Origin of the sequence: Streptomyces sp. NPDC016469, assembly GCF_040632905.1 — a bacterium.
Lineage (GTDB): Bacteria > Actinomycetota > Actinomycetes > Streptomycetales > Streptomycetaceae > Streptomyces.
Genome location: NZ_JBEYCQ010000010.1, coordinates 114,427 through 172,097 on the forward strand (window position 1 = coordinate 114,427; position 57,671 = coordinate 172,097).

The following is a 57,671-nucleotide window of genomic DNA, read 5'->3' on the forward strand; positions in this document are numbered from 1 at the left end:
AGACCCCCGTGCGCCGTCCCGGCGAGAACACCGGCCCCCAGCTCGGCGAGGCGGTGCAGGAGCGCCTGCTGCTGCGCGGCGCCGACAAGGAGACCGTCCAGTGGGACTCCTGGCGCCGCGACGACGGCACCTGGGAGGTCCTCCTCGTCTACCGGGTCGCGGGTGAGCCGCACTCGGCGAGCTGGACGTACGACCCGCCGCGCCGGCTGGTCCAGGCCGTCGACGACGAGGCGCGTTCACTGATCGGCGAGACGGACGAGGTCGCGGCGCCCGAGCCCAGCTTCCCGTTCGTGCCCCGGATCGCGCGGCTGCCGCGCGACCGGCCGCTGGACCGCGCGCTGGACCGGCAGATCGAGCGTCCGGCCCCGCCGCCGCCTCCCGAGCCCGAGGAGCGGATCGCCGGGGTGACCGCGAGCGAGCGGGACTCCCTCACCAGCCTGCTGGAGGCGGTGCCCAGCTTCCGCGGTGACATGGTCGTACCGGAGCGGCCCGCGCCGCCCGAGCCCCCAGCGATCGAGCCGGCGGAGCGGGAGCCGGAGGCCGAGGAGCCGCCGGCCGCGTCGGCCGGAGCGGGCTCCGCGTACGCGGACGTCCTGATGCCGCGCGCGGTCGCCGGTCACCGCGACCGGCTGACCGGGACGACGGACCGGCAGGCCGAGGCGGACGGGGTCCGGCCGGGGCGCCGGGCCGCGGTGCCCAGCTGGGACGAGATCGTCTTCGGCACCCGCCGCAAGAAGCAGGACTAGACGGCATGACCGGGGCCGGTACGCGATCGCGTACCGGCCCCGCGTCGTCCGCGCGCGACGGCGTGCCGTTACCGGGGGTCGGGTCCGGTGGCGACCGGGCGCGACTCGTCGGCGGACCAGTGCGACCAGGAGCCCGCGTAGAGAGCGGCCCGGTGCCCGGCGAGCTCCAGGGCCAGCACCTGCTGGGCCCCGGAGACGCCCGAGCCGCAGTAGACGCCGACCTCCGCGGTCTCCCCGCCGACTCCCAGCGCGGCGAACCGGGCGGCCAGGCGCTCGGGGCTCAGGAAGCGCCCGTCCGCGTCCACGTTCTCGCCGGTCGGCGCGGAGACCGCGCCGGGGATGTGGCCGCCGACCCGGTCGATGGGTTCCACATCGCCCCGGTAGCGCTCGGCCGCTCGCGCGTCGAGCAGGACGCCCGAGCGGGCCAGGGCCGCGGCGCCGTCCGCGTCGAGCAGCGGCAGGGCACCGGGCTCGGGCACGAAGTCGCCCTCGGCCGGGTCCGGGGTCTCCTTCGACAGCTCCCCCGTCCAGGCCGCGAGGCCGCCGTCCAGCACCCGTACGCCGGAGTGCCCCGCCCAGCGCAGCAGCCACCAGGCCCGGGCGGCCGCCCAGCCCTGACCGCCGTCGTAGACGACCACCGGGCCGTCCCGGCGGACCCCGGCGCGGCGCATCGCGGCGCCGAACTCCTCCGGGTCGGGCAGCGGGTGGCGGCCGCCGCCGCCCGCCGGACCGGCGAGCTCCGTGTCGAGGTCCACGAAGACCGCGCCGGGGATGTGCCCCGCCTCGTAGTCGGGCCGGCCGTGCGGGCCGCCGAGCTGCCAACGTACGTCCAGGAGCACCGGCGGGCGCGGCCCCGCCAGTTCGCTCGCGCATTCGGATGCGGAGATGATGGGCTTCATACGTGCCATCCTCGCGCAGACACCCGGCCGCCCGTAACAACAGCCAAGCGGTCATACCGGGACAAACCGTTCCGCCTGGGGCGAGATCCCGGAATGGACGGCGCGGCCGGAGCGCATCCCGCGCCCGGTGGTGCAAGCATCTGCACGGGGCGTACACGACTCGCACCGCACCACGGCGCGCGCCGGCCCCGTATTCCCGTACGGCCACCACGATGGTCCGAGGAGAGTGACGATGACCGAGGCTGCCGCTCGGCGTACACCCGGAACACCTTGCTGGGTGAGCCTGATCGTGCACGGCCTGCGCACGACCCAGAACTTCTACGCCGAGCTGTTCGGCTGGGAGTTCGGCCCCGGCCCGGAGCAGCTCGGCCCGTACGTGCGGGCACTGCTCGACGGGAAGGAGGTCGCGGGCATCGGCCAACTTCCGCCGGACCGGCACCTCCCGATCGCCTGGACGACCTACCTGGCCACCGACGACGCCGATCAGACGGCGGAGGCCATCCGTGCCTGCGGCGGCACGGTCGGCGTCGGGCCGCTCGACGCCGGCGACGCGGGCCGCATGGCCATCGCCTCCGACCCGGGCGGGGCCGTCTTCGGAATCTGGCAGGCCGCCGCGCACGTCGGCACCACGCTGGCCGGGGCGCCCGGCACCCCGGTCTGGAACGAGCTGGTGACCCGGGAGACGTCGACGGTCGCCAAGTTCTACCAGGCGGTCTTCGGCTTCGAGACCAAGGCCGTCGTCTCGGCGGACTTCGACTACCAGACCCTGCACCTCCAGGGGCGCCCGGTGGCCTCGCTGCACGGCGTCGGCCACGCCCTGCTGCGCGACCGGGGACCGCACTGGATGACGTACTTCGAGGTGGCCGACACGGACGAGGCCGCGCAGCAGGTGGCGGAGCTCGGCGGGCAGGTGCTGAGCCCGCCGAGGGAGGGCCCGAGCGGCAGGGTCGCGACGGTCGCGGACCCGGAGGGCGCGGTCTTCACGCTCCAGCGCTCGACGGGGCGCTGACGCCGCCGCGTACCAGGCGCCAGGGCACGAGCTGGACGACGCCGAACGCCACTTCGGCCCCCAGGAACATCCAGAGCCAGTACGGGGCGCCGTGCGCGAGCGCGTACGCCTGCCACAGGGCGAACAGCGTGCGCGCGACGCCGTCGTACAGACCGTGCGCCGGCAGCGGCCGCAGGAGTCGCAGCAGCGCCCAGACGACCACCACCGAGCCCATGAGGTTGGCGTAGAGGGTTTGTATCGGATCGAGGGCGGGCAGACCGCCCGCCCCGATCGCCTCCCCGAACCGGGACAGCGCGCTGTGCAGCAGCCTGTACGTCCACGGGGTGGCGAACCCCGCGGTGACGACGAGGTCGTACCACGCGCTCGCGCGGACGAAACGCGGATAGGCGGGGTGGGAGGGTGCGACGGTACGGAACAAGGCAGGGCTCCTGACGGCTTCCTTCATGGACGCCCCCGACCGTAAACACTGGAGTACTGTCCAAGGTCAAGTCCATGAACCCAGGGGGTGGGAGACCGTGCGTATCGGGGAGCTGGCCGCGCAGACCGGGCTGAGCAGGGACACGATCCGCTTCTACGAGAAAACCGGGCTGATCTCCGGGCAGCGGCTGCCCAACGGCTACCGCGACTTCCCGCCGGAGACGGTGCCCTGGCTCGCCTACGTCCGCACCGCCCAGGCGCTCGGCTTCTCACTGGCCGAGATCGCGCGTACGGGCGAGGAGTTGCGCGGCACACCGGACAGCGCGCGGGCACTGTCCGCACTGTTCGAGGAGAAGATCGCGGTGATCGACGCGCGCATGGCCCAGCTCGCCGCACTACGGACCGATCTCACCACCCGCGCCGGCTCGGGCTGCCCGCTGCGGGCGGCGGGCTGAACGAGGGCGGTCCGCCCATCACCGGCTCCTGACGGGCTCGTTGACCGGAACTGCTTGTCCGGCCTCGGAGCGTCCGTTCATCATAGAGGCGGGGCAGAACGCGAGAAACGGGGTGGGCAAGTGGACAGCGGGCGTCGCGCTCTCCTGATGGGGGTGCCGGAGCAGACCGATGCACGCCTCCCCTTGCGGTCCATCGGTCGTCCCGTCCGCGAGGATCTGCGCCGCATGCGGGAGGCGTTGGATGCCTGCGGCTATCACTGCACGGTGCTCGGCTCGGAGGACCCGGACGAGAGCAGACGCGACGCCATCCAGGACGCGCTCCGGGACGCCCTTCGCTCCGTCCCGGAGGACGGCATGCTGCTCGTCTACTTCTCGGGCCACGGCATGTCCCTCGCCGGGAAGGACCACTTGGTCCCGTCCAACGCCCGGGCGCTGCCCGACGGTGGCGTGGACGCGGACTCGCTGATCGACCTCGACCGGGACTTCTTCAAGCAGCTGGAATCGATTTGCCGCCCCGCCGCCCTGGTCTTCGCCTGCTTCGACGCCTGCCGCGACGGCGCCGGGGCGGATGCGATCCGGCCCTTCCGCTACCGCTCACTGGACCCCACACAGCTGGTGGTGGCCAACAGCTGTTCGCCGGGCGAGACCAGCGGATACGACGACGACGGCAGCCACTTCACCGCGGCCCTCGCCCACGCCCTGCACCCCGATTCACCGCACCGGACCCTCAAGGAGCTGAGAGCGTCGGTCACGGCACAGCTCAGGGGCCACGAGCAGCATCCGTGGTGGACGCCCGTGGGCGAACTGCCGCATTTCGTGGTGGCCGAGGCCAACGGGATCTCCGAGTGGGTGGATGCGGTGTCCGGTGCTCGACTGTGGAACCTGCCGTGCAGTGACCCACCGGAGCTGCAGGACACATTGCGCGAACGCGTGACGGCGGCGGTGCGCGGTCTCTCGGGGAACTACCGCAAGGCCCAGGAGCGGCTGCCGCACCCGTGGCGGGACGACGCCTATCCTCTGCGAGTGCTGGAGAGCGTCGTCGATCTGCCCTCGGGTACCCGCCCCCTGAGCGCGCTGGAGAAGGCGCTGCTGTGCGGCCTGCCCTTCGTTCTCGCCACGGCCTTGGCCGAGGAGTTCTCTTCCCTCTACGGCTCATTCCGGAGGTTCGCGGACTTCGACGCCTCACAGCTGCAACGAGTCCTGGGAGAGCAGGACTTCCCCTCGGTGGAGGAGAACCGTGTCCGCCGGCTGCACGCCAGGGGACTCATCGATGAAGCGTGGGCACTGACCACATGGCGGTTGCTGCACCGCGGCAGCGGTCTGCGCATCGCGGGAGTGGAAGGCGCGGACCATCTCGCGCACTGCGCCGCCCGTCTGGCGGGCTGCGTGCTGCAGGATGTGGCGACCGTCTACCAGAAGCAACTGCAGGCCGTCATCGACCAGCTCGCGCGGCATCACCTGTCGTACGCGAGCTGCACCGCTCTTGATGCCTACCCCGGCTCCTCCAGCCACTTCAAGGTCGGCCCCCGCGAAACGTCACAGCTCAACGACCACGACCTGGCCGCCCGGTGGTCGCTGGGCGCGGCTCTCGCTGTCGACGTCCGCGACCTGTCGGAGGTGGTGGGCGAACACATCGGCACCACCATGTACCCGCTCCGTCCCGACGAGGTACTTCACTGCCTCGACGACGCGAGCCGCCACATCGACGACGGACGGGCCGTGGTGGAAGTGCTGTGTCCCCACGGGGCGGTTCACAAGGCTCTGGAAACGCACGCCACCCGTTGCCGGGAGGCGCTCAGCCGACTGCCCGGTCTCCGCCTGCCTCCCGACCTCGACTGGCTGCGCCGTGTGGCTACGATCAATGTGACGGTGCATCCCGCCCCAGGCGCGTACAACCTGCCGCTACTGACCTTCCAGTTCGACCAGCGGGCGGTCTCCCACCTCCTCATGGGCGAGCAGTTGTACGGCGATCCGGCCCTGGCTCTGCGCGAGTTGTACCAGAATGCTCTGGACGCCTGCCGGTACCGCGCGTACCGCCATCAGTGGGCCGAGTCCCTGGGCGGCGGTGACTCCGAGTGGGCCGGTCGTATCCGCATCACTCAGTACCAGCAGGACGGTCGCACCGTCATCGAGTGTCTCGACAACGGCGTGGGCATGACCGCGGAGCAGCTGAAGGACCTGTTCGCGCAGGCCGGACGCAGGCTGTCCGACTCCTCCGCGTTCCAGCGCGAAATGGCGGAATGGCAGCAGGCCGACATCGATGTGTGCTTCAACAGCCGGTTCGGCATCGGGGTCCTGAGCTACTTCATGCTGGCCGACGAGATCACTGTGGTGACCAGGCCCACCGACATTCACGGACAGCCGTCCGAGCCCCCCCTCCAGGCCGACATCGTGGGCACAGCGACGCTGTTCCGGATCGGGCCGGCACGGCACGACAACGGTGATGTGGTCAAGGTCCAGAACGGCGGCACGCTCGTCCGCCTCTATCTGTCGGCCGATCAGACGGACCGCGTCGCAGGGGGCGTCTCGGCCAGCCGCACGCTCGGCGACCTGCTCTGGTACACCGAGTTCGACACCCAGGTGCAGGACGAGTCCACCGGCCACCATGTCATCTGGGAGAGACAGAAGCTCCGTATCCCCGACCGCGACATGCGCGGTGTCCTCCCTGTGGGCGGCGCGGCCGGCGAGCTGTGGTGGGTGGATGGCGAGGGCCGGCTGCTCGCGGACGGGATCGCCACGACGCAACAGACCTTCGGCTGCGTCATCAACATCCGTGATCAACGTGATCTCACGCTGAGTGTGAGCCGCAACGAAGTGCAGACATGGAAACGGCAGAAGGTCGCGGACATGCTCGCGGCCCATCTGCCGGAGCTGCATCCCTGTCCCTGGGTCACGCTCACCTGGCTCCTCTGTTTCGGCCAGGAGGCGCCCAGGCTCGGGGACGAGCTGCTGCGGGTGTTCGCGGACCGGCCGCTCCGCATGGAGAGCCGCCGACGACGGGACGAGCCGGCCGCCGAAGCGGGTGGGGGCCAGGGCGCACTGATCCGCATCTCCGACATCGGCTGGTGTCCGGCCGACGCGATGCTGGTCAACACCGATGATGTGCCTCCGGCGCTGAAAAGCTTCAGGCTCGACGCCGATCTCCGCGAATGGCGCAGTGCGCTGCTGGGGCGGGTGACCAGCGCCCATCCCAAGGGTGTCCGGAGCAAATCCGCCCTCGAACTGCTGGTGTCGGGCGACCGAGGCGGATCGTATGCCGACCTCAAGGCGGCGCTGAGCCCCGACGTGGGCTCGACGGCTCGGCTTCTTCCCCCGGAGACGAGCGCCGCGGACTGGTTCCTCTACTCGGCGCCCAGGCCCTACTCCGACCCTCGGCCGGGGGCGGATGTCTGGCTTCCCGTGGAGTCCACTGACCGGGCACTCCTGGGGTGGCGGCGTACGCTGCTGGGACGCGCCGACGACCTGTCCGTCCCCCCGTCGCTGCCCGCGAACGCCGCTGTGGCGCGGGTGATCGCCACGCAGACCCTCCGAGGTGAACTCGGCTTCCACAAGACCACCGACGTCAGTCGACCCTGGCGTGTGCTCGTCAACGTGGCGGCCCGCTTCAAGCTGCCTCTGGGAGCGCTCTGGGCAGAGTTCGAAGATCTTCCCGAGAGCTTCTGCGGCCCCCTCCCGGCGCTTCCGGACCACCTCGTGGAGCATGTCCCCCGCGTCGGCGACGCCACCTGGACCCATCGCGGGGCCTCACTCAAGGAAGGGTTGCTGGCACCCAGGGCAGTGCGGGACTGGGCCGACCGCTATCGGGTCCTCGGCCTCCCCGCCCATGTCCAGAGGCTGCTGGGCTATCTCGACGTGCGGGACGGCTTGGCCCCCGAGCACCGGCTCTTGGCAGAAAAACTCATGGGTCTTTCCAGCCTGTTGGAGGACGGCGAAGTGAGTGGTGTCGATGTCGCCCGGGTGGCGGGCCATGCTCAGGTGAGCATGGCGGATGTCCTTGGAGTGATATCAAGCCTCCGGGAGCCCTTGCGGCTGACGTGCGTCCCCGTCATCGAGGACGCTGGGATCCGCCCTCCGGCGTGGCTGACCAGCCTGCGTATCGTGCGGACGGAGCCCAGATCTTCCGACCCGGGCCGATACCTCAGTGCGGACACGCTCCGCGGAGTCAGGCATCTGCCCGAAAAGCAGCTCCAGGAGGGTCTGGAGATCCTGGACCGCCTCGGTGTGCGTTGTCCCGTCGCGCCCACTGCCCTTCAACATGTGTCGCACAGCGACGCGGACCGGGACGCGTTCCCCCTCATCACGGGGAACTTCGAAACGGATGGCGCGGAGGGTTTCTCCTTCGTGGACCACTGGGAGATCGATGCCGCCAGGCTCCTGTGGTTCGCCGCGCATCGCGGACTGACGATCGGCCAGGCCCACGAACGCGCTGTCGCCATCTCCTCACGACTGGGTGCCGAGCTGACCGTCCAGCCATCGCCCGCTGTGCGCGACCGGTCGGTGACCCCGGCTCTCTGGACTGCCCTCAACGACGCAGCGGACCTGGATCAGAGCTTCGAGGCGGCGGACTGGGGCAAGGTGACCCCGCTCTCCGTCGCACGACTCGCCTATCTCGACGGCGTGCCCTTGGGCTCGGCCCTTCGCTCACTGGAACCGTTCCGCGAATTCGGCGTTTCGCTCCCCCGCCTTGACGGCGTCGGCGACGAGGTGCTCGACCATCGAGCCACCGAAGACGACCTGTGGATTCTCGCTGCGGACGGGGACGGCAGTCTGCCCGCCGCGCCGACGGACGCCGATCCGCTCATGGTCCTCCGCGCGGCCCTGGTCCTCGGTCGCACGCCCCGGTCGGTCTACCGCATGCTCGCCGCGTACCGGCCGTTCGGCATGGTCCTGGATTTCCCCGAGCCGGACGAGAACATGGACGTGCCGCTCTGGGAGGACCCCATCATCCTCAGCTTCGCCGGTGACGGGCAGACGCCCGCGGTGCAGGGCGCGGTCGGCGAGCGGCGCATCACCTGGTGCGCCGAGGCCATCGGCCGTCCCGGGGACACGGAATGGGTACGGGAACGTCTCCTGATGTACGCCCCCATGTTCGGCCTGAACCTCCAGAACGCACCCGCACGAAGCGAGGACGAACGATGACGGCACCACGGCACCGGAAGCGGCTGAGCTGGGAGAACGCACCCATGGGGTTGCAGCAGGCGCCCGTGACCACCAACGTTGGGAGTTCGGTGGTCCTCACCTGCCCCCGGTGCATGGGAACCTTCGCCAAGGCTTACCGAACCGCTACTCCCGGCCTGGTGAAAGGCACCGGGTCACCTGGTGGCCCGTCCGGGCCGCTGAGAATCCTGTGCGAGTGCGGCGTCAACCACGCAGGACGTCCCGACGTCGAGAAGCAACTCGGCTGCGGGGCTCACTGGCAGGTCGCCAGGCCGTGACCCAGCGTCCGGAAAGCAGGTGGCAGGACCTCGCGGAGGAGCTGCCCTTCCATCAGTTGGACATCGTGCGCAGGCAGGCCGAAGGCTGGCGCAACGGCCTCACCGGACTGACCGGGCTCCTCACGGCGGTACTCGTCCTCAAAGGGCGCGAGACGTTCACGGACCTGCCCCCCTGGGCGGTGGTCTCGGCGAGCAGCCTCATCGGCGCCGGATTCCTGCTTCTTCTGGCCGGCACCCTGTGCGCCGTACGGGCCAGTCATGGGCGTCGTGCCAAAGACATCCTGACCAACGGCGCCGATCTGGAGGAGTGGACGCATCGGGAGACCAAGGGTGCGCAGCGGGCCCTGTCGTGGGCCATCGGCTGCTTCGTCGCCGGGGTGATGCTCGTCGCCTCATCCGTCGGAACGGCATGGACGACATACCAGAGTTCCGCGTCGTCCTCCGGCCCGAATGTGCAGGTGACCACAGCGGACGGCACGATGTGCGGGCAACTTACGGCGTCCGGAGGGAGTTCACTACTCCTCGCAACCGGTAACGCCCAGAAGGAGCGGATACAGTCCGTTCCCCTGACTGCGGTTCTCTCGGTGGCGCCTGTGGCTGCGTGTTGAGGACCCGCCGACGTCAGCCGGCCGCTCTCAGGCGGAGCTGACCGGCAGGACGTCCGGGGAGAGGGCGCCCGCCTGAGCGGAGGCCGCGGTCGCGCGGCGGCGGTGGTGTCGGCGGCACAGGACCTCGTAACCGACCTCGCCCGCCGCGCGGTTCACATCGCCGACGACGACCTGCGCGCCCTCCACCACCATCTCGCCGTCCACGGTCCGGGCGTTGTGCGTGGCGCGGGCGCCACACCAGCAGAGGGCTTCGACCTGGAGCTGTTCGATGCGGTCGGCCAGCTCGACCAGGCGCTGGGAGCCGGGGAAGAGCCGGGTGCGGAAGTCCGTCGTGATGCCGAAGGCGAAGACGTCCATCTCCAGGTCGTCCACGACCCGGGCCAGCTGGTCGATCTGGGCCGGGGCCAGGAACTGCGCCTCGTCCACGATCACGTAGTCGACCCTGCCGCCCTTGGACAACTGGGCGACGAGATACGCGTACAGGTCCATCCCCTCGTCGGCCTCGACGGCCTCCGTGACCAGGCCGAGCCGGGACGAGAGCTTTCCCTCCCCCGCCCGGTCGTCCCTAGTGAAGATCACGCCCTGCAAGCCCCTCGCCGAGCGGTTGTGGCCGATCTGGAGGGCCAGGGTGCTCTTTCCGCAGTCCATCGTTCCGGAGAAGAACACAAGCTCGGGCATGGCGGGTCGAGCACCTTTCGGGACGGGAACGGAGAGCGGGGCGGAACGGGCTACGAGCGTACTTCGAGGAGCGGGACGAACTGCTCGACGGGGGTCATGGAGCCGTGCATGCCGGCCATGGCCGACTCGTGCGGCTCGTTGCGCGAGGCGGTGATCACCACGTCGTCGTGGGCCGCGGCGACCACGTCGCCGATCCTGCCGTACACCCGCTCGTCGACGCTGGGCCCGAACCAGCCCGCGGCGACGGCCTCGTCCCGGCTCGCCACCCAGAACTGCTCGCCCAGCACCTCGCGCCAGACGGCCAGCACATCGGACGCGGCGCCCGGGACGGCGTACACGTGCCGCGCCCGGCCCTCACCCCCGAGCAGCGCGACTCCGGCGCTCAGCTCCCAGTCCTCGTCGAAGTCGATCCGGGACTGCTCGTCGAAGGGGATGTCGATCATGCCGTGGTCGGCGGTGATGTAGAGCGCCGAGCGCGGCGGAAGCTGCTCGGCCAGGCGGCGGGCCAGCCCGTCGACGTACATCAGCTGTCCGCGCCAGGCGTCGGAGTCCATGCCGAAGCGGTGGCCCTTGCCGTCGACCTCGCTGTAGTACGTGTAGACGAGCGAGCGGTCGCCGGCGGCCAGCCGCTCGGCGGCGGTGTCCATGCGCTCCTCGCCGCTGAGCCGGCCGAGGAAGGAGCCGCCGCTGAGCGCGACCTTGGTCAGCGGGGTCTGCTCGAAGGCCGGGGCGGAGACCTGGGCGGTCCGCACACCGGCCGCGTCGGCGAGCTGGAAGAGGGTGGGGTGGGGCTGCCACGCCTTCGGCGGGGTCCACGGGTTCCAGCGGAGCTGGTTCATCAGCTCGCCGGTCTCGGGGTTGCGGACCGTGTAACCGGGAAGCCCGTGCTCGCCTGGGGGCAGCCCGGTGCCGACGGAGGCCAGCGAGGTGGCCGTGGTGGCCGGGAAACCGGCCGTGATCGGGCGGCCGGTGCCGCCGCGCGAGGTGGGCAGCAGCGAGTGCAGGAACGGGGCCTCGTCGGGGTGGGCCTCTATCTGCTCCCAGCCCAGCCCGTCGATCAGGAAGACGCAGTTCCGGTCGGCGGGGGCGAGTTCGCCGATGGCCGCATCGAAACCGGCCACTTCCTGGCCCGCGAGGAGGGTCGGCAGCAGGTCGGCGAGCGAGCCGCTGCCGTACTCCGGAACGGGCGCGGAGTCGACGGACAGCGGGACGAAGTCGTCCTGCCAGGCCGGCTGGACCATCAGCGGCCGGCCGCGGGGGTGGCGGCCGTGGCCTCGGAGAGCGCCTGGGCGAAGGCGAGGGTCTGGCGCACGGTGTCCGGTCCGTCGCCGGCCTCGCTGACCCGCAGGCTCAGGTCGTCGGCGGTGGTGCTGCCGGTGTAGCCGTGGTCGGCCTCGCAGTTGGGGTCGCCGCAGGCGGCCGGCTCCAGGTCGATCCGGGAGACCGCGCCCCAGCCGATGGTCAGGACGACCTCGCGGGGCAGCGTGCCCGGGACGTACTTCTCCGGGTTGGCCACGACGCGGCTGACCACGACCGAGGAGATCCGGTCCAGCTTGACCGACTCGGTCGAGGTGGTGGCGTACGGCGACGGGGAGCTGGTGTCCGCGTTCTGCTCGTCGGTGTGGCTGACGATGAAGCGGGTGTCCGTGAGCACCAGCACCGTGACGTGCCGGCGCACCTCGTTGGAGTCGAAGGTCGTCTCCTGGTGCACCAGGTACGAAGCGACCGGCTCACCGCCCACGGCGGCCTCCACCGCCTCGGCCACGAGGGCCGGGTAGTAGCCGCTGCGCTCGATCGCCGCGCGCAGCCCCTGGGTGGTCGTACCGGTCTTAGCCATGGGAACCATCCTACGGGGGCCGGATGGCTGCCGGGGACGGCACCGGGGCCCCCGCCCCGGCCGTTCCAGGAGGACGCGAGCGGGGCCGGGTCAGTAGTTGGACAGGCGGCGCGGGCCGAGGTCGTTCCGGGCCGGGGGCGGCGAGAGGCGGACGCTCGCCCCGAGCACCGAGAGGCCCTGCGGGGCGACCACGACCGGTTCCAGGGCGATGGAGACCACTTCGGGGTGGTCGTCGACCAGCCGGGAGACCCGCAGCAGCAGCTCTTCCAGCGCGGCGGTGTCCACCGGCGCCGCACCGCGCCAGCCGAACAGGACGGGGGCGGCGCGGATGGACCTGATCAGCTCGGCGGCGTCGCGGTCGGTGGCCGGGACCAGGCGGTGCGCGGTGTCGCCGAGCAGTTCGGAGGGCGCCCCGGCGAGACCGAAGGAGAGCACGGCGCCCGCGGCCGGGTCGATGGTGGCCCGCACGACGGTGTCGACGCCGCGCGGCGCCATGGCCTGGACGACGGGCCGCAGCTCCGCCGGCTTGCCGAGCAGCTCGGTGAGGTCGCCGTACGCGCGGCGCAGGGCCGCCTCGCTGTCGAGGTCCAGGCGTACGCCGCCGAGGTCGGCCCGGTGGCGCAGATGGGGCGCTGTCGTCTTCAGCGCCACCGGGTAACCGAGCCGGCCGGCGGCGGCCACCGCCTCCTCCGGGCCGGGGGCGGGCAGCGTGGGGCGTACGGCGATGCCGTAGCAGGCGAGCAGTTCGCGGGCCTCGTCGTGGCCGAGCGGCCGGCCGCGCGGGTCGGGGTGCTCGCCGAGGAGCGCGTCGATGCGGGCGGCGGCGCCGGGGGCGTCGATGGTGTCGTCCAGGAAGTCGGGCACCTTGCCGGGTACGGCTGCCTGCCGCCGCCACTGCGCATAGCGGACGGCCTCGGCGAGGGCCCGCACGGCACGCTCGGCGGCGGGGTAGGCCGGGATGCGGCCGACGCGGCGCGCCCCTGCGGCGTCGTCGGTGCCGGGCGCCGGTGCGGATGGCTCCGTGGGGGCGCCCTGCGCCGCCGCGAACGGCTGCGTGGCCGGGCGCTGCTGGGCCACGGTGCTGGTGGCGGCGGACAGCGCCTCCGCCAGGCCGCCGATCTCGACGTGGACCACGGCGACCGGCTTGGCCGGTCCCGCGGCGGCCGCCGCGTGCAGGGCGGTGGCCAGGACCTCGCCGTCGCCCGACTCCGCCTCGCCGTTCTCGCCGACCCAGGGGATCGCCGTCACGATCACGGCGTCGCACGCTCCATCGGCCAGCGCCGCCGACAGCGCGTCCCGGAAGTCCTGCGGGGTGGCGGAGGTGGTGAGGTCGATGGGCGGGCGCGGGCGCAGCCCCTCGGCCAGGCACGCGTCGTACGTGAGCAGCCCGAGGGACTCCGAGTTGCCGAGGATGGCGACGCGTCCGCCGGCCGGGAGCGGCTGGTCGGCGAGGAGCAGCCCGGCGTCGACCATCTCCGTGACCGTGTCGACGCGGATGACGCCCGCCTGCCGCATCAGCGCGGAGACCGTGGAGTCGGGGATGCGGCTGACCGGGACGGCGTGGCCGGGCGGGGTGGAGCCGCTGTGCCGGGCGCCCTTGACCACGACCACCGGCTTCACGGCGGCGGTGCGGCGGGCGAGCCGGGTGAACTTGCGGGGGTTGCCCAGTGATTCCAGGTAGAGCAGGGCGACATCGGTGTCCGGGTCCTCGTACCAGTACTGGAGGAAGTCGTTGCCGGAGATGTCGGCGCGGTTGCCGGCCGAGATGAAGGTGGAGAGGCCCGCCCCGCGCCGGTAGAGCCCGGAGAGCAGGGCGATGCCGATGGCGCCGGACTGGGTGAACAGGCCGATGTGCCCGGAGGCGGGCCGGTCCGGGGCGAGCGAGGCGTTGAGCCGGACCGCCTCGGAGTTGTTGATGATCCCGAAGGCGTTGGGCCCGATGATCCGCATGCCGTACGAACGGGCCTGGCGCACCAGTTCCCGCTGGCGCTCGCGGCCCTCGGCGCCCCACTCGGCGTAACCGGCGGAGAGGACCACCAGTCCCTGGACGCCGTGTTCGCCGCAGTCCGCGACGGCCTCCGGGACCCGGTCGGCGGGCACGGCGACCACCGCGAGGTCGACCGGCTCGCCGATCTCGCCCAGGGAGCGGTGCGCGGGGACCCCGTCGATGGTGTCCTGTCCGGCGGAGAATGCGCTGTTCACCGCGTGGACGCGGCCGGTGAAGCCCGCGCCGAGCAGGTTGCGCAGGACGGTGCGGCCGACACCGCCGGGGGTGCGGCCGACGCCGATGACGGCGACGGAGCCGGGGGCGAGCAGCCGCTGCACGGACTTGGCCTCGGCGCGCTGTTCGCGGGCGCGCTGGACGGCGAGGGATTCGGCGGTGGGTTCGAGGTCCAGGGTGAGGTGGACGGAACCGTCCTCGAAGCTGCGCTGCTGGGTGTAACCGGCGTCCCGGAACACCTTGATCATCTTGGTGTTGGCGGGCAGCACTTCAGCCGCGAAGCGCCGGATGCCGCGTTCGCGGGCGACAGCCGCGATGTGTTCGAGCAGGGTGGAGGCCACTCCCCGGCCCTGGTGGGCGTCCTGGACGAGGAAGGCGACCTCGGCCTCGTCGGCGGGGGCCGAGGCGGGGCGGCCGGTCGCGTCGATCCGGTCGTAGCGGACGGTGGCGATGAACTCGCCGCCCACGGTGACGGCCAGGCCCACCCTGTCGACGTAGTCGTGATGGGTGAAGCGGTGGACGTCCTTGGCCGAGAGCCGGGGGTAGGGCGCGAAGAAGCGGTAGTACTTCGACTCGTCCGAAACCTGCTCGTAGAAGCTGACCAGCCGCTCGGCGTCGTCCGTGGTGATCGGCCTGATCCGCGCGGTGCCGCCGTCGCGGAGCACCACGTCCGCCTCCCAGTGATCGGGGTAGGCGTGATGCGGACTCTGCTCCGGAGAGGGCTGCATGGGGAAAGCCTACGGCTGTCGCACGGGTCGCGGGGGTGCCGGGGCCGGGGCAGTCTGAGGTCTCCGGACGACCGTGGGCGCGGCGCCCGGGAGGGCCCGCGGGTCTGCCCGGAGCATCGCGCACCACATGAGACACTGGTCTAGACAACCGCTGATTCTTGAAGGGCAGAACCATGGCTGAGCGCCGCGTAAACGTCGGTTGGGCCGAGGGCCTGCACGCCCGCCCCGCTTCCATCTTCGTCCGTGCCGCTACGGCCTCCGGCGTCCCCGTCACCATCGCCAAGGCGGACGGCAACCCGGTGAACGCGGCCTCCATGCTCGCGGTGCTCGGTCTCGGCGCCCAGGGCGGCGAGGAGATCGTGCTCGCGTCCGACGCGGACAACGCCGAGGCCGCCCTGGACCGCCTGGCGAAGCTGGTCGCCGAGGGCCTCGAGGAGCTCCCGGAGACCGTCTGAACCCGAGCGGCCGACACCGCCGGAATTCTTACGTGAAAGCCGCGGCCCCCTGCATGGGGCGCCGCGGCTTTTGCGTGCGCGTGGCCGAAGCCATGACGGCCGGAAAGAAAAGGCGGCGCTACACGTTTCCGGCTTTTGCACGCCTCTTTCTTTATTCGTACGCGCCCTTTGTTAATTCCGGCCGCTCGCGGTGTTTACGGCACGTTGCGAAGTCCTCACATGGCCGGCCCTGGGCACGGTGGTGGCGCGGGCGGTGCGGCGGAGCCGGTGCACGGCGCCATGGCGTTCGGCCAGCTGCGCGGCCAGGGCCCTCGCCCGCTCCGCGTCCCGGCGTGCCACGGCGTCCACAAGGGCCCCGTGCTCGGCCCAGGCTTCGGCCGGGCGGGCCGGCTGGTCGACCGCGTACATCCAGGCGATCTTGTGGCGGAGCTGGGTGAGGAGGGCGATGAGACCGGGGCTGCCGGATGCCTGGGCCAGGGTCTCGTGGAACCAGCCGGCCAGGGAGCGCAGGTCCTCGCCCTCGTCGCGGCGGGCCCGCTCCTGACCGAGCCTGACCAGGCCGCGCAACACCTTGAGGTGGGCCTCCGTCCGGCGCTGGGCCGCGCGGGCGGCGCTCAGCGGTTCCAGCAGCATGCGGACTTCCAGGAGGTCGGCGGCCTCCTGCTCCGACGGCTCGGCGACGCAGGCTCCGGCGTGTCTGCGGGTGACGACGAAGCCCTCCGACTCCAGGGTGCGCAGCGCTTCCCGTACGGGGACGCGGGACACCCCGTAACGCCGTGCGAGCACCTCCTCGGTGAGCCGGCTGCCGCGTTCGAAGACACCGGAGACGATGTCGTCACGGATTGCCGTGCATACCGAATGCGCCGGAACACGCATGTCCGAACCTCCGCCTCAATCCCCGCGAACAGCGGCCGATCGACACCTCTGGCGCGACTCTATTGCAATGCGCTCGCATTTCCGATGCCGGGCGGGAATTCATGAATATCTTTTGGCCGCGGTCGAGCGGCGGAAGGTGTGCGGGGAGGCGCGGGCACGGCGATGGCCCCGGCGGGATGCCGGGGCCATCGGTGTGGGGCTTCAGCCCGGTCAGACGCTGACGCCGTGAGCGCGCAGATAGGCGACCGGGTCCATGTCGGAGCCGTAGGAAGGGGTGGTCCGGGCCTCGAAGTGGAGGTGCGGGCCCGTGGAGTTGCCGGTCGAGCCGGAGAGCCCGATCTGCTGACCGGCCGCGACGCTCTGGCCGACGGAGACCCCGATCGAGGAGAGGTGGCCGTACTGGGTGTACGTGCCGTCCGTCATCCGGAGCACGATGTTGTTGCCGTACGCCCCGCCCCAGCCGGCCTCCACGACGGTGCCGGCGCCGACGGCGACGACCGAGCTGCCGGAGGCGGCGTGGAAGTCGATGCCGGAGTGGCTGCCGGACGACCAGAGCGAGCCGCTGGACTTGTAGCCGGTGGTCACGTACGAGCCGGCGACGGGCAGCCGGTAGGACGAGCCCAGCGCGGTGCGGGCGGTGGAGCGGCCGGCGCGGGCGGACGCCTCGCGGGTGGCCTTGGCCTTCGCCTTGGCCGCTTCCTTGGCCTTGGCGGCCTTCTCGGCGGCCTTCTTCTTCGCGGCCTCGGCCTTCTTCTTGGCCGCCGCCTTCGCCTTGGCCGCAGCCTTCTTCTCGGCGGCCTCGGCCTGGTGGTGCTGCACCGCGGCCTGGGCGTCGATCCGGTCGGCCAGGGTGGTCTCGATGGCGAGCAGCTGGGAGAGGCCGGTCTCGGTGGCGGCGGGGGCCGTCCCGGCGTCGGCGGCGAGGGCCGGTGAGGCCAGGGAGCCGATGACACCGCCGGCGGCGAGCGTGGCGACGCCGACGGCCTTGGCGCCGGCGCGCGTCAGGCGGCTCGGGGCACGGTGCTTCCCGGTGGCACGGGTGAACGCCATGGGGTGGCTGGTCCTTTCCTTCCTTCTCGCCTACCGGGTTAGCTGACGGGTTCGGAGCAGGAAGGTCTCCTACGGACGCCTCACCCCTGACGGAGCGCGGACATCCGATTCACCCCAGGGACTGCGTGGGTCCCCGGCTCCCCAGGCTCGCGCCTGACGGGGACTCGGCGATGGCTGCCCGGTACGTCACGGATGCGCGTACGAGTGGCGGACAGCGGACCCGACGCTAAGCGGACGGACTTCCCGCCACCAAACGGACAAGGGGTTTTGTAGCGCATCCCACAGGGGGCGCCGCCCCCTTGGCGAACAAAAGGCGCAGAAGGATTGAAAGTGACCACGCGTGTAGAGGGCTCCGGCGCGACCGCGCGCCGGAGCCCCCTACGCCCGCTCAGCGGGCTGAGCGACAGATCAGCCGGTGACGACCGAGACCTCTCCGATGCCGAGCGCCCTGACCGGCTCCTCGATGCGCGAGGCGTCACCGACCAGGACCGTGACCAGCCGGTCCACCGGGAAGGCGCTGACCACGGCCGCGGTCGCCTCCACCGTGCCGGTCTCGGCGAGCCGGGCGTACAGCGTCGCCTGGTAGTCGTCCGGGAGGTGCTGTTCCACCTGATCGGCGAGGGTGCTCGCGACGGAGGCCGCCGTCTCGAACTTCAGGGGCGCGACGCCCACCAGATTCTGCACGGCCGTCTCGCGCTCGGCGTCCGTCAGTCCCTCGGCGGCCAGCGTCCGCAGCACCTTCCAGAGATCGTCCAGCGCCGGTCCGGTGGACTCGGTGTCCACGGAACCGCTGATGGCCAGCATCGCGGCACCCGCCGCCCCCGAGGCGGAGTCGGCGGCGCCGGAGCGGAGCACCTGGGCGAAGGCACGCACGCCGTAGGTGTACCCCTTCTCCTCGCGCAGCACCCGGTCGAGCCGGGAGGTCAGCGTGCCGCCCAGGCAGTAGGTGCCGAGGACCTGGGCGGGCCAGACACTGTCGTGGCGGTCGGCGCCGATGCGGCCGATCAGCAGCTGCGTCTGCACCGCGCCGGGGCGGTCCACGATGATCACGCGGCCCGTGTCGTCGGCCGTGATCGGCGGGACCGGGCGGGGTTCGGAGGCGTTCCCGGACCAGTCGCCGAGGGTTTCGGCGAGCAGTGCGTCCAGGTCGATGCCGGTGAGGTCGCCGACGACCACGGCGGTCGCGGTGGACGGGCGGATGTGCGCGTCGTAGAAGGCCCGCACGGCGGCGGCGTCGATCCGCTCGATGGTCTCCTCGGTGCCCAGGCGCGGGCGCGACATGCGGGTCGTGGCCGGGAACAGCTCCTTGGAGAGCTGCTTGGCCGCGCGGCGGGCCGGGTTGGCATGCTCGTGCGGGATCTCGTCCAGCCGGTTGCGCACCAGGCGCTCGATCTCGCTGTCGGCGAAGGCCGGCGCCCGCAGCGCCTCGGCGACCAGGCCGAGCGCCTTGGCCAGACGGGAGGCCGGGACCTCCAGGGAGACCCGGACACCGGGATGGTCGGCGTGGGCGTCGAGGGTGGCGCCGCACCGCTCCAGCTCGGCGGCGAACTCCTCGGCGCTCCGCTTGTCGGTGCCCTCGGACAGGGCGCGCGACATGATCGTGGCCACGCCGTCCAGACCCTCGGGCTCGGCATCCAGGGGGGCGGCGAGGAAGATCTCGACGGCGACGACCTGCTGGCCGGGGCGGTGACAGCGCAGGACGGTGAGGCCGTTGGGCAGGGAACCCCGCTCGGGCGCGGGGAAGGCCCAGGGCCGGGCCACCCCGGGGGCGGGCTGGGGGTGGAACTGCATCGAAACTTCAGTCGCGGCAGCGTCGGTCACTGGTCCGCCCCTTCGTGCGCGTCGGTGTCGGTGGCGGCGTCGGCCTCTTCGGCGGCCTCGGCGGGCTCGACCGGTTCGTAGACCAGGACCGCCCGGTTGTCGGGCCGCAGCTGCGCCTGCGCGGCGGCCTTGACCTCCTCGGCGGTGACATCGAGGACCCGGTTCACGGCGGACAGCGCGAGCTGCGGGTCGCCGAACAGCACGGCATACCGGCACAGTTCGTCGGCGCGGCCCGCGACCGTACCGAGGCGGTCCAGCCATTCGCGCTCCAACTGGGCCTGGGCGCGCTCCATCTCCTCGGCCGTGGGGCCGTGCTCGGCGAACCGGGCCAGCTCCTCGTCGACCGCGGCCTCGATCTCCGCCACCTCCACGCCGCCGGACGTCTTGACGTCGAGCCAGCCCAGGGAGGGCGCGCCGGCGAGCCGGAGCAGTCCGAAACCGGCGGCCACGGCCGTACGGTCGCGTCGGACCAGGCGGTTGTGCAGCCGGGACGACTCCCCGCCGCCGAGCACGGTCAGGGCGAGGTCCGCGGCGTCGCACTCGCGGGTGCCGTCGTGGGGCAGCCGGTACGCGGCCATCAGGGCGCGCGCCGGCACCTCCTCGCGTACCTCCTCCCGCAGCTGACCGCCCATGACCGTGGGCAGCGAGCCGTCGCGCGGCGGCTGCTTGCCGTCATGGGAGGGGATGGAGCCGAAGTACTTCTCGATCCAGGCGAGGGTCTGCTCGGGGTCGATGTCGCCGACGACCGACAGCACCGCGTTGTTCGGCGCGTAGTACGTACGGAAAAAGGCGCGGGCGTCCTCCAGGGTCGCCGCGTCCAGGTCGGCCATGGAGCCGATCGGGGTGTGGTGGTACGGGTGGCCCTCGGGGTAGGCCAGCGCGGTCAGCCGCTCGAACGCGGTGCCGTACGGGACGTTGTCGTAGCGCTGGCGGCGCTCGTTCTTGACGACGTCACGCTGGTTCTCCATGGACTCCTCGTCGAGCGCGGCGAGCAGAGAGCCCATCCGGTCGGCCTCGAGCCACAGGGCCAGCTCCAGCTGGTGCGTGGGCATCGTCTCGAAGTAGTTGGTCCGCTCGAAACTGGTCGTCCCGTTGAGCGAGCCGCCGGCGCCCTGCACCAGCTCGAAGTGTCCGTTCCCCTTGACCTGGCCGGAGCCCTGGAACATCAGGTGCTCGAAGAGGTGCGCCAGGCCCGTACGGCCCTTGACCTCGTGGCGGGAGCCGACGTCGTACCAGAGGCACACCGCCGCGACCGGGGTCAGATGGTCCTCGGAGAGCACCACGCGCAGGCCGTTGGCCAGACGGTGCTCGGTCGCTGTCAAGCCGCCGGAGCCGGCCTGGGCTGTGGCCGTGTGACCCATGGGCATGTACGTCCCTTCGATCGCGCTACTGGATGTCCATATGAAGAAGCCGCTGCGGGAGGCTGCTTCGAAGGTTGCTTCAAGACACCCGCCACTGTATGCAAGCGAACCGGCACCTGCCGAAGTTCCCGTGCGGCGAAGCTGCGAGCGAAATTCCCCGGAAGGTGGTCCTCCGCCGTCTCGGGACGGACTGCGCGGGCCCTTTGGGACGGGTCGAGGTCGGGGTTGTCAGTGCGGCGGTCCACAATGGACCGCGTCAGAACCTGAGGGAACCTGAGGTTGCCCGCTCGAAATCCGTGAAGGAGTCGCAGCAGCGATGGCCCGCCGCAGCACGAAGACCCCGCCGCCGGTCGACTTCGAGGAGAAGATCCTCGACATCGACGTCGTCGACGAAATGCAGGGCTCCTTCCTCGAGTACGCGTACTCGGTGATCTACTCACGGGCCCTGCCGGACGCCCGTGACGGCATGAAGCCGGTGCACCGCCGCATCGTGTACCAGATGAACGAGATGGGTCTGCGCCCGGACCGCGGCTTCGTGAAGTGCGCCCGGGTCGTCGGCGAGGTCATGGGCAAGCTGCACCCGCACGGCGACGCGTCGATCTACGACGCGCTGGTGCGCATGGCCCAGCCGTTCTCCATGCGCCTCCCCCTCGTCGACGGACACGGGAACTTCGGCTCCCTGGGCAACGACGACCCGCCGGCCGCCATGCGCTACACCGAGTGCCGGATGGCCGACGCGACCTCGCTGATGACGGAGTCGATCGACGAGGAGACGGTCGCCTTCCAGTCGAACTACGACGGTCAGGAGCAGGAGCCGGTCGTCCTCCCGGCGGCCTACCCCAATCTCCTGGTCAACGGCACGACCGGGATCGCGGTCGGCATGGCGACCAACATGCCGCCGCACAACCTGGGCGAGGTCATCGCCGCGGCCCGGCATCTGATCAAGCATCCGGGCGCGGACCTGGAGACGCTGATGCGGTTCGTCCCCGGTCCCGACCTGCCGACGGGCGGGCGGATCGTGGGCCTCGGCGGCATCAAGGACGCCTACGCCAACGGCCGCGGCTCGTTCAAGATCCGTGCCACGGTCGCCGTGGAGAACGTCACGCCGCGCCGCAAGGGCCTCGTCGTCACCGAACTGCCCTTCACCGTGGGCCCCGAGAAGGTCATCTCCAAGATCAAGGACCTGGTCTCGGCGAAGAAGCTCCAGGGCATCGCGGACGTCAAGGACCTCACGGACCGCTCGCACGGCCTGCGTCTGGTCATCGAGGTCAAGAACGGCTTCGTTCCGGAAGCGGTGCTGGAGCAGCTCTACAAGCTGACGCCGATGGAGGAGTCCTTCGGCATCAACAACGTGGCGCTGGTCGACGGCCAGCCGCTCACGCTGGGCCTCAAGGAGCTGCTGGAGGTCTATCTCGACCACCGCTTCGACGTGGTGCGCCGGCGCAGCGAGTTCCGCCGGACCAAGCGCCGCAACCGGCTGCACCTGGTCGAGGGTCTGCTCGTCGCGCTGGTCGACATCGACGAGGTCATCCGCCTCATCCGGTCCAGCGACAATTCGGCGCAGGCGAAGGAGCGGCTCATGGAGCGCTTCTCGCTGAGCGAGATCCAGACGCAGTACATCCTGGACACCCCGCTGCGCCGGCTGACCCGGTTCGACCGGATCGAGCTGGAGAGCGAGCGGGACCGGCTGGACGCCGAGATCGCCGAGCTGACGTCGATCCTGGAATCGGACACCGAACTGCGCAAGCTGGTCTCCACGGAACTGGCCGCGGTCGCGAAGAAGTTCGGCACGGCCCGGCGTACGGTACTGCTGGAGTCGGCCGGTTCGCAGGTCGCGTCGGTGCCGCTGGAGGTGGCGGACGACCCGTGCCGGGTACTGCTGTCCTCGACGGGGCTGCTGGCGCGTACGGCCAACGACGAGCCGATCCTCGTCCCGGAGGGTGCCAGGCGGTCGAAGCACGATGCGATCGTCTCGGCGGTGGCGGCGACGGCTCGCGGTGACGTCGGGGTGGTGACCTCCAGCGGGCGGCTGCTGCGGCTCACGGTGATCGATCTCCCCCAGCTGCCGGACACGCACGCGGCGCCGAATCTGTCGGGCGGGGCGGCGGTCGGCGAGTTCCTCACCCTGGAGGCGGACGAGGACGTCGTCTGCCTCACCACGCTCGACGAGTCGTCACCGGGTCTCGCCATCGGCACGCTGCAGGGCGTCGTCAAGCGCGTGGTGCCGGACTACCCGGCCAACAAGGACGAGCTGGAGGTCATCGCCCTGAAGGACGGTGACCGGATCGTCGGCGCGACGGAGCTGCGGACGGGTGAGGAGGACCTGGTCTTCATCACGTCGGACGCACAGCTCCTGCGCTACCCGGCCGCGCAGGTGCGCCCGCAGGGACGGCCGGCCGGCGGTATGGCGGGCGTCAAGCTGGGAGCGGGGGCGCGGGTGCTCTCGTTCGCGGCGGTGGACCCGGCGGCGGACGCAGCGGTGTTCACGGTCGCCGGCTCGCACGGCACGCTGGACGACTCGGTCCTGACCTGCAAGCTCACCCCGTTCGACCAGTATCCGCGCAAGGGCCGGGCGACCGGTGGGGTGCGCTGCCAGCGGTTCCTGAAGGGCGAGGACGTGCTGGTGTTCGCCTGGGCGGGCGCACTGCCGGCCAGGGCGGCTCAGAAGAACGGTGCCCCGGCCTCGCTGCCCGGGCCCGACCCGCGGCGCGACGGTTCGGGGACGCCGCTGGAGAGCCCGGTCGCGGTGATCGCCGGCCCGGCGTAGGGCGTCCGGCCCGGCGACGGAAGGCTCTACGCGTCGTTGCCGCCCGGCTGTTGTACGTAACGCAGGACGCCCCACATGGCTCGCTCGTGTGCGGCGTCCTGCCGCGTTTCCCCGGCCGGGTCCTCCGGGACCCCGCAGTTCTCCAGTTCCTCACGCAGGGCAGGTACGTCGATGCCGGAGCCGATCAGGACGAGCTGGGTCCGCTTCGGCTCGCCGCGCGTCCAGGGCCTGGGGGTGAACCGCAGGAATCTGCCGACGGCGTGCACCCCGTAGGCGTTGCCGGGGTCGCCCGCGCCGAAGTCGACGTATCCCTTGATGCGGTACAGCCCCTCGGGCCGGGAGTCGAGGAATCGCATCAGCCGGCGTGGGTCCATCGGCACGCCGGAGTCGAAGTCGACGCTCTCGTACGCGGTGTGCAGATGGCCCCCGTGCCCGTCGCCGTCCTCCGCCGCGCGCTCCTCCAGGTACAGGTCCTCGAAGGTGAGCTGGCGGGCCTTCTCCTCGCCCTCGGGCCGCCGCGCCGGGTCGAAGAGCAGCTCGGGGTCGATGCGCCCGTACGTGGCCGGGATGACCGCGGCGGTGCTTCCGGTCTCCGCGACGGCCTTCCGGACGCGGGCACACTCCTCGTCCCCGGCCCGGTCCGTCTTGTTGAGCACGACGAGATCGGCCACCGCGAGATGGCGCCCGATCTCCGGATGGCGCTCCCGGGTCGTCTCGAACTCGGCGGCGTCGACCACCTCGACCAGTCCCCCGTACACGATGTGAGGGTTGTCGCTGGCGAGGATCATGCGGATGAGCTCCTGCGGCTCGGCGAGGCCGCTCGCCTCGATGACGATGACGTCGAGCCGGGCGGAGGGCCGGGTCAGGGTCTCCAGATAGGTGTCCAGTTCGCTCACGTCGACCGCGCAGCACAGGCAGCCGCCGCCCAGTGACACGGTGGATCCGACCTGTCCGGAGACCGTCATGGCGTCGATCTCGATGGCCCCGAAGTCGTTGACGATCACGCCGATCCGGTTGCCCGCCCGGTGGAGCAGGAGGTGGTTGAGCAGCGTCGTCTTGCCGGATCCCAGGAATCCCGCGAGGACGACGACCGGGATGCGGGGGCGGTGGGGCGACGACGAGCTCAACGGGTGCCTTCCTGCGAGGTCAGACGGCCGGGACCGGCTGCGGCGGGGGCGGGCCGACGTAGCGGGCCGCCGGGCGGATGATCTTGGAGTCCTCCGCCTGTTCCAGGATATTGGCGCTCCACCCCACGACCCGCGCCGTGCAGAAGGTGGGCGTGAACATCTCGCGCGGCAGCCCGCACAGTTCCATGACCACCCCGGCGTAGAACTCCACGTTGGTGTGCAGTTCGCGTCCCGGTTTGAGCTCGGCGAGGATCGCCTCCACCTGGCGCTCCACCTCGACGGCGAATTCCACGAGCGGGCCGCCGAAGCCCTGGGCGATGGACCGGAGCATGCGCGAGCGGGGGTCCTCGGTGCGGTAGACCGGGTGGCCGAAGCCCATGATCCGGTCGCCGGCGAGGACCCGTTCGCGGATCCAGCCGTCGATGCGGTCGGGGGTGCCGATCGCGTCGAGCGTGTCCAGGGCGCGGCTGGGGGCGCCGCCGTGCAGGGGGCCGGAGAGCGCTCCGACGGCGGCCACCAGGCAGGCGGCGACGTCCGCTCCGGTCGAGGCGACGACTCGTCCGGTGAACGTGGAGGCGTTGAAGCCGTGGTCCACGGTGGAGATCAGATACTGCTCGACCGCCCTGGCCCGGTCCTCGTCCGGGACGGACCCGGTGAGCATGTACAGGTAGTTGGCCGCGTGGGGCAGGTCGGCGCGCGGCTCGACGGGGGCGAGGCCCTGGCCGAGGCGGTGCAGGGCGGTCAGCACGGTGGGGACGGCGGCGCAGACGGCCAGGGCGTCGGCCCGGCGCCGGTCCGCGTCGATGTCGTACACGGGCCGGAACCCCGCCGACGCGCCGAGCAGGGAGAGCGCTGTGCGCAGCCCGGACAGCGGGCCCGAGACCGCGCTCGCACGCGCTATGGCGGGCAGCGCCTCGCGTACGGCGTCGGGCAGGACGCGCAGGGCGGCCGTGCGGGCGGCGAAATCGGCACGGGCCTCCGGGCCGGGCAGCTCGCCCTCGGTCATGAGGTACCAGACGTCCTCGAAGCTGCGGGTCTGTGCGAGCTCGACCGCCGAGTACTGGCGGTAGTGGTAGAAGCCCTCGCGCCCCCGGACGTCTCCGAGCGCCGTATCGGTCACGACGACACCCGCGAGACCTCGGGGGACGTCGAGCGGTGTTCCGCCGGTCATGGTCGTCATTGCTTCCTCCGTGGACAGTCGGTCGGCTTCTTGATATTGATTTGACTGTCCATGCATGACTGGATTCCTGTCAATATTGATTCGATCAATGTAAGTGCATGGATGCCGATGACGGCATATGGATACGGTGGCGGCATGACGGAGCGATCAGAGGCGGACGGGCAGCGGCTCACCACGCGGGAGACGGCCGAACGGCTCGGGGTGAAGCCCGAGACGGTGTACGCGTACGTCAGCCGGGGGCAGCTGAGCAGTAGCCGGGCGCCGGGTGGTCGCGGCAGTACGTTCGACGCGGCCGAGGTCGACGCGCTGGCCCGGCGCACGGGACGCAGGGAGACGGCACCGGCCCCGGGCGAGCCGGCCGTCCGCACCGGCATCACCCTCATCGACGCCGACCGCTACTACTTCCGGGGCGTGGACGCGACGGAGTTGGCCACGCGCCATTCGTACGAGGAGGTCGCCGAGTGGCTGTGGACCGGTGAGCTGCGGCCGGGTACCCGCTTCACGGCTCCCGCACAGGTGGTGCCGGCGGCCCGGCGGGCGGTCGGCGCACTGCCGGAGCACTGCGGCTCCACGGACCGGCTCCGGGTGGCCGTGGTGGCCGCTGCTGCCGCCGACCCGCTGCGTTTCGACCTGTCGCGCGAGACGGTGCTCGGTAGCGCGCGCAGCCTGATTCCGACGCTGGTCGCGGCGCTGCCGAGGGCGGGCGGTCGCGAGCGCGGCACAGCTGATCCGGCCGAACCCGCCGCACCCTCCGCTCTGGCTGCCCAACTGTGGCCGAAACTCACCGCTCGGCTGCCGGACGAGCCGTCACTCACCGCTCTGGACACCGCGCTTGCGCTGCTCATCGACCACGATCTCGCTGCCTCGACGCTGGCAGCGAGGGTCGCCGCATCGGCCCGGGCCCATCCGTACGCGGTGGTGTCGGCGGGGCTCGGCGTGCTGGAAGGCCCCTTGCACGGGGCGGCGAGCGGGCTGGCCCACCGCATGCTGGCCGAGGTCCTGGAGCGCGGTGGCGCCGCGCCGGTGGTGGCGGACCATCTGCGGGCGGGGCGCCGGGTGCCGGGGCTCGGGCACCGGCTGTATACGGGCGAGGACCCTCGCGCCCGTACGCTGTTCGGCCTGCTCGAACGCATCCCGCAGGCCGGACCGGCCCTGGCCGCCGCGCGCGACGTGGTGGCCACCACCGCCCGGGACGTCCCTCTGCATGCCAACGTCGATCTGGCGCTGGCCGTGCTCTCGGTCGCCTCGGGCATGCCCTCGGAGGCGGGGGAGACGGTGTTCGCGATCTCCCGTACGGCGGGCTGGATCGCGCATGCACTGGAGGAGTACGGGGAACGCCCGCTGCGGATGCGCCCCAGCGGGCACTACACCGGCCCCCGGCCGCCCCAGCCCCTCCCGTCCCCGTAGCGGCGCAATTGGCCGCTACGGTGGCGCAAAATCCCGACGGTCAGCGGGAAGACGTGCGCGGGGGCTGGGCCGTGGAACCCCGGACAACCAGTTCCGGCTCGAAGAGGAGCTCGTCCGACGGCACCGCGCGCCCGCCGATCTGCACGGAGAGCAGTTCCACGGCGGCTCGTCCCATCGCCTCGATGGGCTGGCGCACGGTGGTGAGCGGGGGCTCGGTGCAGTTCATGAAGGCCGAGTCGTCGTATCCCACGACGGACACGTCGTCGGGCACCGACAGGCCCCGCCGCCGCGCCGCGCGCACCGCCCCGAGGGCCAGGGGGTCGCTGGCGCAGATGAAGCCGGTGACGCCCTCGTCGAGCAGCCGCGCGGCGGCGGCCTGCCCACCCTCCAGCGAGAACATCGCCCGGGTCACCCACTGGTCCGGGATGGTCGCGCCGGACTCCTCCGCGAGCGCCCGGGCGGCGGCCAGTTTGCGTTGCGAAGGCATGTGGTCCGAGGGACCGAGCACCAGGCCGATGCGTTCGTGGCCCAGGGAGACGAGATGGCGCCACGCCTGCTCGACGGCCACGGAGTCGTCGCAGGAGACGCAGGGGAAGCCGAGGTGGGCGATGGCCGCGTTGATCAGCACGACGGGGATCTTGCGGTCGGCCAGCACCTTGTAGTGATCGTGCGGGGCGTCGGCCTGGGCGTAGAGACCACCGGCGAAGACCACGCCCGATACCTGCTGCTGCAGAAGCAGTTCGACGTAGTCCGCCTCGGAGACGCCCCCCTTGGTCTGGGTGCAGAGGACCGGAGTGAGGCCCTGCTGGGCGAGCGCACCACCGACGACCTCGGCGAAGGCGGGGAAGATCGGGTTCTGCAGTTCTGGCAGGACGAGGCCGACCAGGCGGGCCCGTTCACCGCGCAGCTGGGTCGGGCGCTCGTAACCGAGGACGTCCAGCGCGGAGAGCACGGCCTGCCGCGTGGCGTCGGAAACGCCCGGCTTGCCGTTGAGCACCCGGCTGACCGTGGCCTCGCTGACTCCAACCTTCTGTGCCACCTGAGCAAGTCGTCGCGTCATACGCGCAAGATTAGCGCAAGAAACGCAAGCAGATTGCGTGGGGGCGGAATCAGAGACGAATTTCAGCAAGTCCCCGGAGGCCGACTTTCCGCTCCTTCGCCGGACCTTCGGTCGCCCGCTCCCCCCGCCGGCGCCACCGTACCCGCCACCGCCCGGTCGAGGCACCCTTTGGGGCATGCGCCGAGCCGCCCATACCCTCGACGACATGAACGAATTCGAGGGCGGCGACGGCCGGTCCCTGTCCATGACCAACGGCGGTACGGCGGTCTTCGTGGACGTACTGACCTTCGCCGTCTCGGAGCTGGCCCGGGAGCCCTGGGATTTCCGATTCGCCGCACTCCTGTCGCTCCAGAACCAGAACGTGCTGGGACGCGGCGTGGTCGGCTTCGACTTGGAGGAGCTGGACTGGGGCGGCTCGCCGCAGGAGACCGCAGCGGCCAAGGACTTCCTGCTGCGCGTCCTCGATCTGGCCCTGTCCCACCATCGGTGGGACGAGCTGACGTACGAACCAGCGCGAGTGGAAGGTTACTTGCGCACCTATCGGGCGATGATCGAAGACTTCGACCCCGCCACCGCGAAGGCCGGCGAGGGCGTCCTGCCCGGGCCGCAGGAGGCCGCGATGGCCTCCTGCGTACGTCACCGCGTCCTGAACGGGCTGCCGTTCTGGGAGGAATGCGTGTTCTGCACGGATGGAGTCTGACTGAAGGAGCCGGTGCTCAGACCGCCCCGGCCCCGGTCATCGCGCGCACCTCGATCTCCGCGTGCTTGGCCGCATCCGGTGGCTCGTTCGAGGTGACGGTCCCGATCCAGCCGGCGAGGAAGCCCAGCGGGATGGAGACCAGGCCAGGGTTCTCCAGGGGGAAGACCTGGAAGTCGACGCCGGGGAAGAGCGAGCTGGGGCTGCCGGAAACGACCGGGGAGAACACCACGAGCAGCACGGCGGGGATCAGCCCGCCATAGACGGACCAGACCGCCCCGCGCGTGGTGAAGTTCCGCCAGAACAGCGAGTAGAGCAGGACCGGGAGATTGGCCGACGCGGCGACGGCGAAGGCGAGCCCCACCAGGAAGGCCACATTGAGGTCCTGGGCGAGCAGCCCCAGCCCGATGGCGGCGACCCCGATGCCTGCCGCCGCCACCCGGGCCACGGCCACTTCGCTGCGCTGCTTGGCACCGGCCCGCTTGAGCGAGGCGTAGAGATCGTGGGCGACGGATGCCGACGAGGCGAGGGTGATCCCGGCGACGACGGCCAGGATGGTGGCGAAGGCGACGGCGGCCACCACGGCGAACAGGATCGTCCCCCCGGTGGAGCCCTCGCCCCCGCCCAGCGTCATGGCCAGCAACGGCACAGCGGTGTTCCCCGCGGCATTCGACTCCCGTACCTCGGCCGAACCGACCAGCGCGGCGGCCCCGAAGCCCAGCACGATGGTCATCAGGTAGAAGCTGCCGATGAGGCCGATGGACCAGACGACGGACCGGCGGGCGGCGCGGGCGGTGGGGACGGTGTAGAAGCGGGACAGGATGTGCGGCAGCCCTGCGGTGCCCAGCACCAGGGCGAGGCCGAGGCTGATGAAGTCGATGCGCGCCGTCCAGCTCCCGCCGTACCGGAGACCGGGCGAGAGGAAGTCCTTGCCGTACCCGCTGCGGTCGGCGGCGGAGCTCAGCAACGCGTTGACGTTCCCGTGGAAGTGGACCAGCACGAGCACCGTGAGCACCACGGTGCCCGCCATCAGCAGAACGGCCTTGACGATCTGGATCCAAGTGGTGGCCCGCATCCCGCCGAGCGATACGTACACGACCATGAGCGCCCCGACGCCGACGACGGTCCAGGAACGGGCGGCTCCGCTCGTCCCGCCGAGAAGCAGCGCCACCAGACTGCCGGCACCGACCATCTGCGCCACCAGGTAGAGCACCGACACGGTGACCGAGGACGTCCCCGCGGCGATACGGACCGGACGCTCCGCCATGCGGGCCGCGACCACGTCGGCGAGGGTGAACCGGCCGCAGTTGCGCACGAGTTCGGCGACGAGCAGCAGGACGACGAGCCAGGCGACCAGGAAGCCCACCGAGTACAGCATGCCGTCGTAGCCGAAGAGGGCGATCAGGCCGGAGATGCCCAGGAAGGATGCGGCGGACATGTAGTCGCCCGCGATGGCGAAACCGTTCTCCATGGGCGAGAACAGTCGGCCGCCCGCGTAGAACTCCTCCGCCGAGCCGTGCCTGTTGTGGCTCACCCAGGTGGTAATGCCCAGGGTGACCGCGATGAAGGCGCTGAACAGCAGCAGCGCCAGGGTCTGGTGGTCGCCGCTCAACGCCCGGCCCCCCGTGTCATCTCCTGCGTCTCCCACCGCAGATCCAGCGCGGCCCGGTCCCTGCGCAACCGCGCGTGCCGTGCGTACGCCCCGGTGAGCAGGAACGTCGTCAGGAACTGGCCGAGCCCCACGACCATCGCCACATTGACCGCCCCGGCCACCGGCCGCGCCATCAGCCCGGGCGCGGTCACCGCCGTGACCACATAGGCGAGGTACCAGACGAAGAAGGCCGTGGTGGCGGGCACGACGAAGCGCCGGTAGCGACGGCGCACCTCCTGGAACGCCTCGCTGCGCTGCACCTCCAGATAGATGTCGGCCGCGCTGTGGCCACCGCGCGGCGCGGACGGCCCGGGCACCACCACGGGAGTGGAGCCGGCCGCGCCGTCCGGCTCCCCCCACCCGGAGGTCAGCGCGTCGTCCCACGGGTCGTCGAGCCGCATCGCTGCGGACTCGCGCCCTGCTTCCTTCTCCACCGAACAACTCCCCTTGTCCACGGACCACTTCGGCCGCATAGCCAAGAATGGGCAGATCGGGAAGATCCAGGGCACTTCATTCGCGAGACTTCACCTCTTCAGGTGAAGGATCTCCCGGGCGGGCGCACCAGCCCTCGCATGTACGCATAGCGCACCGCCTGGGCCCGGTCGCGAAGGCCCGCCTTGGCGAAGAGGTTGTTGATGTGACTCTTCACCGTGGCCTGCGAGATGTGGAGGGCGCGCGCGATGTCCGTGTTGGACATCCCCTCGGCGATCAGAACCAGCACCTCGGCCTCCCGGGGAGTCATCCCGTCCGGCGGCCCCGGCCCACCGCCGCCACCGGACCCGAGAGGTCCCTCGGTCACCTGCTCCAGGAGCCGGCGCTGCACCGTCGGCGAGAGCCCCGCCTCTCCTGAGAGAACGGCCTGGACGGCTCTCACGATCTCCTCGCCCCCGGCGTCCTTGGTGAGGTATCCCCGCGCTCCCGCCCTGAGCGCGGGGAACAGGGAGTCGTCGTCGGCGAAGGTCGTGAGCACCACGACCTGCGTGCCGGGGAACTCCTCACGGATCCGCCGGGTCGCCTCGACCCCGTCGCATCGGGGCATCCGCAGGTCCATCAGCACTACGTCCGGCGCGTGCTCGGCCACCTGCGCGACCGCTTCCTCCCCGTCCTTCGCCGATCCGACGACCTCGATGCCGGGCAGCAGACCGAGCAGCATGACGATGCCTTCCCGTACCACCGCCTGGTCGTCGGCCACCACCACCCGCGCCGTCACGCGGGCACCCGCAGACTCACCACGAACCCCTCCTTGCCCGGGCCTGCCTCCAGCGTGCCGCCCAGCAACTCGGCGCGCTCCCGCATCCCGAGCAGACCGTATCCGGAACCGCTGACGGCCAGGTCCCCTTCCGGACTCCGCCCTCCCGAGTCCTTGACTTCCAGCACGACGAAGTCGTGCTGGTACTCCAACCGAAGCAGCACTCTGGCGCCGGGGGCGTGCTTGCGCACGTTGGTCAGGGCCTCCTGTGCCACCCGCCGGACCGCCTGCGACGCCTGAGCGGTCAGTGTGCGCCGCTCCCCCTCGACCCTGACCTCGGCCGGCTCAGCCGTCACCAGCTGCCGCAGGAAGTCCTCCACCGGTGACACCTCGCCCCGTAGCGCGGAGAGCGCCTGGCGGGTCTCCGAGAGGCCCTCGCGGGCCATCGACCGGGCCGCGACCACCCGTTGCAGGACCTGATCCCGGAACTCCCCGGCAGGCTCTCTCTCGATCAGCAGGCGTGCGGCCTCCAGGTGCACCAGCTGCGCGGACAGGCTGTGGGCCAGCACGTCGTGGATCTCCCTGGCGATCCTCGATCGTTCGTCCAGCGCGGCCCTCTCCGCCTCCGCGACCCGGGCCGCCCGTTCCTGGGCGAGCAGCCGTTGCGCACTGCCACGGGCCTCGGCGTCCAGGCGGAGGACGTACCCGGCGAGGCACAGCCCGACCGTGGTCACCGCGGTGGTCGACCAGTCGTCGGTGTCCACCACCACGTAGGCACCGAGGGCCACCGCTGTAGCCGGAGCTCCCGCCGCGAGGGGCAGCCGTTCCAGAGCGGTGACGGCGCAGCCGCACCAGAGCACCGTAGCGGGCACCACCGCCCCCGCCTGCCCCGCCCCGAATCCGGCCAGCATGAGCATTCCGAGCAGGCCGAGCGACGGCCACAGGCGGTTGTCGAGGGTGGTGCGGAAGAAGGCGACGGCGAGCAGCGCGCAGACGAGCACCCCGATCAGCCCGACGACGACCTCCCAGGGCCGGAACAGCCCGCTGGTGACGGTCCCCCACAGCATGAGCGTGAGCAAGCCGGCCCGCACGGACCACGCGATCACGCTCCGCGGGCGGCTGCGGGTGTCCCGAGCGAGGGCCTCCCTCGACGGCCAGCTCGTCCAGGCATCGGGGGTCACACGCGGTCCTTCCACTCCTGCCGCACCGCGGAGCCGACGACGGGCCCTGCGGCCGTCCGGGGTATCGTCGCGGCCCGGCATGCCAGGAGCCCCTCCCGTAGCAGCAGAGTCGCCGCGAGAGCCGCCATCAGGGCGGGGCTGCCCTGATGGACGTCCAGCAGCACCGCGACGCCGTACAGAGCCGCTCGCAGGGCCAGTCCGCCGGCCCAGACCAGAGCCGTGGCCTTGGTCCCCCTGCTCCACAGGGAGCCGTCCTCAGCACGCCAGACGCGAGATGTCCACGCCCACCCGGCCCCCGTGACCAGCCCGACGACGAGCTCGGCGCCCAGGACGGCAGCCGAGGCTGTCCGATGGTGCGGGTCGACGAGTCCGGGCTCCCGCAGGGCCATGACGAGCAGAACGCCGGGCACAACCCACCAGCGCCGGTCGCCGGAGATCCGTTGCGCCGAGCACTGACGGACCACGACGAGGGCGATGACAGCGATGATCACCAGGGCGTTGACGAACCCGGACATGGGCGCCTCCGAGATGCGGGAAGTTCTGCGTCTCCGAAGCTACGGAAGTGCCCAGCCCGGCAGATCGGCTCCAGGGTGGATCATGGGTGGAGATGTCGTCTCCACCCACGGGTGGAGACGACATCCGGGGCCGGGCCGCACCGGACGCCGACCTTGGAGCGGACGCTCAGACGTCGATGCGTGAGCGGTCCAGCGTCGCCGCCGAACTGGTGATGAACTCCTTGCGCGGCGCCACCTCGTTGCCCATCAGCAGGTCGAAGACCTTCTCGCTGGACTCCAGGTCACCGATGTTGATCCGCCGCAGCGTGCGGTGACGGGGGTCCATCGTCGTCTCCGCCAGCTGGTCGGCGTCCATCTCGCCCAGCCCCTTGTAGCGCTGGATCGAGTCCTTGTAGCGGATGTTCTTGCGCTGGAGCTCCAGCAGCCGCTGGCGCAGCTCGTTGTCCGAATAGGTGTAGATGTACTTGTCCTGGCCCTTCTTGGGCTGGACCAGTTCGATCCGGTGGAGCGGCGGCACGGCGGCGAAGACCCGGCCCGCCTCCACCATCGGCCGCATGTACCGCTGGAAAAGCGTCAGCAGCAGGATCCGGATGTGGGCGCCGTCGACATCGGCGTCGACCAACAGGACGATCTTGCCGTAGCGGGCGGCGTCGATGTCGAAGGTACGCCCGGAGCCGGCTCCTATGACCTGGATGATCGCACCGCACTCGGCGTTCTTCAGCATGTCGGAAACCGACGCCTTCTGAACGTTGAGGATCTTGCCGCGGATCGGCAGCAGCGCCTGGAACTCGCTGTTCCGGGCGAGCTTCGCCGTACCGAGCGCGGAGTCGCCCTCCACGATGAACAGCTCGCTGCGCTCCACGTCGTCACTGCGGCAGTCGGCGAGCTTCGCCGGCAGGGAGGACGACTCCAGCGCCGTCTTGCGGCGCTGGGCCTCCTTGTGCTGGCGGGCCGCGATGCGGGTACGAGCGGCTGCCACCGCCTTGTCGAGGACGGCCCTGGCCTGTGCCTTCGCGTCCCGCTTGGTGGAGGTCAGGAACGCCTTGAGCTCCTTGGCCACGACGTTGGCGACGATCCGGTTGGCCGCCGAGGTGCCGAGCACCTCCTTCGTCTGGCCCTCGAACTGCGGCTCCGCCAGGCGTACGGTCACGACCGCGGTGATGCCCTCCAGGGCATCGTCCTTGACGATGTCGTCCTCCGCCACGCGCAGCAGCTTTGCGGAGCGCAGCACCTCGTTGACCGTCTTGGTCACGGCGCGCTCGAACCCGGTCAGATGGGTGCCGCCCTTGGGGGTGGCGATGATGTTGACGAAGGACTTCACGTTGGTCTCGTACCCGGTGCCCCAGCGCAGCGCGATGTCCACGCCCAGTTCGCGCGTGACCTCGGTGGCCGTCATGTGCCCGCGATCGTCCAGGACCGGGACGGTCTCCTTGAACGTTCCCTGCCCGGTCAGGCGCAGAACGTCGCAGACGGCCTTGTCCTGGGCCAGGTATTCGCAGAACTCGCTGATGCCTCCGTCGAAGCGGAAGGTCTCCTCCGTCTTGCCCGCTCCGTCCAGGCCGCGCTCGTCGCGCACGACGATGGTCAGGCCGGGGACGAGGAAGGCCGTCTGGCGGGCCCGCTGGTGGAGCGTCTCCAGGCTGAGCTTCGCGTCCTTGAGGAAGATCTGCCGGTCGGCCCAGTACCGCACTCGCGTGCCGGTGCGCGTCTTCGGGACACGCTTGCCCTTGCGCAGCCCGTTGGCCGGGTCGAACGGGCTGTCCGGGCCCTGCTCGGTGAAGATCCCCGGGACACCGCGCCGGAAGCTGATCGAGTGGGTCGCGCTGTTGCGGTCGACCTCGACGTCGAGCCTGGCGGAGAGGGCGTTGACCACGGAGGCGCCGACGCCGTGCAGCCCGCCGGACGCGGCGTAGGAGCCGCCGCCGAACTTGCCTCCGGCGTGCAGCTTGGTCATGACGACCTCGACGCCGGAAAGACCCGTCTTGGGCTCGACGTCGACCGGGATGCCCCGGCCGTTGTCCCGGACCTCGACGGAGTTGTCGTCGTGAAGTACGACCTCGATGTGGTCGCAGTAGCCCCCGAGGGCTTCATCGACGGAGTTGTCGATGATCTCCCAGAGGCAGTGCATCAGACCGCGGCTGTCGGTGGACCCGATGTACATACCCGGGCGCTTGCGAACCGCTTCGAGCCCCTCGAGTACGAGCAGGTGCCGCGCGGTGTAGTTGGAACCGTCTCGGTCTGCTCCGGTCAGCAGCGCAGTGGACGGCACGGACGTATCGGCGGTCACGCGGTTCGCTCCTCGCTGAATTTCATTTGGGGCCCTGTGGGTCACGGGCTCGGCTTCGGTGCCGCTGTGAGGGTACCGATGCCTGGTAGAGCGGGTGAAACGCCACCCTGGAAGAACCTCACCCTAGACCAGACTCGCATACACGTTCGATCTCCCCGCAGGGGTGACATGCACATCACGTTCCCTTCCAGGCATGAACCATTTAGGCTCCGGGCACGTCCTCATGAACAACCGGCAAGCCAGCCGGCCCGGACTGACCAAGCCAAGCAACGCGAAACCGTAGCGCCACGCAATACGGCACATTCGCCGCGAACCGGCAACAGACAGCCATCTCGAGAAGAAGTTTCGAAGAAAAGCCACGAGCGGGAACGTTTTCGGCCTGGTTGGATGTTGACCCTGGTACGACAGCTCGTCGAGCTAGAGAAGAGGCGACGTGACTACTGTTCTGACCCCCGCGAGCCCGCTGACCGCAGCAGACCGCTGTGACCGTTGCGGCGCCCAGGCATATCTGCGCGTCGTGCTCATCAGTGGCGGTGAACTGCTCTTCTGCGCCCACCACGGTCGCAAGTTCGAGCCGGAACTCAAGAAGATCGCCGCGGAAATACAGGATGAGACGGACCGACTGACGGCCGTGCAGGCCCAAGCCGCCGAAGAGGAACACTGACACCTCTGCATCCACGACGAGCCAGGGGCCGGTCCCGGACCGGCCGACGGGCGGCCTCCCGGTGAGGGAAGCCGCCCGTTCTCGTACCTGCGGAGCCCGTGCCGGTCAGCCGGCGTTCGCCATCCAGCCGATGGCGGCAGAGACCCGCGTATAGACGCCGGGGCTTCCGGCACGCCCGCAGCCGTTCCCCCACGACACCAGCCCCACGAGCCGCCCCTGCGCCACCAGAGGCCCTCCGCTGTCCCCCTGGCAGGCGTCGTACCCGCCCTCGGGTTCGCCCGCACAGAGCATCGACGAGGCGTCGTACGTACCGGTGGTGCCACCGGGGTACGCCTGTTCGCACGAGCTGTCGGGCAGGATGTCCACCTGGGCGGACCTGAGCGACGAGGCGTAGTCGCCGTAACCGGTGGTATCGCCCCATCCGTAGACGACCGCGGGTGTGCCGGCCCGGTAGGCCGAGTCACCGGCCTCGGCAAGGGGGATCGCGTCCTCCTCCGGCAGCGCCTCGGCAAGGGTGAGCACCGCGACGTCCCCACTGTTGGTGGTGGCGTCGAACCCGGGGTTCACCCACGTCCCACTCACCGGGATCTCCTTGCCGCCTGTGCCGTTCAGCTCGTCCCGGCCGGAGATGATCTTCAGATCGCTCAACTGATCCGCGTCGGTACCGAGCGCCTCCCGGCTCAGGCAGTGGGCGGCGGTGAGCACCTTCTTCGGCTCCACCACGACACCGCCGCAGAACTGACCGGCCCGAGTACCCCCGAACCGGTCACGGCTGGACAGCGCCACCACCCAGGGGCTGTCCGCCACGTGAGCCGGCTGACCTCCGATGATGATGCTGTCGGCGACCGCCGGGGCGGGGGAAGCGAGCGGTATGACGGCCGTGGTGGCGGCAAGGGCGAGCGCCCCGGTGAAGGTGCGGACGACAATGCGAGACATGCGTACTCCTGACTCTGTGATGGACCATGCCTACCCAGAGTCATTCCGGCGACGCAGATGCGCACCTCCGCCTCGCACCTCACGTGGTGCTCGGGAGGCAACGCAGCGTGGGCCCGGAACCCCCACGGGTTCCGGGCCCACGCTGCGTGATGCGCTGCGGCCTAGTCGAGGTAGTCGCGCAGAACCTGCGAACGCGACGGGTGGCGCAGCTTCGACATGGTCTTGGACTCGATCTGACGGATGCGCTCGCGCGTCACGCCGTAGACCTTGCCGATCTCGTCCAGCGTCTTCGGCTGTCCGTCGGTGAGGCCGAAACGCATGGAGACCACACCCGCCTCGCGCTCGGACAGCGTGTCCAGCACCGAGTGGAGCTGTTCCTGGAGGAGCGTGAAGCTCACCGCGTCGGCCGGGACGACCGCCTCGGAGTCCTCGATCAGGTCACCGAACTCGCTGTCCCCGTCCTCACCCAGCGGAGTGTGGAGGGAGATCGGCTCACGACCGTACTTCTGGACCTCGATGACCTTCTCGGGGGTCATGTCGAGTTCCTTGGCCAGTTCCTCCGGAGTGGGCTCACGGCCCAGGTCCTGGAGCATCTGGCGCTGGACGCGAGCGAGCTTGTTGATGACCTCGACCATGTGCACCGGGATACGGATGGTGCGTGCCTGGTCGGCCATGGCGCGAGTGATCGCCTGCCGAATCCACCAGGTGGCGTACGTGGAGAACTTGTAGCCCTTGGTGTAGTCGAACTTCTCCACCGCGCGGATCAGACCGAGGTTGCCCTCCTGGATCAGGTCCAGGAAGAGCATGCCGCGGCCGGTGTAGCGCTTCGCCAGCGAGACCACGAGACGGAGGTTGGCCTCCAGCAGGTGGTTCTTGGCGCGACGGCCGTCCTCAGCGATGATCTCCAGCTCGCGCTTGAGCTTGGGGGCGAGCTTGTCGGAGTTCGCCAGCTTGTCCTCGGCGAACAGACCCGCCTCGATGCGCTTGGCGAGCTCGACCTCCTGCTCGGCGTTGAGGAGCGGGACCTTACCGATCTGCTTGAGGTAGTCCTTGACCGGGTCGGCGGTGGCGCCGGCGACGGCGACCTGCTGCGCGGGCGCGTCGTCCTCGTCGTCGTCGGAGAGGACGAAGCCCTTGTTCTCGCCCTCGCCCTCTTCTTCCTCGCCCTTGCCGGCCTTGACCTCTTCGACGACGTCGTCGCCGTCGAGGATTTCCTCGTCCTGCTTGCCGGCCTTCTTGGAGGCCGTCTTCTTGGCCGCCGTCTTCTTCACGGCGGTCTTCTTGGCAGCCGTCTTCTTGGCTGCGGCCTTCTTCGCGGGCGCGGCCGCGGGAGCCTCCTCGGCCGCCGGGTCCGCGGGCTCGGACGGGGCGGCGGGCGCCGCCACGGTCCGCGTCACCGTCGTCTTGGCCGCGACGGTCTTGGTGGCGGTGCGCTTGGCCGGGCTCTTCGCTGCAACGCTCTTGCGGGCGCGCTTCGACGGCTCCGCGGCACTGACCATCAGCGTCACACCCTCTTCCTCGAGGATCTGGTTGAGGCTGCGCAGAACGTTCTTCCACTGGGTTGGCGGAATCTGGTCAGCCTCGAAGGCCCGACGCACGTCATCGCCGGCGATCTGCCCATCAGCCTTTCCCCGCTCAATGAGCGCCATCACAGATTCGGACTCGGCGATCTCCGGCGGGAGCGTACGGGATGTGCTGGCCGACACGAACAACCTCTCGGAACGATGGAAACGGCTTCCGGCCCGGCCCGAAGAGGGCTGGAACCGACGACCGACGGGCGGGGAATGCACCGACGGCGCGGGCTTGGCCTCAAAAGTGCACAGCGCCCTGAGCGGCTGCTGTATTCCTTCTGCGACGGTCACCTCTTAAGTCATCGCGCTGTTTCGAGGAGTGTTACGGCCGTTCCGCGTGGCCCGAGTCACACCCCATTTGCGATGAACGCGACCAAGGCGACATCTCTCCGCCCTGTGTCGCCGGACCGCCGAGGTCCGACGACACGTGACGCGTACACCCTGCCCGCGCCGCGGTCAGTGCTCGCGCGGCGCCGGCACCACGCGTTCCGCCTCGTGGTGGCCGACCAGCAACTGACGCATGGCCGACTCGGCGCCTGCCGTGTCACCGGAGGCGAGGGCGTCCACAATGCGCGCGTGCAGGGCGAGGGACGCCTCGCTGGGCCGGTCGCATGCGGTGGCCGGGCCGCCGGACACCTGCAATGCCGCCGAGACGATCCCGGAAAGGTGCTCCAGCATGCGATTGCCCGCGGCCTGGATGAGCAGGGAGTGGAACTCCGCGTCGGCGCGGGCGCACGTGATCATGTCGCCCTGACCGAGCGCGTGCCCCATGATCTCGACCATGTCGACAAGGCGCTGCTGAATGTCCTCGCGCCCGTGTCCTGCGGCAAGGCGGGCGGCAAGTGGCTCGATCGTCCACCTGAGGTCCCCCAGCTCGCGGCGCTGGTCATCACGCTGCGGGCCGAAGGCGCGCCATTCGATGATGTCGGGATCGAGCAGATTCCAGTCACTGACCGGCCGCACCCGGGTACCGACGTTGGGGCGGGCACTGACCAGCCCTTTCGCCTCCAGTACGCGCAGCGATTCCCGCACAACGGTCCTGGAAACCTCGAAACGCTGGCCGATCTCCTCGGGCACCAGGGGGCGGTCCGCACCGAGGTCGCCGGAGACGATCATCTGCCCCAGTTGCTGAACAAGTTGGCCATGGAGCCCGCGGCCACGGCTGGCCGACCCCCGTCGGCCCACCCGGCCGAGTTCGGCTTCGGCGCCGTCCCAGGAGCGCGTGGCGGCGCGCTCGCCGGCCGGCGCCTCCGCGTACGAGTAACGGTCGAGTTCACCCGGGCCGGCGAGGCCGGAATCGGCGGAGCGGGCGGTGGTCATCATGGTGTGCGCAAGGGTACTCACGCATCCTTTGTCGGCGGGTCCCATCCGCCCCTTGAGGTCTTTGCTGAAAAGCACACGAAAGGGTGATCGGCACCCGCCCCTCAATTGACGCCTTACTGGTATAAATCGGACGTTTCCCTGAAGGGGCTACGGAGACGCCGCCCCCCGTCATGCCGCGTGCTCACCAACGGACCCTCCCGCGAAGGCTCGTGAGCAGAAACGCACAGGCCAGGGCTGACAGGGACAGCGCCAGGGCGGTACCCACGGGATGCGCCAGGATGCGCACACCGGCCACCATCCACCGATCCACCTCCTCCGGCCACTGGAGCCAGGCCAGGTCCCGCAGCCGGCCTGGGAGCCCAGCCATCGAACGTGTGCTCGCCGCCTTCGGCATCCGCTCAACGAGCGGCACCATCACCACGGGCACGGCGAGCACGGCGGCGATGCCCGCGGCCGTCACCCGGAAGATGCCGGCGGCCAGCAGTCCGGCCCAGGCGCAGCCGACCGTCAGAGCGGACCAGCTCACCACCAGCGACACCACGTTCGAGGGGATGGAGAGCAGGCTTCCGCCGTACACGACGCGCAGGGTCGCAACCGAGCCGAGCACGACGAGCGACGCCAGCAGGAGGGCAATCGCCCCGCACACCGCCAGCTTGGCGAGGAGCAGTCCGAGTCTGCGGGGCACACTCCCCCGCCCGGCGGCGAGTGCCGGATAGCGGAACTCGTCACCGAAGGAGAGCGCTCCGAGAAGCCCGGCCCCGAGTGCGGCGGGCGGAAGCGGCAGCAACGAGGGCCAAGCGGCGATGACGTGGACAAGCGGGGTGCGGCCGTCACGGGCCAGCAGTACGGAGAGGCCTACGGAAGTGATCAGAACGACGGCCACGATCACGGCTGTCGTCCGCACACCGAACAGGCGGCGAAGTTCGTACCGCACCGGCCGCAACGGCCCCCGGGCCGGGCGCCGTCTGATCGGCGGCGGGAGCTCACCCCGTGCGGGGGAACGCGTGGAGCGGAAGGAGGCACCGGAGCCGGCACCGACGGACCTCCGCGCTGCCGCCGTACGGCCATCGGCTCCGGCCGGCCGCACCAGGGCGCCCCCGTCCTCCTCAGCCGCGAGAACGGCACCGGTGTCGGCCGTGCCGGCCGCGCGGCAGCCGGCCGGGTCATCGGACGCGCCCGCGGGACGCGCGTCACCCACTTCGTCGGCGAGCTGGTGAACGGGAAGCCCGTGCCGGAACGCGGCGTCGCCCACTTCCGCGCAGCTACTGCCGTACACGGAGAGCCGGTTGCCGGCCGCCTCGGCGACGACCTCTACGGACCGTCGGGCAACACGCGCTTCCCGGCTGACGATGGCGGCGAGGCGGGCGGCCTGAGGGGAGCGGACCGCCACACGAGGCCGCAGGCGGGTACGGGAGAAGGCCGCCCCGTCCTGGTCGGCGACCACGCGTCCCGCGTCGAGGGTGACCACATGGCCCGCCGAGCTCGCGGCCTCCTTGGGGTCCCTGGTCGCGAACAGCACGGTTCCGCCCCGCTCGGCGTGGGAACGCAGCATCCCGTGCAGCCAGTCGGCCTCCCTCGGCGCCAAGCCTTCCGCCGGATCGTCCAGAAGGAGTGTGTGCGGGTCCCCGAGCAACGCGCAGGCGAGCGCCAGCCGACGGTCCATGCCGAGGGAGAGCGTGGCGATGCGCTGGTCCCTCAGACCGGCGAGGCCCACCGCGTCGAGCAGTTCGTCGGCCCTGGAGACGGGTACGCCTGCCGCGGCGCAGAGCATGCGCAGCTGCCCTCGAACGGTGCGGGCGGGGTGCCCCGGCACGTCCCCCCACACCACTCCCACCTCACCGGCCGGGTTGGGGAGGCGATGCAGCGGCCTGCCCCGGTAGTAAGTGACCCCCCGCCCCGGATCCAGTTCGAGCATCAACCGCAGCGCCGCGGTCTTTCCGGACCCCGGCGCCCCCAGCAGCGCGGTGACGCACCCCGGCTCCGCGTCGAAGGTGAGGTCGTCCACGGCGGGGGCTTGTCCACGGGCGGGGGTGCTGGTGAGTCCGATGGCCTGGAGCATCGCTTCTCTCGCAGGAAATGGGACGGCGAAGGCGGAGCCGCCCGGCGGCGAGTGAGTACCGCAGCACGATAACCCGACATATCCGACTTTTAGCGCAAGGCGGGGCGCGCGGCGGCCCTTGCCTACGCACCGGACGGGCGGGACCTCAGACCTCGGGCCTCAGCATCGGGGGGTTGAGCACGGTCGCCGTGCCCGACCGGAACAGCTGGGCCGGGCGGCCTCCCTGCCGGGTGGTCGTCCCTCCGGTGGGCACCAGGAAGCCCGGCGTACCCGTCACCTTGCGGTGGAAGTTCCTCGGATCCAGCACTACGCCCCACACCGCCTCGTACACCCGGCGCAGTTCGCCGACCGTGAAGGCGGGCGGACAGAAGGCAGTGGCCAGCGAGGAGTACTCGATCTTGGACCGGGCCCGCTCGACGCCATCGGCGAGGATCTTCGCGTGGTCGAAGGCCAACGGCGCCTGATGCTCGCCGTCCGGTGCGTAGCCGCCCTCGCGGCCGAGCAGGTCCTCGACGGGCGCCCATCGCGCGCTGTTCGCGTCGCCGCCCGCCCTGGGAGCGGGCAGATCGGGGGCCAGCGCGAGATGGGCGACACTGACGACCCTCATCCTCGGATCCCGGGCGGGGTCCCCGTACGTGGCGAGCTGTTCCAGGTGTGCGCCGTTGCCGACGGCCGGGGCGGCCGGATCCTGTGCGCACAGGCCGGTCTCCTCGACGAGTTCTCGTGCCGCTGCGGCCCCGAGATCCTCGTCGGCCTTGACGAAACCGCCCGGCAGGGCCCACCTGCCCTGGAACGGGGTCTCACCCCGACGTACCACCAGCGCGCAGAGGGCGTGCCGACGAACCGTAAGCACCACCAGGTCGACGGTGACGGCGAACGGCGGAAAGGTCGAGGGGTCGTAGGGCGGCATGCCGCGATCATAGTCGTCTTCCTGACGATAAGCACTCCCTTCCCCGCGACTCTTCACCGGCCTTCCGGGCCCGCCCCCGGGCGCCCCGAAGGGCACGGGCCAGGCACCCCTGTACCGACGTGAGGCGTACGGCCGGCCCCGCGTGCGGCGCCGGGGGTCCGGCGCCGCACTGGTCTCAACGGCCGGTCCTGGTCCCGCGACGCCCTTGCGCCCCGGGCCGGGCGGGCCGCCGCCTGTCCGCCGCTCCGGGCCCAGCGGAGCCGGGACGCGTCCTGGCACGCCCGACCGGCCTCACCCGTGCGGGACGGGCCCCCGCGACCCGTTCCGCACGCCGGCCGGGCCGGGCTGCCCGCATGGTGCGCTCGCCGCGCAGGCAGCGCCGCAGTGTTTCCGGGTCGAGCCCTTGATTGCATGCCTCGTGCAGCAATTGCGCAAAGGTGTAATGCGGATCCAGGCGTAGAGCGAGCCCCAGCGCGACGCGCGCGGCCGGTTCGTCGCCGGTCGACCAGGAGACCCAGCCCGCCAGGGTGAGAGGGGCTGCGGCGTGTTCTTCGTACGGGGCGACGCAGCGGCGGGCCAGCGCTCGCCAGAGCCGCAAGGCGGCATGCGCTTTCGGGCCTTCCATCCACTCCGCCGCCCTGTCGCGGGTATCCCTGTCCTGAAGACCGAGAATCATCGACGCCGCCTCCTCGTCGCCGATCAGCCGGTCGTCGTTGATGTCTGCGAGGGAGGGTGCCGTGGCGGGCGCCTGCCCGAGGCGGTCGATCAGGCTCCCGGCGAGTTTCAGCGTGTCACCCGCGAGCTCCTGGCGGCGTTCCTGGTCGAGCAGCAAGGGCACCATCGCGCTGCTCGCCGCGTCCAGGGCGCGCTGCTGGGCGGCGCCCGATGTGCGAGTGGGCGGTGTGAGCCTCGCCTCCATCTGGCGCAGCGACCCCCGCACCTGAATGCCGGCGTAGGTGGCCGCCGCCGCCATCACCGAGGTACCGGGCATGGCCAGCATGTTGCCTTCGGCCGGGCAGCAACGGGCATCGGGACAGACGTAGGACCAGAAGCGGTTGCCTGAGATGCACAACGCTTCGAGAACCGGCACGTCCAGCGCTCCGCACGCCGTACGCAACCGCTGGGCGAACGGCCGCAGGCGCTCCATGGTCTGGCTGCCCGTCTCGCCGTCCACCGGCTCCTGACAGAGGAAGACGACGATGGCGTCGGGCCTGGCGTCACGCCGCTCGCTTCCCTTGATCAGGCATTCGGCGAGCTGTTCGGCGACCGTCGGCCACTCCAGCGGAGACTGCGGGATGCCGAGCCTGAGCCTGGCTCCGAACCGGCCTCGGCCACCGTGCAGGGCGACCATGACCACGCTGTCGCTCGGATGGAAGCCCATGAGATAGGGAAGAGCGTCTGCCAGCTCGGCCGGGCCCCGCAGGGTGATCTGCTGTTCCTCGGAGGGACCGATTGATTCGGGGTGCTTGTTCATGGCCAGACCGTCTCGCGGACCGGACATTTTCGCTACCTCCTGTGGATAACTTATCCACAGAGAGTGATCGGCTGTTCGCGGTTGTCGGATGCATCGGGTTGCATGGGAGGCATGACCAACGCAGACCGCGCAGAGCTCAGGGCTTCGGCCGATTCCATACTGGCCCGTCTCGTCGGGGACGCCTCCGGCACCGCGCGGCTGCGTGAGGACCAGTGGCGGGCCATCGAGGCACTCGTCGCGGACAAGCGTCGGGCGCTGGTCGTCCAGCGCACCGGCTGGGGGAAGTCCGCGGTGTACTTCGTCGCCACCTCCCTTCTGCGTGCCCTGGGCGCCGGGCCGACGGTCATCGTCTCGCCGCTGCTGGCGCTGATGCGCAACCAGGTCGCGGCGGCCGCCCGCGCCGGCATAAGCGCGCGCACGATCAATTCGTCCAACACGGAGGAGTGGGACACCGTGCAGGCCGAGGTGGCCGCCGGTGAGGTCGACGTCCTGCTGGTCAGCCCCGAACGCCTCAACAATCCCGATTTCCGCGACCAGGTACTGCCCCGGCTCGCCGCGTCCACCGGGCTGCTCGTCGTGGACGAGGCGCACTGCATCTCCGACTGGGGCCACGACTTCCGGCCCGACTACCGGCGGTTGCGGACGATGCTCGCCGACCTTCCCTCCGGTGTGCCGGTGCTCGCCACCACCGCCACCGCGAACGCCCGGGTCACCGCTGACGTGGCGGAGCAACTGGGTACCGGCGCCGGCGCGGACGCGCTGGTGCTGAGGGGCTCGCTGGACCGCGAGAGTCTGAGTCTCGGCGTGTTGCGGCTGCCCGACGCGGCCCACCGCCTGGCGTGGCTCGGGGACCATCTCAAGGAGCTTCCGGGCTCGGGGATCATCTACGCGCTGACGGTCGCGGCCGCCGAGGAGGTCACCGCGTATCTCCGCCAGTGCGGGCACGCAGTCGCCTCCTACACCGGCCGCACCGAGAACGCGGAACGTCAGCAGGCGGAGGACGATCTGCTGGCCAACCGGGTCAAGGCGCTGGTGGCGACTTCCGCGCTCGGCATGGGCTTCGACAAGCCCGACCTCGGCTTCGTCGTGCACCTCGGGTCGCCGTCCTCCCCCATCGCCTACTACCAGCAGGTGGGCCGCGCCGGACGCGGTGTCGAGCACGCCGAGGTGCTGCTCCTGCCGGGCAAGGAGGACGAAGCGATCTGGCGGTACTTCGCGTCGGTCGGCTTTCCGCCGGAGGAGCAGGTCCGCCGCACGATCGACGCGCTGGGCCAGGCCGGGCGTCCGCTCTCGCTGCCCGCCCTGGAGCCGCTGGTCGATCTGCGGCGCGCACGACTGGAAAGCATGCTCAAGGTGCTCGACGTCGACGGGGCGGTCAGGCGGGTGAAGGGCGGCTGGACCGCGACGGGAGAGCCCTGGGCGTACGACGCCGAACGCTACGCGTGGGTGGCCCGTCAACGCGCCGCCGAGCAGCAGGCCATGCGCGACTACGCCACGACGGACGGCTGCCGGATGGAGTTCCTGCGCCGTCAGCTCGACGACGAGGAGGCGACCGCGTGCGGGCGTTGCGACAACTGTGCCGGCGCCCGGTTCGACGCCGGAGTTTCCGAAGCCGCTCTGGACACCGCGAAAGGTGAGCTTCGCAGGCCCGGTGTGGAGGTGGAGCCCCGCAAGATGTGGCCGACCGGGCTCCCGTCGGTGGGCGTCGATCTCAAGGGCAGGATTCCGGCGACGGAGCTCTCCGGCACCGGCCGGGCGCTGGGCAGGCTCACCGACATCGGGTGGGGCAACAGACTGCGCCCGATACTGGCGGCGCAGGCACCCGACGCTCGGGTGCCGGGTGACGTGGCCGACGCCGTGGTGACCGTGCTGGCCGACTGGGCCAAGGGGCCGGGAGGCTGGGCTCCTGGGGCCGCCGACGCCGTTTCCCGCCCGGTCGGTGTCGTCACCATGGCCTCGGAGCGCAGACCCCAGCTCATCGAATCGCTCGGCAGGCACATCGCCGAAGTGGGCCGGATGCCCCTGCTGGGGCAGGTGGGCCTCGCTCCGGACGCCGATGCCGTGCGGATATCTCAGACCAACAGTGCGCATCGGGTCCGCGCTTTGCACGAGAGGCTGGTCGTCCCGCCCGACCTCGCGGATGCCCTGGCGGCCGCGGACGGACCCATACTGCTCGTGGACGATCTCTCGGACACCGGCTGGACTCTCGCCGTAGCGGCCCGCTTGCTGCGTCGGGCCGGGGCGGAGGCGGTGTTTCCGCTGGTCCTCGCCGTTCAGGCGTGACGGGAGGGGTCGGGCGGGGCCGGACTGGGCAGGGATATCCGTGTCATTCCGGCTGAATACCGTCAGCCTCACCAATTGCTCGTTGCCGCCTGCCGATACGCCAGGAAGAATTGGACTCGCTCCCCGCACGGTCCTTTCGCGGGCCCGAGAGGGCTGTGCCGCGGCGCGCCCTCACCCGACCCTGCCCGCATCGTGGGCGCGTATGCGAAGGGAGGACCGTGACCTTCGGATTCGCTCCGTCCGCAGCCACTTCGATGTCGGCAGCCGCCGACTCCGCCAACCGCCTTGCCAGAATGCTCGAACCGGCCGAGTGGGCAGCGGCCGGAATACCCCTGCTGCGCAGCCCGCGTGAGGTGGTCAGCGGCCTGCACGCCAGGCACCGGCCGACCCCGGCCACCGCTGTGGTCGCCGTCCTGGACCACGAGGAGCGCCTGACGGCGAGCGCCTCGTTCGCCCGCCGCTCGGTGACGGCCGACGGATGGGAGTTCCGGAACTCACTGCTGGCGCATCTGCGCCGCGTCATCCCGCATGATCTGCGCCGCCGTACGCCCGTCCGCACCGCGGTACTGCTCTACTGCCGCGAAGGGGACGAGCGTTGGACGGAGGAGGACGGAGCGTGGATGTGGGGGCTGCGGGACGCCTGCACACTGCACGGGCTGCGGTGCGGCGCGTACATCACGCTGACCCGGGGCGGCTGGCAGGTGCTGGGCGAGGGTCGGGGCGGCCGCCGTCCGAACTCCATGTCGCAGCCTTCAGCCCTCGCCGACACCGCCCTTGGCTCGGAGCAGGTGCCGTCGCGCACCGGCGGCGGAGCGGCGCAGGCACTGCACCGTTCCGCCGCACGCTGACTGAGCACGGCTTCGGCGGTCCGGTCGCCCACGCGGGCAGCCGGACCGCCGAAGCCGCCGGGTCATGCCGGAACGGAACCGGCCGCGGACCCGCCGGCGCCGGTGTTCAGACTCCGGCGCCGAGCGCCGCGTCGATACGCTGCGGGTCGCCGCAGACGATCAGCAGCACACCGGCGGACTCGCGGGCCTTGGCCAGTGCCCGCGCGGCCTCATCGTCGGCCGGGCCATTGACCGCGACGACCACCACGGGCCGGGGCTTGACGCGGTCCGCCGCGGCCGCGGCGAAGAAGACGTCGTCGCCCGCTTCGAGCTGGGCCCAGTAGGCGGCCTCACCGAAGGAGAGCTCGTGGGCCGCCCACGGGTGCTGTCCGCCCGTGGTCAGCACCAGGATGTCGCCGGGTGCGCGACCGGAGTCGAGCAGCAGATCCACCGCCTCGTCGGCGGCGTCGAGCGCCCCGTCGGCCGAAGCGGGGATGACCTGGATCTGCGGTGCGGAACGATTCTCCGGCGGCGCCGCCTGGGGCCGGCCGGAGGTGGAGTGCTGGCGCTGCGCCGGGGGCGCAGGCCGCGGGCCGGGACCCGGGCGACCGGGGCGCGGCGTGGCCGCTGAACGCGGACCGGGTACGGGACGAGGGGTCGACGCGGCGCGGCCGGTGGCCGGGGTGGCGCGGGGACCCTGGGCGCTCTCGTGAATCTGAGGCTCCTCGGGGATGAGAGGCATGGGTGGTTGTCTATCAAACGCCGGCACCAAGGGCATCGGCGGGTGGGCACATATGCGCGATCAGAAATCGAAGCCGAGCTGGCCCCCGCTTTCCAGTGCGGCCGCCTCGGCGGAGAAACGGACCTTCTTCAGGTGCTGCCACCGGGGCAGCGCGTCGAGATAGGACCACGAGAGGCGGTGGTGGGCGGTGGGCCCACGCTCCTCGAGTGCGGCCCTGTGCACGGGCGACGGATAGCCGGCGTTGGCCTCGAACGCGAAGTCCGCGTACTCCCCGTTCCGCGCGCCGAGTTCGGCCATCGCGGCGTCCCGACGGACCTTCGCGATCACCGACGCCGCGGCCACCGCCACGCAGGACTGGTCCCCCTTGATGACGGTACGGACCTGCCAGGGGCTGCCCAGGTAGTCGTGCTTACCGTCCAGGATCACCGCGTCGGGGCGGACCGGCAGCGCCTCCAGGGCGCGTACGGCCGCGAGCCGGAGCGCGGCGGTCATGCCCAGGTCGTCGATCTCCTGGGGGGAGGCGTCACCGATGCCGTAAGCGGTGACCCAGCTCTCCAGCACCGGCGCGAGTTCCGCACGGCGCTTGGGGCTGATCAGCTTGGAGTCGGTGAGTCCGGCGGGGGGCCTGCGAAGACCGGTGACCGCGGCACACACCGTGACGGGCCCCGCCCACGCTCCGCGTCCGACCTCGTCGACACCGGCCACGATCTTGGCACCGGTGGTGGCGCGCAGTGAGCGCTCGACGGTGTGCGTGGGTGGTTCGTACGGCATGGCGTCTGTCAGCGTACGCCGAAGGGAACGCCAGGAACACCCCGGGGCACCCCTCTCAGGCTCGCACCGGCGGTCGCGCGCCGGACGGCGCGCGACACACGGCTCCGGACAGGCCCTCGACGCCTCGGCCTACGGATCGATCAGTACGGGTCGTACGGGTCGTAGACGTCGTCCGTACCGCCGCCGCGCTGGTCACCGTTGTCGCCCGTGCTCAGCCCCCGGCAGTCGAGGGCGCGGAAGCCGGGGTCCCAGTCGCCGAGGATGTCCCGGGCTCGCGCTTCGCCCCAACTCGTCGCGTACCAGGGCTCGTCGGAGTTCCGTAGGTCGCGCTGGATGTCCTGCAGCGCGCAGGAGCGCAGGGGCTCGGGCAAGGCGTTGAGAGCAGGTACGGCGTCGGCCGACAGACCCTTGAGGTACTCGATGTCGATCGAGTGATCGTTGCGGTAGCGCTGGACGTTCTGCTCGGCGATGAGCCCGTCGGGCGAGAGGAGACCGAAGGCCAGTACGCCGACGGCGGCGCTGGCCGCGACCGCACGCGGCAGCAGCCGAGGACCGAACACGCCGGCCGCCATGATCAGTACGAGGATCACGCCGAGCCAGAGTTCCACGGCAGCCACGGAGATCCTCAGCCTGGTCAGGCCGTACGCGTCGACATAGAGGTCCATACGGCGCAGGGCCGAGGCGACCACGACAAGCGTGAGGAAGCACAGGGTGCCCAGCACGCAGCGGACGAGGGTGCGGTCGCGGGTGCCACCGCGCGGGGCCCAGCGGAGGGCGAGCGCGATGACGCCGAGTGTGAGCACCGTGGCCCAGAGCAGTTGCCAGAAGCCCTGGCGGGCGTATTCGGAGTAGCTCAGATCCGTCTCGGCCATCACCTTGTCGTATCCGCCGAGCAGCACCGTGAGCTGGATGGTGAGGAACGCCGCGAAGAGAAGGTTCAGAACGATGAGCGGGAGAGCCCATTCCAACCGCCCGCGCGCCTTGCCCGGCCGTACCGTCAAGCCGTCCCAGCGGACCGGGGCGGCGGCGGTACAGGCGGCGGCGAGGGCACCCACCAGACCGAGAAGGCCCAGGAAGATCCGCCACGGACCGTCACCGACCGACACATCCGGGGTCAGGTTGCCCAGCAGGTCCGCGAAGGCGGCGTCGGCACTCGCGAAGAGCGCGCCGAACACGATGACCAGGACGACGGCCACGGCCACGGACCGGAACACGACGCCGAACCGGCCCCGTGAGCCCGACATCCGCTCGCGCACACCGCGGACGCCCCAGCCCAGTGACTCGAAAACGGAGGTGAACACACCGAGGGAACCGAGGAACACGCCGAGCCAGCTCCGGCTGCCATGAAGCGCCAGCGAGCCGAGTGCCAGAGCGGACACCATCGCGAGGAAGGTGGGCCAGCCGGCATCCCGGAGCGCGGGAACGGCCAGGAGTGCCAGGCCGCCGATCCCCCACACGGCGGTCCAGGGACGGAGCCTGCGGCCCGCCGCCCTGGCGGAGATGTAGGCGCCGGCCGAGGCGGGCAGTGCCACGAGGAGCAGGTTCAGCCCGATGCCGTCGCCCAGCAGAACCATGCTGAGCAGGGCCGTCGCGACGGTGGCCCAGAGGGTGCCGGTGTGGACGGGCCCAGGCTTGGCGGTCCGGAGCCGCGTCGTCACCGAGGGCGGTGGTTTGCCCCAGGGGCTCGGCTGCCCCTGCCCGCCGGGGCGCTGCGCCGCGTAGGCGGGGATCTTCGGTGGTTCCGGCATCGGCGGGGTACCGCCTCTCGCCTCACCCCGGCCTTGGGCTTCGGGGGCGACGGGGGCGACGGGGGCGACGGCCGGCACGGGTATCCGCTCGCCCTGCGCCCCCTTGGCCGCGGCCCGCCCGGTGCCGACTTGCCCGGGGACGCTCTGCTGCGGCGCGGCCTGCTGGGGAGTGGCGTGGCTGGGAACACCCTGTTCCCGCTCGGCCCGTCCGGTGTCTACCGGCTCGGGAGTGGCGTGGTCCGGCGCGGGCCGGGACGAGGCGGGCTGGTCCGGCGCGGGCTCGGGCCGGGGTGAATCTGGCGGTGTTTCGGACACGGGATCCCTCCCCACCGGGGTCCGCTCGCGCGAGCCCTGGGCAGCGCGTGGCCCCCCGGCGTCTCATTCGGTGCGCACCCGTCGTCATGATCACCGAGGGCGGCGTGGCCGAAAGAGTATCCCCGCGTTACGGCCGTCAGCCGTGAGGGGGGATGCTGTGGCAGGACCGTGACAGTCGAAGCGGCGGTCCTGCCGATGCGTTCCGCCGCCGCACCGCGAACCACCGCGCGAGCTAGCGGGGCGTCCAGTCCGGAAGGAGCTCCGTCCGGGCCGTCCAGTGCGCCGGAGGGGCCCCCGCGGTGCTTGCCGCGATCACACCGCCGACGATGGCGCAGGTCGTGTCCACGTCGCCACCGGCCTGGGCCGTCACCCAGAACGCCTCTTCGAAGTCGCCGAGGCTCCGCGCCGCCGACCACAGGGCGAAGGGGACGGTGTCGTGCGCGCTGGTACGGCGCCCGTTGCCGAGGACCGCCGCGACGGTGCCCGCGTCCTTGTAGTCGAGCATGTCCCGGGCCCGCCGAAGCCCGGCGCCGACGGCGCTGCGCGGGACGAGCGCGACGACGCCGTCCAGCAGGTCCTCGGGAGCGGGCGGCCCGGCCGGTGAGGCGACGAGTGCCGCGGCAGCCGCGACGGCCATCGCGCCGACGACGGCCTCCCGGTGCTGGTGCGTGGTGTACGAGGAGATCTCCGCCTGGTGCGTGGCCTGCTCGGGGTCGTCCGCGTACCAGGCGCCGAGCGGTGCGATGCGCATCGAGGAACCATTGCCCCACGAGCCCTGTCCGTTGAACAGGGAGGAGGCGAGTTCCCGCCAGTCGCCGCCCTCGCGGACCAGGCGCAGCATGCGGTTCACGGCCGGGCCGTATCCGCGGTCGAAGTCGTGGTGGTGCGCGAAGGACCGCGCCAGGGCGTCCTGGTCGATCCGACCGTGCTCCTGGAGTACGGCCACGACGGAGCAGGCCATCTCCGTGTCGTCGGTCCACTGCCAGGGCCCGGGCGGCAGGGCGCGGTCCTTGAGGAGCGGATAGTTGGCGGGCACGAAGAACTGGGAGCCGAGGGCGTCTCCCACGGAGAGGCCGCGCAGGCTGGCCAGGGTGCGTTCGAGGCGCTGGTCGGAAGCGGATTCGGTCATCGCTTCCACTCTATCCGGAGATGCCGTAGGGCTCAGGAGTACGCCAGCGGGCGAAGGGCCGGTCGAGCGTGTACCGCCCGTCCTTGCCGAGTACGAGCGTCCGCGATTCCCCGTTCCCGGGGTTGGAAAGCGACTCGAATTCGGCCACGGACCAGTGGAACCAGCGCATGCAGAAGAGCCGCATGGTCAGACCGTGGGTGACCAGCAGGACGTTCGGCGGGTGGTCCGGGGCCTCGAAGCTGCGGTGCAGGCTCTCCAGGAAGGCGCCGACCCGGTCGTACACATCCGCCCCGGACTCGCCCTGTGCGAAGCGGTAGAAGAAGTGCCCGTAGGCGTCCCGGTAAGCCTTCTGCAGTCTCACGTCGTCGCGGTCCTGCCAGTTCCCCCAGTCCTGCTCGCGCAGCCGGGGTTCCTCGCGGACCCGTACCCGTCCGGGGTCCAGGCCGAGGGAGGCGAACGTCTCGTGGGTCCGCCGGTAGGGGGAGACGTATACGCTGACCCGCTCCTCCCCGAAGAGCCCGCGCAACCGCTCCCCCGCCTCGTGGGCCTGGTGCAACCCGGCGGGGGTGAGCCTCAGCGCGTGGTCGGGTTCGCGCTCGTACACGGTGTCGTCGGCGTTGCCCTCGGACTCACCGTGCCGGACAAGAACGATTCGTTGCGGTCGTGCCATACAACGACACTAGATCGAGTCATCGCCGTTCGAGCGCCTGTCCGGAATTCGTCGGTGCATGTCGCCGCCGTACCCGCCGCTCGGGGCCGTCACACCGTCCAGGACGGTTCGAGCCGCACCACGTCGCCCGCGAGCGCCGCCACGTCCTCCTCCGTACCCGCGCGCTGCGAGAGCCGGTCCACGCTGCCCGGCCGGTATTTGCCGCGTTCCGCGCTGGACTGCCACATCGACAGGACCAGGAACTCATGCCCGGGCGCCTCACCGAAGACCCCTCGCAGCATCCCCGGCGATCCCGCCATCGCCGGATTCCACACCCGCTGCTGCATCAGCGCGAAGTGTTCGACCCGGTCCTCGTGGACCCGGCTGTGGGCCACCCTGAGTACATCCGCGTCCGTGAAGCGCGGTTCGAATCCGGTCTTCACGTCGAAGCGGTACTCGAAGAGTTTGACCTGGAGGTCCTGGTACGTGCCGGACTGCGCCGCGGCCAGGGCGTCGTGGCCGCGCGCCATGAAGGAGTCGTAGAAGACCCGGTTCTCCCAGAAGGCGAAGACGTGCGCCACCTCCGGCCGGACGCGGCTCCAGCCCCCGCCCTGCCCCCTGAATCCCGGCTCACCCAGCAGCCCCACCCACTTCCGCTGCCCCTGTTCGAAACCCCGACGGTCCGACACACTGCAGCGAATCCACTTGACCAGCACGGCGCCATCGTACGGCTGTCGGACGTGGCGTGGGTCACGCTCCCGCGTAGTCCACCGGAACCGGCCGTCTCCCGCCCGATCCTGGCCCGTTTCAGCCGCTCGTCCCCAAGCCGGTTGGTTCGGCGGGAAGTTGCCGACATGATCGGGGGACGGAACAGGAGCGCCGTCCTCGCGCGCAGGAGGGAAGTCCGATGAGCACTCCCAACAAGGATCTCGAAAAGGTCGAGGTGCGGATCAAGTGGGACCCCAGTGATCAGGGTGAGGCCCCCAACGACCTCGACATCATCGCGGCGACCTACCCGGCGGACGAGCCGTACGGCAGCCCGGCGTACCTCGTCCACTTCGACAGCCGGGCACCCGACGGCACGATCACGCTCGACCGGGACAGCAGGACGGGCCAGGGGCTCGGCTACGACGAGGTGATGAAACTGGAGCTGGACCGGCTGTCCGACGCCTATGCCCGGGTCGTCGTCGGCGTCGCCATCCAACAGCGCGACGGCCGGAAGACGTTCGGCGCCATAGAGCGCACCGGGGTCCAGGTCCGCGAGGGCTACACGACGCTCGCGGAGGACGACTTCTCCTCCGTGGGGGGCGCCACCGCGGCCGTCGTGGCCGAATTCGTGCGGGCCGAGTCCGGCGGCTGGCACTTCCACGGCACTGTGCGGGGTTTCGACGGCGACCCCGAGGAGTTCGCCGCGGCGATGGGCGGCCGCGCGTTCGGCGCCTAGGCGCCGCGTAACAGCGGTGCGGGCAGGCCCTCCGGGGAGGACCTGCCCGCACTCACCGTTCAATGATCAGCTGCAACCGCTGGTGGAGCCGCAGCCCTCGCAGATGTAGCAGGAGCCGGCGCGCTGCATCTTCGTACCGCAGGAGAAGCAGAGCGGGGCGTCCGCGCTGATGCCGAGCTGCATCTCGACCAGCTCGGCCGACGTGTGCGCAGTCCGCGGCTCGGCCTTCTCGGTCTCCTGGACCGGGGCGACCGCCTTCAGCGTCTCCGTCCGCACCGGGGCGGTCTGGGCCAGGGTCTCGGCCTCCAGCTGCTCCTCCTCGAACGTCGGCTCGTAGGAGCCGGTGTCGAGGTGGCGCTGACGCTCCTCGGCGGAGTGGATGCCGAGGGCCGAGCGGGTCTCGAAGGGCAGGAAGTCGAGCGCCAGGCGGCGGAAGATGTAGTCGACGATCGACTGCGCCATCCGCACGTCCGGGTCGTCCGTCATACCGGCCGGCTCGAAGCGCATGTTGGTGAACTTCGAGACGTACGTCTCCAGCGGCACGCCGTACTGCAGACCCACCGAGACCGCGATGGAGAAGGCGTCCATCATGCCCGCGAGGGTCGAGCCCTGCTTGGACATCTTCAGGAAGACCTCGCCCAGGCCGTCGTCCGGGTAGGAGTTGGCCGTCATGTAACCCTCGGCGCCGCCCACCGTGAACGAGGTGGTGATGCCGGGCCGGCCCTTGGGCAGACGCTTGCGGACCGGGCGGTACTCGACCACCTTCTCGACCGCGGTACGGATGGTGTCCTCGGCCTTGGCCGTGACGGCCTCCTTCTCCTTCTCCTTGGTCTTGGCGGAGAGGGGCTGGCCGACCTTGCAGTTGTCGCGGTAGATCGCGAGCGCCTTGACGCCCATCTTCCACGCCTCGAAGTAGACCTCTTCGACGTCTTCGACGGTGGCCGACTCCGGCAGGTTCACCGTCTTGGAGAGCGCGCCGGAGATCCACGGCTGGATGGCCGCCATCATGCGCACGTGGCCCATCGCGGAGATGGACCGCTCGCCCATCGCGCAGTCGAAGACCTCGTAGTGCTCGGTCTTCAGGCCGGGGGCGTCGATCACATTGCCGTGCTCGGCGATGTGGGCGACGATCGCCTCGATCTGCTCCTCCTGGTAGCCCAGGCGGCGCAGGGCCTGCGGGACGGTGCCGTTGACGATCTGCATCGAGCCGCCGCCGACCAGCTTCTTGAACTTGACCAGGGCGAGGTCGGGCTCAAGACCGGTGGTGTCGCAGGACATCGCGAGGCCGATGGTCCCGGTGGGCGCGATGACCGACGCCTGCGCGTTACGGAAACCGTTCTTCGCGCCGAGCCGGATCACGTCCTGCCACGCCTCGGTCGCGGCGGCCCAGATCGGGTTGTCCAGGTCGTCGACGTGCACGGCCGCGGCGTTGGCGTCGGCGTGCTGCTTCATGACGCGCTGGTGCGGCTCGGCGTTGCGGGCGTAGCCGTCGTACGGGCCGACCACGGCGGCCAGCTCGGCGGAGCGCTTGTACGAGGTGCCGGTCATCAGCGAGGTGATGGCGCCGGCGAGCGCGCGGCCGCCGTCGCTGTCGTACGCGTGGCCGGTTGCCATCAGCAGGGCGCCGAGGTTGGCGTAGCCGATGCCGAGCTGGCGGAAGGCGCGGGTGTTCTCGCCGATCTTCTCGGTCGGGAAGTCGGCGAAGCAGATGGAGATGTCCATCGCGGTGATGACCAGCTCGACGACCTTGGCGAAGCGCTCGGACTCGAAGGACTGGTTGCCCTTGCCGTCGTCCTTGAGGAACTTCATCAGGTTCAGCGAGGCGAGGTTGCACGAGGTGTTGTCCAGGTGCATGTACTCGCTGCACGGGTTCGAGCCGTTGATCCGGCCGGACTCGGGGCAGGTGTGCCAGTGGTTGATCGTGTCGTCGTACTGGATACCCGGGTCGGCGCAGGCCCAGGCGGCCTCGGCCATCTTGCGGAAGAGGGACTTCGCCTCGACCTCTTCGATGACGTCGCCCGTCATCCGGGCGCGCAGCCCGAACTTGCCGCCGGACTCGACGGCCTTCATGAACTCGTCGTTCACGCGGACCGAGTTGTTGGCGTTCTGGTACTGGACGGACGTGATGTCGTCGCCGCCCAGGTCCATGTCGAAGCCCGCGTCGCGCAGGGCGCGGATCTTCTCCTCCTCCTTCACCTTGGTCTCGATGAAGTTCTCGATGTCGGGGTGGTCGACGTCGAGGATGACCATCTTGGCCGCGCGGCGGGTGGCGCCACCGGACTTGATCGTTCCGGCGGAGGCGTCGGCGCCCCGCATGAAGGAAACGGGTCCGGAGGCGTTGCCGCCGGAGGAGAGGAGTTCCTTGGAGGAACGGATACGGGAGAGGTTCAGGCCGGCCCCGGAGCCGCCCTTGAAGATCATGCCCTCTTCCTTGTACCAGTCGAGGATCGACTCCATGGAGTCGTCGACGGCCAGGATGAAGCAGGCGGAGACCTGCTGCGGCTGGGGCGTACCGACGTTGAACCACACCGGGGAGTTGAAGCTGAAGATCTGGTGCAGGAGGGCGTACGCCAGCTCGTGCTCGAAGATCTCCGCGTCGGCGGGGGAGGCGAAGTACTGGTAGTCCTCGCCGGCCTTCCGGTACGTCTTGACGATCCGGTCGATCAGCTGCCGCAGACCGGTCTCACGCTGCGGGGTGCCCACGGCGCCCCGGAAGTACTTGCTGGTGACGATGTTGACCGCGTTCACCGACCAGAAGTCGGGGAACTCGACGCCACGCTGCTCGAAGTTGATCGAGCCGTCGCGCCAGTTGGTCATGACGACGTCACGGCGCTCCCAGGACACCTCGTCGTACGGATGCACGCCGGGAGTGGTGTGGATGCGCTCGATACGCAGGCCCTGCTTGGACGCAGTCGACTTGGTCCCCTTGTTGCGGGAACCCCGTGCCGGGCCGCTCGCCGTCTCTGTCATGCCGCCTCCCATATGTGGGCAAAAACGCCCTGAAGTGCCGAGAACTTCCCCGGGCACAGTGTGTGTCTGATGCTTCGGCCGCCGTATTCCTCATACGTCGCCCGGAGCAAGGTCCTGGTGCCGGCCCGCGCGATCCCCGGATCGACGCGGCCGACGACTGCCGCTCAGTCGGCGGCGACGGCGGGGGCGGGGACCTCGA

Annotated in this window: 46 protein-coding genes and 1 riboswitch (2 of these 47 only partly in view); of the genes, 13 read left to right on the top strand and 33 right to left on the bottom strand. The window is 70.8% G+C overall.

Annotated elements, in window-relative coordinates; all coding sequences use genetic code 11:
• A protein-coding gene (sepH, locus tag ABZ565_RS13940; RefSeq protein ID WP_019521018.1) for a septation protein SepH crosses the window boundary here: on the top strand, window positions 1–746 show its 3' portion. Its footprint begins 313 nt before the window's first position; 746 of the gene's 1,059 nt are visible here — the last part of the coding sequence; its start codon lies beyond the left edge, outside the window; the stop codon is at window positions 744–746.
• 68 nt (window positions 747–814) lie between these two features.
• On the opposite strand, the gene ABZ565_RS13945 is transcribed toward sepH, so the two are convergent.
• On the bottom strand, window positions 815–1,645 hold the full coding sequence (locus tag ABZ565_RS13945) for a sulfurtransferase (RefSeq protein ID WP_361025024.1): 831 nt from the start codon (window positions 1,643–1,645) through the stop codon (window positions 815–817).
• Between the two features lie 232 nt (window positions 1,646–1,877).
• Here ABZ565_RS13945 and ABZ565_RS13950 point away from each other — a divergent pair, with 232 nt between their 5' ends.
• On the top strand, window positions 1,878–2,654 hold the full coding sequence (locus tag ABZ565_RS13950) for a VOC family protein (RefSeq protein ID WP_361025027.1): 777 nt from the start codon (window positions 1,878–1,880) through the stop codon (window positions 2,652–2,654).
• Here the strand turns inward: ABZ565_RS13950 and ABZ565_RS13955 are convergent.
• Entirely contained in the window at window positions 2,626–3,072 is a 447-nt protein-coding gene (locus ABZ565_RS13955; protein WP_361025030.1) for a hypothetical protein, read from the bottom strand. The two genes, ABZ565_RS13950 and ABZ565_RS13955, sit on opposite strands and share 29 nt — an antisense overlap.
• Window positions 3,073–3,169: 97 nt before the next feature.
• Here ABZ565_RS13955 and ABZ565_RS13960 point away from each other — a divergent pair, with 97 nt between their 5' ends.
• The 3 genes from ABZ565_RS13960 (at window position 3,170) to ABZ565_RS13970 (ending at window position 9,569) form a co-directional block, all read left to right on the top strand.
• Window positions 3,170–3,526 (top strand): MerR family transcriptional regulator, encoded by a 357-nt coding sequence (locus ABZ565_RS13960; RefSeq protein WP_361025033.1) that lies wholly within the window; start codon window positions 3,170–3,172, stop codon window positions 3,524–3,526.
• Between the two features lie 153 nt (window positions 3,527–3,679).
• Window positions 3,680–8,665 (top strand): caspase family protein, encoded by a 4,986-nt coding sequence (locus ABZ565_RS13965; RefSeq protein ID WP_361025035.1) that lies wholly within the window; start codon window positions 3,680–3,682, stop codon window positions 8,663–8,665.
• Between the two features lie 292 nt (window positions 8,666–8,957).
• Entirely contained in the window at window positions 8,958–9,569 is a 612-nt protein-coding gene (locus tag ABZ565_RS13970) for a hypothetical protein (protein ID WP_361025037.1), read from the top strand.
• Window positions 9,570–9,596: 27 nt separating this feature from the next.
• Here ABZ565_RS13970 and ABZ565_RS13975 read toward each other — a convergent pair whose 3' ends face one another.
• From ABZ565_RS13975 to ABZ565_RS13990, 4 genes are all read right to left on the bottom strand, one after another.
• A complete protein-coding gene (locus tag ABZ565_RS13975) occupies window positions 9,597–10,247 on the bottom strand; it encodes a thymidine kinase (RefSeq protein ID WP_361025040.1) in 651 nt (216 codons plus the stop codon).
• 50 nt (window positions 10,248–10,297) lie between these two features.
• Window positions 10,298–11,488 (bottom strand): nucleotide pyrophosphatase/phosphodiesterase family protein, encoded by a 1,191-nt coding sequence (locus tag ABZ565_RS13980; protein ID WP_361025043.1) that lies wholly within the window; start codon window positions 11,486–11,488, stop codon window positions 10,298–10,300.
• On the bottom strand, window positions 11,488–12,084 hold the full coding sequence (locus ABZ565_RS13985; RefSeq protein WP_018520601.1) for a DUF5998 family protein: 597 nt from the start codon (window positions 12,082–12,084) through the stop codon (window positions 11,488–11,490). Before ABZ565_RS13985 ends, ABZ565_RS13980 begins: the two co-directional genes overlap by 1 nt.
• Window positions 12,085–12,174: 90 nt before the next feature.
• A complete protein-coding gene (locus ABZ565_RS13990) occupies window positions 12,175–15,033 on the bottom strand; it encodes a GNAT family N-acetyltransferase (RefSeq protein ID WP_361025046.1) in 2,859 nt (952 codons plus the stop codon).
• Between the two features lie 173 nt (window positions 15,034–15,206).
• On the opposite strand from ABZ565_RS13990, the gene ABZ565_RS13995 reads away from it, so the two are divergent.
• Window positions 15,207–15,488 (top strand): HPr family phosphocarrier protein, encoded by a 282-nt coding sequence (locus tag ABZ565_RS13995; protein ID WP_018105371.1) that lies wholly within the window; start codon window positions 15,207–15,209, stop codon window positions 15,486–15,488.
• A 171-nt stretch (window positions 15,489–15,659) separates the two neighbouring features.
• On the opposite strand, the gene ABZ565_RS14000 is transcribed toward ABZ565_RS13995, so the two are convergent.
• The 4 genes from ABZ565_RS14000 to ABZ565_RS14015 form a co-directional block, all read right to left on the bottom strand.
• Window positions 15,660–16,364 carry a GntR family transcriptional regulator gene (locus ABZ565_RS14000; protein ID WP_361025049.1) on the bottom strand — a complete coding sequence of 235 codons (705 nt, stop codon included), beginning with the start codon at window positions 16,362–16,364 and terminating at the stop codon, window positions 15,660–15,662.
• Between the two features lie 210 nt (window positions 16,365–16,574).
• Window positions 16,575–17,414 (bottom strand): M23 family metallopeptidase, encoded by an 840-nt coding sequence (locus tag ABZ565_RS14005; protein ID WP_361025052.1) that lies wholly within the window; start codon window positions 17,412–17,414, stop codon window positions 16,575–16,577.
• Window positions 17,415–17,427: 13 nt separating this feature from the next.
• Window positions 17,428–17,594, bottom strand: a riboswitch (cyclic di-AMP (ydaO/yuaA leader).
• A gap of 228 nt (window positions 17,595–17,822) precedes the next feature.
• Window positions 17,823–19,205: a pitrilysin family protein gene (locus tag ABZ565_RS14010; protein ID WP_361025292.1), complete on the bottom strand. Its 1,383-nt coding sequence runs from the start codon at window positions 19,203–19,205 to the stop codon at window positions 17,823–17,825.
• A 26-nt stretch (window positions 19,206–19,231) separates the two neighbouring features.
• Window positions 19,232–20,602 (bottom strand): pitrilysin family protein, encoded by a 1,371-nt coding sequence (locus ABZ565_RS14015; RefSeq protein ID WP_361025055.1) that lies wholly within the window; start codon window positions 20,600–20,602, stop codon window positions 19,232–19,234.
• A 310-nt stretch (window positions 20,603–20,912) separates the two neighbouring features.
• Between ABZ565_RS14015 and ABZ565_RS14020 the strand changes: the two genes are divergently transcribed.
• Window positions 20,913–23,363: a DNA topoisomerase IV subunit A gene (locus tag ABZ565_RS14020; protein WP_361025058.1), complete on the top strand. Its 2,451-nt coding sequence runs from the start codon at window positions 20,913–20,915 to the stop codon at window positions 23,361–23,363.
• Between the two features lie 26 nt (window positions 23,364–23,389).
• Here the strand turns inward: ABZ565_RS14020 and ABZ565_RS14025 are convergent, their stop codons facing one another.
• Entirely contained in the window at window positions 23,390–24,490 is a 1,101-nt protein-coding gene (locus ABZ565_RS14025) for a GTP-binding protein (protein ID WP_361025061.1), read from the bottom strand.
• Between the two features lie 19 nt (window positions 24,491–24,509).
• A complete protein-coding gene (locus ABZ565_RS14030) occupies window positions 24,510–25,670 on the bottom strand; it encodes a citrate synthase/methylcitrate synthase (RefSeq protein ID WP_361025064.1) in 1,161 nt (386 codons plus the stop codon).
• A gap of 135 nt (window positions 25,671–25,805) precedes the next feature.
• Between ABZ565_RS14030 and ABZ565_RS14035 the strand changes: the two genes are divergently transcribed.
• Window positions 25,806–27,077: a citrate synthase gene (locus tag ABZ565_RS14035; RefSeq protein ID WP_361025067.1), complete on the top strand. Its 1,272-nt coding sequence runs from the start codon at window positions 25,806–25,808 to the stop codon at window positions 27,075–27,077.
• A 40-nt stretch (window positions 27,078–27,117) separates the two neighbouring features.
• Here the strand turns inward: ABZ565_RS14035 and ABZ565_RS14040 are convergent, their stop codons facing one another.
• The gene (locus tag ABZ565_RS14040) at window positions 27,118–28,137 is read right to left on the bottom strand and encodes a LacI family DNA-binding transcriptional regulator (RefSeq protein WP_361025070.1); all 1,020 of its coding nucleotides are present in this window, start codon (window positions 28,135–28,137) and stop codon (window positions 27,118–27,120) included.
• A gap of 205 nt (window positions 28,138–28,342) precedes the next feature.
• Here ABZ565_RS14040 and ABZ565_RS14045 point away from each other — a divergent pair, with 205 nt between their 5' ends.
• A complete protein-coding gene (locus ABZ565_RS14045; protein ID WP_361025073.1) occupies window positions 28,343–28,837 on the top strand; it encodes a hypothetical protein in 495 nt (164 codons plus the stop codon).
• A gap of 16 nt (window positions 28,838–28,853) precedes the next feature.
• Here ABZ565_RS14045 and ABZ565_RS14050 read toward each other — a convergent pair whose 3' ends face one another.
• The 6 genes from ABZ565_RS14050 to ABZ565_RS14075 form a co-directional block, all read right to left on the bottom strand.
• Window positions 28,854–30,446, bottom strand: coding sequence for a cation acetate symporter (locus ABZ565_RS14050; protein ID WP_361025077.1), 1,593 nt, complete (start codon window positions 30,444–30,446; stop codon window positions 28,854–28,856).
• Window positions 30,443–30,886, bottom strand: a complete 444-nt coding sequence (locus ABZ565_RS14055) for a DUF485 domain-containing protein (protein ID WP_361025295.1) — start codon at window positions 30,884–30,886, stop codon at window positions 30,443–30,445. The genes ABZ565_RS14050 and ABZ565_RS14055 overlap by 4 nt, the downstream gene beginning before the upstream one ends.
• A gap of 131 nt (window positions 30,887–31,017) precedes the next feature.
• Window positions 31,018–31,695: a response regulator transcription factor gene (locus tag ABZ565_RS14060; RefSeq protein WP_361025080.1), complete on the bottom strand. Its 678-nt coding sequence runs from the start codon at window positions 31,693–31,695 to the stop codon at window positions 31,018–31,020.
• The gene (locus ABZ565_RS14065) at window positions 31,692–32,855 is read right to left on the bottom strand and encodes a histidine kinase (protein ID WP_361025083.1); all 1,164 of its coding nucleotides are present in this window, start codon (window positions 32,853–32,855) and stop codon (window positions 31,692–31,694) included. The genes ABZ565_RS14060 and ABZ565_RS14065 overlap by 4 nt, the downstream gene beginning before the upstream one ends.
• On the bottom strand, window positions 32,852–33,370 hold the full coding sequence (locus ABZ565_RS14070; RefSeq protein WP_361025086.1) for a DUF1453 domain-containing protein: 519 nt from the start codon (window positions 33,368–33,370) through the stop codon (window positions 32,852–32,854). The genes ABZ565_RS14065 and ABZ565_RS14070 overlap by 4 nt, the downstream gene beginning before the upstream one ends.
• Before the next feature lie 166 nt (window positions 33,371–33,536).
• Window positions 33,537–35,657 (bottom strand): DNA topoisomerase IV subunit B, encoded by a 2,121-nt coding sequence (locus tag ABZ565_RS14075; RefSeq protein ID WP_361025089.1) that lies wholly within the window; start codon window positions 35,655–35,657, stop codon window positions 33,537–33,539.
• 433 nt (window positions 35,658–36,090) lie between these two features.
• On the opposite strand from ABZ565_RS14075, the gene ABZ565_RS14080 reads away from it, so the two are divergent.
• On the top strand, window positions 36,091–36,321 hold the full coding sequence (locus tag ABZ565_RS14080; protein WP_018105354.1) for a hypothetical protein: 231 nt from the start codon (window positions 36,091–36,093) through the stop codon (window positions 36,319–36,321).
• Window positions 36,322–36,426: 105 nt separating this feature from the next.
• On the opposite strand, the gene ABZ565_RS14085 is transcribed toward ABZ565_RS14080, so the two are convergent.
• The 6 genes from ABZ565_RS14085 to ABZ565_RS14110 form a co-directional block, all read right to left on the bottom strand.
• Window positions 36,427–37,257, bottom strand: a complete 831-nt coding sequence (locus ABZ565_RS14085) for a serine protease (RefSeq protein WP_361025092.1) — start codon at window positions 37,255–37,257, stop codon at window positions 36,427–36,429.
• Between the two features lie 161 nt (window positions 37,258–37,418).
• Window positions 37,419–38,963: an RNA polymerase sigma factor gene (locus ABZ565_RS14090; protein ID WP_361025095.1), complete on the bottom strand. Its 1,545-nt coding sequence runs from the start codon at window positions 38,961–38,963 to the stop codon at window positions 37,419–37,421.
• Between the two features lie 321 nt (window positions 38,964–39,284).
• Complete coding sequence (locus ABZ565_RS14095) at window positions 39,285–40,196, bottom strand: FadR/GntR family transcriptional regulator (RefSeq protein ID WP_361025298.1); 912 nt, start codon at window positions 40,194–40,196, stop codon at window positions 39,285–39,287.
• A gap of 136 nt (window positions 40,197–40,332) precedes the next feature.
• Window positions 40,333–42,210, bottom strand: a complete 1,878-nt coding sequence (locus ABZ565_RS14100) for an ATP-binding cassette domain-containing protein (RefSeq protein WP_361025098.1) — start codon at window positions 42,208–42,210, stop codon at window positions 40,333–40,335.
• Between the two features lie 145 nt (window positions 42,211–42,355).
• Window positions 42,356–43,120: an NUDIX hydrolase gene (locus ABZ565_RS14105; protein ID WP_361025101.1), complete on the bottom strand. Its 765-nt coding sequence runs from the start codon at window positions 43,118–43,120 to the stop codon at window positions 42,356–42,358.
• Window positions 43,121–43,295: 175 nt separating this feature from the next.
• The gene (locus ABZ565_RS14110) at window positions 43,296–44,594 is read right to left on the bottom strand and encodes a DUF4192 domain-containing protein (protein ID WP_361025104.1); all 1,299 of its coding nucleotides are present in this window, start codon (window positions 44,592–44,594) and stop codon (window positions 43,296–43,298) included.
• A 111-nt stretch (window positions 44,595–44,705) separates the two neighbouring features.
• On the opposite strand from ABZ565_RS14110, the gene ABZ565_RS14115 reads away from it, so the two are divergent.
• Window positions 44,706–46,877: a RecQ family ATP-dependent DNA helicase gene (locus tag ABZ565_RS14115; RefSeq protein ID WP_361025107.1), complete on the top strand. Its 2,172-nt coding sequence runs from the start codon at window positions 44,706–44,708 to the stop codon at window positions 46,875–46,877.
• A 218-nt stretch (window positions 46,878–47,095) separates the two neighbouring features.
• Window positions 47,096–47,725: a hypothetical protein gene (locus tag ABZ565_RS14120; protein ID WP_361025110.1), complete on the top strand. Its 630-nt coding sequence runs from the start codon at window positions 47,096–47,098 to the stop codon at window positions 47,723–47,725.
• Window positions 47,726–47,831: 106 nt separating this feature from the next.
• Here ABZ565_RS14120 and ABZ565_RS14125 read toward each other — a convergent pair whose 3' ends face one another.
• The 6 genes from ABZ565_RS14125 to ABZ565_RS14150 form a co-directional block, all read right to left on the bottom strand.
• Window positions 47,832–48,446 (bottom strand): hypothetical protein, encoded by a 615-nt coding sequence (locus tag ABZ565_RS14125; protein ID WP_361025113.1) that lies wholly within the window; start codon window positions 48,444–48,446, stop codon window positions 47,832–47,834.
• Between the two features lie 60 nt (window positions 48,447–48,506).
• On the bottom strand, window positions 48,507–49,217 hold the full coding sequence (locus ABZ565_RS14130; protein WP_361025116.1) for a ribonuclease HII: 711 nt from the start codon (window positions 49,215–49,217) through the stop codon (window positions 48,507–48,509).
• A gap of 140 nt (window positions 49,218–49,357) precedes the next feature.
• Window positions 49,358–50,875 (bottom strand): DUF4173 domain-containing protein, encoded by a 1,518-nt coding sequence (locus tag ABZ565_RS14135; RefSeq protein ID WP_361025301.1) that lies wholly within the window; start codon window positions 50,873–50,875, stop codon window positions 49,358–49,360.
• A gap of 637 nt (window positions 50,876–51,512) precedes the next feature.
• A complete protein-coding gene (locus ABZ565_RS14140; RefSeq protein ID WP_361025119.1) occupies window positions 51,513–52,409 on the bottom strand; it encodes an ADP-ribosylglycohydrolase family protein in 897 nt (298 codons plus the stop codon).
• Between the two features lie 10 nt (window positions 52,410–52,419).
• A complete protein-coding gene (locus ABZ565_RS14145) occupies window positions 52,420–53,079 on the bottom strand; it encodes a histidine phosphatase family protein (RefSeq protein WP_361025122.1) in 660 nt (219 codons plus the stop codon).
• Window positions 53,080–53,168: 89 nt separating this feature from the next.
• Window positions 53,169–53,774, bottom strand: coding sequence for a YdbC family protein (locus ABZ565_RS14150; RefSeq protein ID WP_361025125.1), 606 nt, complete (start codon window positions 53,772–53,774; stop codon window positions 53,169–53,171).
• 191 nt (window positions 53,775–53,965) lie between these two features.
• Between ABZ565_RS14150 and ABZ565_RS14155 the strand changes: the two genes are divergently transcribed.
• Window positions 53,966–54,502: a TerD family protein gene (locus tag ABZ565_RS14155; RefSeq protein ID WP_361025128.1), complete on the top strand. Its 537-nt coding sequence runs from the start codon at window positions 53,966–53,968 to the stop codon at window positions 54,500–54,502.
• Window positions 54,503–54,568: 66 nt separating this feature from the next.
• Here ABZ565_RS14155 and ABZ565_RS14160 read toward each other — a convergent pair whose 3' ends face one another.
• Entirely contained in the window at window positions 54,569–57,472 is a 2,904-nt protein-coding gene (locus ABZ565_RS14160; RefSeq protein ID WP_361025131.1) for a vitamin B12-dependent ribonucleotide reductase, read from the bottom strand.
• A gap of 164 nt (window positions 57,473–57,636) precedes the next feature.
• A protein-coding gene (gene nrdR, locus ABZ565_RS14165) for a transcriptional regulator NrdR (RefSeq protein WP_361025134.1) crosses the window boundary here: on the bottom strand, window positions 57,637–57,671 show its 3' portion. The gene runs 478 nt beyond the window's last position; 35 of the gene's 513 nt are visible here — the last part of the coding sequence; its start codon lies off the right edge, out of view; the stop codon is at window positions 57,637–57,639.

What these genes read in the sequence shown, in the direction of transcription:
- ABZ565_RS14100 (WP_361025098.1), bottom strand. Translation starts at nt 42,210, where the DNA reads ATGCTCCAGGCCATCGGACTCACCAGCACCCCCGCCCGTGGACAAGCC.
- ABZ565_RS14000 (WP_361025049.1), bottom strand. Translation starts at nt 16,364, where the DNA reads ATGCGTGTTCCGGCGCATTCGGTATGCACGGCAATCCGTGACGACATC.
- ABZ565_RS14030 (WP_361025064.1), bottom strand. Translation starts at nt 25,670, where the DNA reads ATGACGACCATGACCGGCGGAACACCGCTCGACGTCCCCCGAGGTCTC.
- ABZ565_RS14035 (WP_361025067.1), top strand. Translation starts at nt 25,806, where the DNA reads ATGACGGAGCGATCAGAGGCGGACGGGCAGCGGCTCACCACGCGGGAG.
- ABZ565_RS14140 (WP_361025119.1), bottom strand. Translation starts at nt 52,409, where the DNA reads ATGACCGAATCCGCTTCCGACCAGCGCCTCGAACGCACCCTGGCCAGC.
- ABZ565_RS13975 (WP_361025040.1), bottom strand. Translation starts at nt 10,247, where the DNA reads ATGCCCGAGCTTGTGTTCTTCTCCGGAACGATGGACTGCGGAAAGAGC.
- ABZ565_RS14145 (WP_361025122.1), bottom strand. Translation starts at nt 53,079, where the DNA reads ATGGCACGACCGCAACGAATCGTTCTTGTCCGGCACGGTGAGTCCGAG.
- ABZ565_RS13990 (WP_361025046.1), bottom strand. Translation starts at nt 15,033, where the DNA reads ATGCAGCCCTCTCCGGAGCAGAGTCCGCATCACGCCTACCCCGATCAC.
- ABZ565_RS14070 (WP_361025086.1), bottom strand. Translation starts at nt 33,370, where the DNA reads ATGTCCGGGTTCGTCAACGCCCTGGTGATCATCGCTGTCATCGCCCTC.
- ABZ565_RS14010 (WP_361025292.1), bottom strand. Translation starts at nt 19,205, where the DNA reads ATGCAGTTCCACCCCCAGCCCGCCCCCGGGGTGGCCCGGCCCTGGGCC.
- ABZ565_RS14125 (WP_361025113.1), bottom strand. Translation starts at nt 48,446, where the DNA reads ATGCCTCTCATCCCCGAGGAGCCTCAGATTCACGAGAGCGCCCAGGGT.
- ABZ565_RS14095 (WP_361025298.1), bottom strand. Translation starts at nt 40,196, where the DNA reads ATGGGACCCGCCGACAAAGGATGCGTGAGTACCCTTGCGCACACCATG.
- ABZ565_RS13985 (WP_018520601.1), bottom strand. Translation starts at nt 12,084, where the DNA reads ATGGCTAAGACCGGTACGACCACCCAGGGGCTGCGCGCGGCGATCGAG.
- ABZ565_RS14015 (WP_361025055.1), bottom strand. Translation starts at nt 20,602, where the DNA reads ATGCCCATGGGTCACACGGCCACAGCCCAGGCCGGCTCCGGCGGCTTG.
- ABZ565_RS14005 (WP_361025052.1), bottom strand. Translation starts at nt 17,414, where the DNA reads ATGGCGTTCACCCGTGCCACCGGGAAGCACCGTGCCCCGAGCCGCCTG.
- ABZ565_RS13980 (WP_361025043.1), bottom strand. Translation starts at nt 11,488, where the DNA reads ATGGTCCAGCCGGCCTGGCAGGACGACTTCGTCCCGCTGTCCGTCGAC.
- ABZ565_RS14085 (WP_361025092.1), bottom strand. Translation starts at nt 37,257, where the DNA reads ATGTCTCGCATTGTCGTCCGCACCTTCACCGGGGCGCTCGCCCTTGCC.
- ABZ565_RS14055 (WP_361025295.1), bottom strand. Translation starts at nt 30,886, where the DNA reads ATGCGGCTCGACGACCCGTGGGACGACGCGCTGACCTCCGGGTGGGGG.
- ABZ565_RS14045 (WP_361025073.1), top strand. Translation starts at nt 28,343, where the DNA reads ATGAACGAATTCGAGGGCGGCGACGGCCGGTCCCTGTCCATGACCAAC.
- ABZ565_RS14040 (WP_361025070.1), bottom strand. Translation starts at nt 28,137, where the DNA reads ATGACGCGACGACTTGCTCAGGTGGCACAGAAGGTTGGAGTCAGCGAG.
- ABZ565_RS14115 (WP_361025107.1), top strand. Translation starts at nt 44,706, where the DNA reads ATGACCAACGCAGACCGCGCAGAGCTCAGGGCTTCGGCCGATTCCATA.
- ABZ565_RS14130 (WP_361025116.1), bottom strand. Translation starts at nt 49,217, where the DNA reads ATGCCGTACGAACCACCCACGCACACCGTCGAGCGCTCACTGCGCGCC.
- ABZ565_RS14155 (WP_361025128.1), top strand. Translation starts at nt 53,966, where the DNA reads ATGAGCACTCCCAACAAGGATCTCGAAAAGGTCGAGGTGCGGATCAAG.
- ABZ565_RS13995 (WP_018105371.1), top strand. Translation starts at nt 15,207, where the DNA reads ATGGCTGAGCGCCGCGTAAACGTCGGTTGGGCCGAGGGCCTGCACGCC.
- ABZ565_RS14160 (WP_361025131.1), bottom strand. Translation starts at nt 57,472, where the DNA reads ATGACAGAGACGGCGAGCGGCCCGGCACGGGGTTCCCGCAACAAGGGG.
- ABZ565_RS14105 (WP_361025101.1), bottom strand. Translation starts at nt 43,120, where the DNA reads ATGCCGCCCTACGACCCCTCGACCTTTCCGCCGTTCGCCGTCACCGTC.
- ABZ565_RS13945 (WP_361025024.1), bottom strand. Translation starts at nt 1,645, where the DNA reads ATGAAGCCCATCATCTCCGCATCCGAATGCGCGAGCGAACTGGCGGGG.
- ABZ565_RS14020 (WP_361025058.1), top strand. Translation starts at nt 20,913, where the DNA reads ATGGCCCGCCGCAGCACGAAGACCCCGCCGCCGGTCGACTTCGAGGAG.
- ABZ565_RS14110 (WP_361025104.1), bottom strand. Translation starts at nt 44,594, where the DNA reads ATGAACAAGCACCCCGAATCAATCGGTCCCTCCGAGGAACAGCAGATC.
- ABZ565_RS13950 (WP_361025027.1), top strand. Translation starts at nt 1,878, where the DNA reads ATGACCGAGGCTGCCGCTCGGCGTACACCCGGAACACCTTGCTGGGTG.